Raw genomic sequence first — 57,671 nt, 5'->3', positions numbered from 1 at the left:
AGCCTCGATGCCGCCTATGGCAAGGGCGAGGCCTTGACCCTGGAGCAGCGCGGACAGACGGCGATCGACCTTGCCACCGCCAATGTCTATGCCGGGCAAATCGGTCTCGACGCATCGAGCGAGGTTTTCGAGGTGATGGGCGCCCGCTCGGCCACCAAGGCCAATGGCTACGACAGGTTCTGGCGCAATGTGCGCACGCACACGCTGCACAACCCGGCCGAATACAAGAAGCGCACCATCGGCACCTGGTTGCTGACCGGGGAATTCCCGGTCGGCGGGTTGTATCGCTGAGGAGAAAATGGCCAGGCGCAAGGACAAGCTCAAGCTTGGAGCGTTTCTTCTCTTCACCGGCCACCATGTGGCGGCATGGCGCCATCCACAGGCGGCCGAGGGGACCAGCCTCGGCGACTATGTCGAACTGGCCAGGCTCGCGGAAGCGGCCAAATTCGATGCGATCTTCTTTGCCGATGGCGTCGCGGCGCGGCTGAGCAATCTCGAGGCTGCCAGCCGCAAGGCGCATAGCGGCGTCTATCCGTTCGAGCCCATCACGCTGCTGTCGGCGCTGTCGGCGGTGACCACCAACATCGGCCTGATCGCCACGGGTTCGACCAGCTATTCCGATCCCTACAATCTGGCCCGCCAGTTCGCGTCGCTCGACCATCTGAGCGGCGGGCGCGCCGGCTGGAACCTCGTCACCTCGTCCGATCCGGATGCGGCATTCAATTTCGGCCACGATACGTATATCCAGCACGGCGACCGCTACGATCGCGCCGAGGAATTCGCCGATGTCGTGCTTGGGCTGTGGGACAGCTGGGAGGATGATGCCTTCCCGCGCGACAAAGTGAGCGGGCGCTATTTCGACAAGGAGAAGCTGCATGTGCTGAACCACAAGGGCCAGCACTTCGAGGTGCGCGGTCCGCTGAACACGCCGCGCACGCCGCAAGGCCATCCGGTCGTCGTCCAGGCGGGCGCGTCCGGCCCCGGCAAGGAGCTGGCGGCGCGCACCGCGGAAGCGATTTTCGCCGCGCAGATCACGCTCGATGAAGCCACCGCCTTCTATGCCGACGTCAAGGGCAGGCTCGGTAAGTACGGCCGTTCAGAGGATGATCTGAAAATCCTGCCAGGCATCTTTCCGGTCGTCGGCCGCAGCGAAGCCGAGGCGCAGGAAAAGTTCGAACAGCTGCAGGATCTCATCCAGCCGGAAGTGGGCCTCGGTCTGGTCTCGGCGCTGGCCGGCGGCTTCGATCTGACCGCCTATCCGCTCGACGGGCCGGTGCCGGAACTGCCGGAGACCAATGCCGGCAAGAGCCGGCAGGCGCTGGTCATCGATCTGGCGCGGCGCGAGAAGCTGACGATCCGGCAGCTCTATTTGCGCATCGCCGGCGCTCGCGGCCACTGGCAGGTGGTCGGCACGCCACAACAGATCGCCGACACGATCGAAGAGCGCTTTGAGAATTACGGCGCCGACGGCTTCAACATCATGGCGCCGATCATGCCCGGCGGCTTGAAGGATTTCATCGAGTTGGTGGTGCCGGAACTGCGCCGCCGTGGCCTGTTCCGTCGGGAGTATGAGGGCAGGACCTTGCGCGACAATCTCGGCCTGAAGCGGCCGGCAAACCGTTTTTCGCGGCATGCCGCTGCGGCGGCGGAATAGGAATGAGCCGATGGCGCGAGACACGCTCTTTCTCATCCAGCCGGGTTTCGCCGACCCAAAGCATCCGGGCCAGACCTTCGTCTGCCCCTATTCCAACAAGGTCGAAGGGCTGCTCGCAGCCTTTCCCGATCTTGCCGCCAGGCTGGACGTCGAGCGCGTGCCGTTCGCAAGGCCGAGGGGTAAGGTGATCGATACGCTCGGCGAACGCCACCAGTCGCTGCCGGTGCTGGTCGTCGGCGGTGATCCGCCAGCCGACCTACCGACCGCGAAGGGCAAGGTCTTTGCCGACGACACAAGGCGCATTCTTGCGCTGCTTGCCGAGCGCCACGGCTTCCCGCATCTGCATGAGTGACCTGATGAGCTTCGATCCCGATACCTCCAATCCATGGGTCGCCAAGGCGGTCGAGCTGCGCGACATCTTTGCCCGCGACGCGGTCGAGCGCGACCAGCTTGGCGGCAGGCCCGTTGAACAGATCCGCCTGCTCAAGGAGAGCGGCCTGCTCAGTATCGTCATTCCCAAGGAATTCGGCGGCGCCGGCGAACCCTATTCGACGGCGCTGAAGATCGGCCGCGAGTTCGCCAAGGTCGACGGCTCGATCGGCCACATCTACGGCTACCATTTCAGCGCGCTGATCGCCGCAAGGCTCAATTCGGACGAACCGCGCTCAGCCGATCTGCTGCGGCGTTCGGCTGCGGGCGACTGGTTCTGGGGCAACACCGGCAACAGCTTTTCCAAGACGCTGTTCGGCCGCAAGGATGGCGAGTGGACGATCGTCAGCGGCTTCAAGCCCTTCGCCTCCGGCTCGCATGTCGCCGACTATCTTTCGACCTCCTGGGAAGACGAGGTCAGCGGCGAGCGGAAGTTCGCGGCCATCCCCGCGGATCGTGAGGGCATCACCATTCTCGACGACTGGGATGGCATCGGCCAGACGCAGACCGGCAGTGGCAAGGTCGCCTACAAGGATGTTAGGGTCCATGACAACGAACTGGTGCGCGGCTGGGTGGACGCGTCGCTGCCGATCCGCACCATCGGCCCGCTGCAGCAGCAAAGCGTGCTGCTCAATGTCTTCATCGGCACCGCCCAGGGCGCACTGCTAGCGGCACGCGACTACACGCTCAACAGCTCGCGACCGTGGATGTATTCCGGCGTCGAGCGCCACATCGACGATCCATGGATCAAGCGGCAGTATGGCGAGCTTTTGGTCAAAACGCGCGCGGCAACAGTGCTGGCTGATCGCGCTGCGGCGGCGATCGATCATGCGATCGCGCGCGGCAAGGCATTGACCGAGCAAGAGCGCGGGGAAGCGGCGGTTGCAGTTGCCGCGGCCAACGTGCTGGCCGGCAATGTCGCGCTCGAAGTCACCACCGAGATCTTCGAGGTGATGGGCGCGCGCTCGGCGGTGCGCAAATACGGCTTCGACCGTTTCTGGCGCAATGCGCGCATCCACACCTTGCACAACCCCGCCGAATACAAGGCCCGCACCGTCGGCACCTGGTATCTGACCGGCGCCTATCCCGAGCCCGGCGTCTTTCGATGAGCGGCCGGCAGCTCCACCTCAATGTCAACATCCTGCACGCCGGCTTCTCGCCGGCGGCATGGCGGATGGACGGGGTCGACCCCTATGCCGCCTTCACCGTCGACCACTATGTGCAGGTGGCGAAGATCGCCGAGCGCGCCAAGCTCGACGCTATATTCCTTGCCGATCAGGCGGCAATTTCGGATCGCATCGACTATCGGCCGATTACATCGCTGGAACCGACCATCGTGCTGGCGACGATAGCCGCCGCGACCGAGCGCATCGGCCTGATTGCGACGGCATCGACCAGCTTCAACGAGCCCTACAACATCGCCCGTCGTTTCGCGACGCTCGACCATGTCAGCGGCGGGCGCATCGGCTGGAACATCGTGACCACGGCCGATCCCGCCTCGGCCCGCAATTTCGGCCTGACCGGCGCGATAGATCATGGCCGGCGCTACGAGCGGGCCGCCGAATTCACCGAAATCGTCAAGGCGCTGTGGGACAGCTGGGAGGACGATGCCTTCATCGGCGACGTCGCCAGTGGGCGCTTCGTCGATGCCGCCAAGGTTCACGCCATCGAGCACGAGGGCGCGCATTTTTCGGTGCATGGGCCGCACAATGTGCCGCGCTCGCCGCAAGGGCATCCGGTGGTCATCCAGGCCGGCGGTTCCGATGACGGCAAGGAGCTCGCCGCGCGCCACGCCGAAGCGGTGTTTTCCGCGTCGCAATCGTTCGAGGAGGCGCTCGCCTACGCAAAGGAGCTGAAGGCCCGGGCTGTCGCCTATGGCAGAAGCGGCGGCGTGCCGCTCAACCTCGCCGGTCTGGCCACCATCATCGGCAGCACCGAGGCGGAAGCGGAGCGGCGGCAGGAAGAACTGTGGGACCGCATCCCGCTCGACTACAGCCTGACGCGGCTGTCGGGCGTGCTCGGCATCGACCGCGAGCGGCTGAGGCTCGACGAGAAGCTGCCTGACGTCATCCCGCTGCCGCCCAACGGCGGCCACACCTTCTTCAAGGCCACGCTGGCACTTGCCCGCAACAACGATTTCACCGTTCGCCAACTGATCCGGGCGCTCAACGGCAGTACCGGCCACCGCACCGTTGTCGGCACGCCGGAGCAGATCGCCGACGATATCGAAAGATGGTTTGTCGCCGGCGCCGCCGATGGCTTCAACCTGATGCCTGACGTGCTGCCGACCGGGCTGGAAGTCTTTGTCGATACGGTCGTGCCGATCCTGCGCCGGCGCGGCCTGTTTCGCAGCGACTATGAAGGGCGCACGCTGCGCGACCATCTCGGCCTTATCAGGCCTGAAAGCCGTTTCGCGCCGCAGCCGCACAAGGCGTCAGGGTTGCTCGGGGCCACCCATTGAACGATCATCAAACGATAACGGCGCGGAAGGTACCGCCATTGACCTCCACGCCCGACAAAAATACAGGCCCGACAATGAGCGCTGATCCCGAATTTCTCTGGTACATCCCGAACCAGGTCGATCCCGGTCACCGCGGCGAGCCGGCCGTCGAGGACCACAACAGCCTGGAGACGCTGACCAGCCACGCAAAGGCGCTTGAGGAACACGGCTGGAAGGGCGCGCTGATCGGTACCGGCTGGGGCCGGCCCGACACGTTTACCGTCGCCGCCGCGCTCGCCGCGCGGACCACCTCCTTCGAGCCGCTCATCGCGATCCGCCCGGGTTACTGGCGGCCAGCGCACTTCGCATCCGCGGTCGCCACGCTCGACCAGCTGACCCGCGGTCGCGTGCGTATCAACATAGTGTCGGGCAAGGACAACCTCGCTGCCTATGGCGACAGCGAAGGCGAGCAGAACCATCGCTATGCCCGCACCAGAGAGTTCATGCGGCTGGTTCGCAGACTTTGGACCGAAGAGAACGTCACCTTTGCCGGCGAGCACTTCAAGGTCACCGGGTCTACCGTCATGCCCCGCATCCCTGTCCGTGGAAACCGTCGCCATCCCAGGCTCTATTTCGGCGGCGCGTCGGAGGCGGCCGAGCGCGTCTCGGCCAGCGAGGCCGATGTCCAGCTGTTGTGGGGCGAGCCGCTCGACGGCGTCCGGGAGCGGATCGAGCGGCTCAAGGCCTTGAGCCGGGAACTTGACCGGGACCTCCCACCTCTACAATTCGGGTTTCGGGTCACCACGCTGGTCCGCGACACCACCGGGCAGGCCTGGACGGACGCCGAGGCGAAGGTCGCCGAAATGGCAAAGGGCCAGGGCGCCGGCTGGAATGATCATGGTCGGGCGGTAGCGGTAGGCCAGCAGCGTCTGCTCGATCTGCACACGCGCGGCGAGGTGCTGGACGACAATCTCTACACTGCGCCGGGCAAATATGGCGGCGGCGGCGCCGGCACCACCTGGCTGGTCGGCTCGGCCGCCGACGTGGCCAGTTCGCTCGGCAAGTACCGGGATCTGGGCATCACGCATTTCGTGCTCTCGGACACGCCGTATCTTTCCGAGATCAAGCGGCAAGGCGACCAGTTGCTCCCGCTATTGCGCAATAGGGTCCAAGCCGCGTTTGTTGAATGACGTGGGGTTGTCAGAACACCGAACGAGCCAGATCGCCAAATAGGGACGACAATGCCACAGCCGGCCGCTTTCAGCATCCGCCCTTCCGACGCCGACCTGCGCGGTGAAGCAGCACTAAGGCGGCGTTACCGGGCGCCGCAAGAGGCGAACACTGCAAACTGGAACGAAGCCCTCGAGGCGATCCTTTCACATCGCTCGGTCCGCAACTATCTCGCCAGGCCTCTGCCCGAAGGGACGCTCGAACTGATCATCGCTGCCGCCCAGTCGGCGCCGACCTCGTCCAATCTGCAGGCGTGGAGCGTCATCGCCGTCGAGGATCCGGCGCGCAAGGCGCGGCTTGCCGGACTGGCGGCGGTCAATCGCCATATCGAGCAGGCGCCGTTGCTGCTGGTTTGGCTGGCCGACCTGTCACGGCTGCGCGCCATTGCCGAGGCAAACAGCCGGGCGGGCGAGGGGCTCGATTATCAGGAGAGTTTTCTGCTGGCCGTGATCGACGCAGCACTTGCCGCGCAGAATGCCGTGGTGGCAATCGATGCGCTCGGGCTCGGCTCCTGCTACATCGGCGCCATGCGCAATCATCCTGAGGCCGTGGCGCAAGAGCTCGGCCTGCCGCCGGAAGCCGTGGCGGTGTTCGGCCTGACCGTTGGCTGTCCCGATCTCCTGGCTGCGACCGACATCAAGCCCAGACTGCCGCAGCGTGTTGTGCTGCATCGCGAGCGCTATCAGTCAGGCTTCGATCAGGACGATCTCGCAGCGTACAACCTGACGCTTCGCACCTTTCAGCAAGAGCAGTCGATGCCCGTTGTCGACTGGACCGAACTGATGTCGAACCGCATCGGCAGCACTGCGGCGCTGAAAGGCCGTGATCGCCTGGGTGATGCGCTCAAGGCGCTGGGCTTCAAGCTTAAATAGCCAAGGCTATTCGGCGGCAACGATGGCGATGCGCGCCGGCAGTGCTGCCGGCGGTGTGAAGTCGAGTGCGCCAACCCTTCGCGCCTCAGCCTTCAGCCAGCCATGGAAGCGCTCGACGGTCGCGAGCTTCGCCTTGTGTGGCGTCGTCGCGAAGTAATAGGAAAACTCGACCGGCTGCGGCGAGCCGAAAGGGCTGACCAGCCGCCCTGCCGCAAGGTCAGGCTCGGCCAGTCGGAATTTGCCGAGACCGATGCCCTTGCCGGCAACCGCGGCGTCGAGTACCAGCGAGGACTGGCTAAGCCGTATGCCGCCGTCGACAAGGCGGCCGGACAGGCCGTTGGATCGCAGCCAGCCCTTCCAGTCGGGGCAACTTGGATCGCGCTCCGGCCCGTCCTCATGCAGGATCGGCGCGTTACGCAGCCCTTCCGGTCCACGGAAGAGGCCGTGCGTGCGGGCAAATTCGGGGCTGCAGACAGGCAGCACCGCTTCCGAGAACAGCCGTTCCGTGATGAGGCCGCTATAGGCGCCCGAGCCGTAGCGGATGACACAGTCGATATCTTCGCTGGCAAAGTCGGCAAGCCTTGTCGATGCATCGACCAGTACTTCGAGTCCGGGCACCGCCTCACGCAGCGCGTCGAGGCGCGGGATCAGCCATTTGCTGGCGAAGGAGGGCGCGACCGACACCTTGATCGGCGCATCCTCCTCGTCGCCGGAAATACGCGCGACCGATTCGACAACGACGTCGAAAGCCTCGGTGAGCCCGGGCATCAGCGCCTGACCGGCCGAGGTCAGCAAAAGCTCGCCCCGGTTGCGCTGGAACAGCGGTTGCCCCAGGTGATCCTCCAGCAGGCGGATCTGCTGGCCGATGGCGGCGGGCGTGACATGGAGTTCTTCCGCCGCTCGCGTAAAGCTCAGGTGGCGGGCGGTTGCGACAAAGGCGCGAAGCGAGGTCAGCGGCGGAAGTCTCGCCAGCGTCGGTCGTAGCTTCCTCGGTTTGGCGCGAATGAGATCAACCATGAGGCGCATTCAACACGTTCGGACCCGGCGCGACGAGGGCGGGCTTTGCGCCAAAGCGCGCGGCGGAAAATTTCGTTTGCCGCAGCGTCGCGCCAGCGGGAACGGAAATCTAAAAAATCGCAATGTCTACTATTCTTGTAGAAATAAGACGGGCAGCACCGATTTGGGTGTCGGTCGGCTTCGCAGGCCTGGAATGAACCAGTCGTGCAAAGCGGCGCTTTCGGCCGACGATAGAAAATCATTCTTCCGGTTTTGCGCGACGGCAGGGATCATTGCGTCGAGGCGCCGGAGTGCGTTCGGCCGCCGGATGCAATCCGTTTTCCGGAGCCCAAGACCATGTCTGTCAATCGTCGTCATTTCAACCAGCTCTTGCTGCTTGGGGGTGCGAGTTTCGCATTGCCCGGCCTTTCCTTTGCAGCCGAAGGCACGCCCGTTCAGGGCGGCACGCTCAACTGGGCCTACTATCCCGATCCGACGTCGCTGATCGCCATCAACACCTCGTCGGGCACCGGCCAGGCGATCGGCCCCAAGGTGAATGAAGGCCTGCTTGATTTCGCCTACGACCTCACCCCGAAACCGCTGCTGGCCACGGAGTGGTCGATCAGCGATGACGGCCTGCGCTACACCTTCAAGCTGCGCCAGGGTGTCAAGTGGCATGACAGCAAGGACTTCACCTCGGAAGATGTTGCCTTCACCATCTTCCGGCTGAAGGAGGCGCATCCGCGCGGCCGCATCACCTACCAGAACGTGACAGCGGTCGAGACGCCCGATCCGCACACCGCCATTGTCGTGCTTTCGAAGCCGGCGCCCTATCTGATCACGGCGCTGAGCAGTTCGGAATCACCGATCGTGCCGAAGCATGTCTACGAAACGTTCAAGCCGGCAGAACAGCCCAAGCTGGAACAGACGATCGGCACCGGCCCCTTCGTTCTCAAGGAATGGGTGCCCGGCAGCCATCTGATCTTCGATCGCAATCCGAACTATTGGGATGCGCCAAGGCCTTACCTCGACCGCGTCGTGCTGCATGTCATTCTCGACCCGGCGGCACGCTCGGCGGCTCTTGAAACCGGCGAGATCGATATCGGCGCCAATCCCGTGCCGCTGGCCGATATCGAGCGGCTGAAGGCCAACCCCGCTTTGGTCGTCGACACCAACACCTATGCCTATTCCGGCCCGCAGCAGCAATTGTTCTTCAACTACGAGAACGAAATCCTGACCAAGCGCGACGTGCGTCTGGCCATCGCCCACGCGATCGACCTGCAGAAGCTGGTCGACATTGCGCTCTATGGCTATGCGCAGGTATCGCCAAGTCCCATCAGCACGGCACTGCCCAAATGGTATGACCCCAGCATCAAGGCGCGCGAACCCGACCCCAAACTGGCGGAGAAACTGCTCGACGATGCCGGCCATCCGCGCGGCGCCGACGGCACGCGCTTTAAGCTCCGGCTCGCCTACAACGCGTTCCTGCCGGCGTCCTATGCCGATTTCATCAGGCAGTCGCTGGCAGTGGTCGGCATCGACGCCGAGATCCTGAAGCTCGATCTGTCGACGTTCCTGAAGACCGTCTACACCGACCGCGCCTGGGACCTGGTGGTTGAGTCGCTGTCGAACACCTTTGATCCGACGCTCGGCGTCCAGCGCGCCTACTGGTCGAAGAATTTCAAGATCGGCCTCGTCTTCTCCAACGCCAGCCACTATGCGAACCCCGAGGTCGACCAGATCCTCGAAGCCGCCGCAATCGAGCCCGACGAAACGAAACGGCGCGAGCTCTGGTACAAGTTCCAGCACATCATCCATGACGACGTGGTGTCGGTCGACCTAGTTGCGGCCGGTGCCCAGATTGTTGCCAACAAGAAGGTCAGGGATTTCGCACCCGGAGCGCAAGGCATCAACAACAGCTTCGCGCAGATCTGGCTCGCGCCAAACGCATAGGCGCTCGGATTGCCTTGCCTTGGATCGGTGCGTGAAACCACCGATCCCGACTTTTCCCCATAAAGACAAATCGCGCAAACGCGGAGTATCGACCATGACCATCAACCGACGCTTGTTCAATCAGTTCCTGCTGCTGGCCGGCGCGAGTACCGCCCTACCTGCCGGGGCCTTTGCCGAAGACGCCAAGCCGGTGGCGGGCGGCACGCTCAATTTCGTCTACTATCCCGAGCCCAACCAGATCGTTTCCATCAACACCAGCGCCGGTGGACCGGCCACCATCGGGCCGAAGATTTTCGACGGCCTGCTCGCCTACGACTACGACCTCAATCCAAGGCCGCAACTGGCCACCGAATGGTCGATCAGCGATGACGGGCTCGAATATGTCTTCAAGCTGCGGCCGGGGGTGAAATTCAGCGACGGCCATGATTTGACATCGCAAGACGTGGCCTTTTCGATCTCGCGGCTGCGTGAAGCGCATCCGCGTGGACGCATCACCTTCCAGAATGTCACCGACGTCGACACGTCGGATCCGCATGTGGTGAAAATCAAACTGTCTAAACCGTCCGCCGCGCTGATCTCGGGGCTGGCCGCGACGGAATCGCCCGTCGTGCCCAAGCACATCTACGAGAAGCTGAAGCCGGCGGACGATCCGTCCTTCGAGCAGATCATCGGCAGTGGACCGTTCGTGCTCAAGGAATGGGTCAAGGGCAGCCACATCATCGTCGAGAAGAACCCGACCTATTGGGATGCGCCAAAACCCTATCTCGACCGGATCATCTTCCGCTTCATCACCGATTCCGGCGCGCGCGCCGCGGCACTCGAGACGGGTGAAGTCGACATCGGCCCGAACCCGGTGGCGTTTGCCGATCTGGAGCGGTTCAAGGCGTTGCCGCAGTTCGTCGTCGATAGCACCGTCTTTGCCTATAGCGGCCCGCTGCACCAGCTGATCATCAACCTGGAAAACCCGATCCTGAAGGAGAAGAAGGTCCGTCAGGCAATCGCGCATGCCATCGATCTCGATGCGATCAATGCCATCGTGTTCTACGGCTATGGCCAAGTGTCGCCGACACCGATCAGCGTCGTCAACAAGAAGTATTTCGATCCCGATGTGAAGGCGGCGACCGTCGATACGGCGCTGTCGGAAAAACTGCTCGACGAGGCTGGCTTCAAGCGCGGAGCGGACGGCATCCGCTTCAAGCTCAGGCTCACCAACAATCCCTACAATCCGTGGGGCTATGCCGACTTCCTCAAACAGGCACTGGCCAAGATCGGCATCGACGCCGAGATCCAGAAATTCGACTTCGGCACCTATGTCAAAACCATCTACACGGATCGCACCTGGGACCTGTCGACGGAATCCTGCGGCAACATCTTCGACCCGAGCGCCGGTGCGCAACGGCTCTACTGGTCGAAGAACATCAAGATCGGACTGCCATTCTCCAACGGCGCGCACTACGAGAACCCTGAGGTCGACCGGCTGCTGGAGGCCGCATCGGTGGAGCTTGACGAGGCCAAGCGCAAGCAGCTGTTCTTCAGGTTCCAGGAGATCATCGCCGACGAGTTGCCGATCATCAATCTGATCGCACCGCCGACCATCATCATTGCCCGCAAGACCGTCAAGAATTACGCGCCGGGTGCTGAAGGCCTGTCGGCCAGTTTCGCAGACGCATATATCGATCCGAACGCCTGAACCCGGCGGACATCAGCAAGAAAAGGGCCGCGTCTCGACGCGGCCCTTTTCGTTTCTATTGTCTTGAGGTGCAGAACGGTCAGGCCAGAGCACGCAGCCTTGGGCTGGAGCCGACCAGAAGGCCGGCAAGGGCGATGGCTTGCGCCAGCTGTTCGCCGATGGAACTCGATTCCCAGGCGACGCCGCGCAGCGGATGGCCGATGGCAAACAGATTGCCGTGGGTCCTGCCGTCGCCGGAAATCACCTGGCCGTCATGCGTGGCGTCGATGCCGAACCCGGTCGCATGCGGCCTGACGATGCCGTTCTCCAGCAGGCTCTGGACAAACGGATCGGCGATCCGCCGCCAGTCATGCTCCTGATGGCCCCGGCAGTTGACGACACCGTCGAAACGCAGCCGTTCGACCGCGCCGCTATCGCGCCAGCGGATCTCGGCGACAATGCCGCCGGCTCGCGGATGCAGTGCCAGCACCCGTCCGGCGCCGCCCGCCCAACGGCCTTGGCTTTGCGCCAGTGCGACGCGCTCAAAGCTCGGCGGCGCCGCTCGATGCGCGGTGACGTCCCAGAAAGCGCGCAGATGGCGTGCGAACTTCAGGCGCTCCTTGTCGGTGGCGCCTTGCCACAGAGCCAGGATCCACGGCCGGATCGTCAAAGGCAGCCCTTGCCAGTCCAGCCCGGCGGCCTCGATGGCCCGGCGTTCGGCCTTTACCAAGGCAAGAAGCGCCCTCGTGGTTTTCGGCAGCGGCCGCCCGGCAAGAAAATCGCGCCACGCTTCGGTATTGCGCCGAGGCTCGACGATCTGTCCGCGCCGCGACACGACGCGATAGCTGCCCTTGAAGCCGCGCGCCTCCATGCTGGCGACGAAGTCGACCATGCTGAGACTCGAGCCGATCAGCAGCAATTGCCTGCTGCCAGCGAGCCGATCCAGTGCTGCCGAATCCCAGGGATTTGCGACATAGCGGTGATCGTTGATGATTGGTGCTTCGGTGGCCGACGGCTCGCTCTGAAAAACACCTGTCGCCAGCACGGCCTCATCGGCCAGCAATTGCTGGCCGTCGCTGGTGCCGACGCAGACTCCGGACGGACCGGTCAGCATGTCGACGGCGGATGCCTTGATGTGGAGCAGCAAGGAACGCGGATCTGCTTCCCTGACAGCCCTGGTCAGTTCCGACTGGACATAACTGCCGAACAGCCAACGCGGCGGGCTGGAGTCATGGACATCCTCGGGCGGCGTCCAGCCGTGCTCCGGCCCATTCGCCTCGAGCCAGCGAACGAGGTGATCGGGGTCCTCCGGATGCAGCGAGAAGATGCGCGCCGCGCCGTTGACGAGATGTTGCGGATCGGCGGTGCCGTAGGCAACGCCACGACCAAGCTGGGCCCGGCGTTCGATGATGGTGATCGCCAGCGGCTCAGTCGAACGATCGAGCAGCTTGATCGCGGTAAGGGCGCCGGCAAAGCCACCGCCGACGATGATGATCGAGCGCGGGGTCGAACGCGGAGGGATGATCGAAGGCGGGGAGGAGGGGGTATGAAGCATCAAGGACCTTTGCGACGCCGACGGTGCGTGGCTCTAGCCCATCGCCTCGGCGGCGACCATCGTGCTTCCCCGTAACCCGATGTCAAAAAACAATAATTGCCAGCTGGCGAAAGGCATTCTTTCGCTCAGCGCGTTTGGCAGGCGCTAGATAGGAGAGCCCTTTGCGACCAGCCCGAGAACCACTGATGACTGAAGATCGAAAGATAAGGCTTGGAGCCTTCATTCGCGGACCCGGCCATCATGTCGCCGCCTGGCGCCATCCCGATGTGCCGGCCAATCCGGGCCTGAGTTTTCAACACTATGCGGACGCCGCGCGCACTGCCGAGTGCGGTCTCTTCGACATGGTCTTCCTCGCTGACAGCCTCAGCGCGCGCAATGGCGAGCAGCCGATCGAGACTTTCGAACGCACCGGCCATGTCGTGCATTTCGAGCCGCTGACGCTGTTGTCGGCACTGTCGACCATCACGCAAAGGATTGGGCTCGTCGCGACAGCGTCAACCACCTATTGGGAACCTTTCCATCTGGCGCGGCTATTCGCTTCGATCGACCATCTGAGCGGCGGCAGGACAGGCTGGAATGTCGTCACCTCGGCCGATGCGCCCGCGGCCGCCAATTTCAGCCGCGACCAGCACCCCGTTCATGCCGATCGCTACGACGAAGAGTTCGTCGCCGTGGCGCAGAAGCTGTGGGACAGCTGGGACGACGATGCCTTCGTCGCCGACAAGGCTTCGGGGATCGCCATCGACCGGCACGGCATCCATGCTCTTGACCATGTCGGCAGGCATTTCCGCGTCAAAGGACCGCTCAACGTCGCCCGCCCACCGCAGGGCCATCCCGTCATCGTCCAGGCCGGTTCGTCCGATGCCGGCCAGCACCTGGCGGCGCGCACGGCGGAGGTGGTTTTCACCGCTCATCCGACCATCGAATCGGCGCGCGGTTTTTACAGCGAGCTGAAGGGCCGGCTGGGCTCCTTTGGCCGCTCTGCCGATTCCTTGAAGATCATGCCCGGTGTCTTCCCGGTCGTCGCGCCGACACGCACGGAGGCCGAGGACAAGTTCGACGCCATCCAGCGCCTCGTCGATCCGGTGGTCAGCGTGGCGCTGGTCTCGGGACTGCTCGGTGGCGTCGATCTTTCCGGCTATCCGCTCGACGGGCCGTTGCCGGAACTCGGCAGTTCAGAATTCGGTGAAGAGCCGCCTGAAAGTCGTTTCCGAATTGGCCGCAAGCCGGAACCTGACCATCCGGCAATTGTACCTCGCCGTTGCCGGTGCACGTGGCCATTTCCAGATCGTCGGCACGCCAAAAGACGTGGCCGACATGATGGAGGAGTGGTTTGCCGGCGGGGCGGCCGACGGCTTCAACGTCATGCCGCCGATCCTGCCGACGGGCCTCACCGATTTCGTCGACCTCGTCATCCCGGAGCTGCAGCGGCGCGGCCTGTTTCGCACTGCTTACGAAGGCAGGACGTTGCGCGAGAATCTCGGCCTTGCGCGTCCGGTCCGTGGCGCCGCCGAACAGCAAGAGAGGAAAGCATCATGAGCGACACGACGATCGACTCGACAACGTTTCGCCAATGGCTGGCGGACGGCGAGGAACTGGCGGTGCTGGATATCAGAGACAGCGCGGCTGTCGGATATGCATCGCCGCTGTTCGCCACCAATCTGCCCGCAGATCAGGTCGAGGCGGAGATCGACCGCTTCATCCCGCGCAAAGCGGTGCGCACCGTGCTGGCCGATGACGGCAGCGGCGTTGCCGAGCGACTTGTCGAACGACTGACCGGGCGCGGACGCAGCCAGCTCTTCGCACTGGCCGGTGGAATTCCGGAATGGACGAAAGGCGGCTTGGACGGCTTGCCGACCTTCGACACGCCGGGCGTCGATTTTTCGTTGGCGATCCGCGACGAGAAAGGAACGCCGGTCATCACCGTCGACGAACTTGAAGCGCTCAAAGGCCAAGTCGCCGACGTGGTGATCCTCGACAGCCGGACGGTAGCGGAGTTCGACAAGGACCATGTGCCTGGCGCCATCAGCGTGCCGGGCGCCGAACTGGTGCTGCGCTTCGCCGACCTGGTGCCGTCGCCGGAGACGCAGGTGGTTGTCTCCTGTGCCGGCCTGCCGCGCGCAATCATCGGCGCGCAGACGCTGATCGACGCCGGTGTGCCCAACAGGGTTGCCTATCTGCACGACGGCACCAAAGCGTGGCGTGAGGCCGGCCTTGCGCTCGAGACCGGCAGGACTGCTGGGTATGGTTCGGCCAGCGAGGACGCGAAGCGCTTCGCCGGAGAGCACATCGCAAAACTCGCCGAAGGCGACAGCTTTCCGCGCATCGATGCGGCGACCGCGGCAGCCTGGGCGAAGGACGAGAAGCGGACGACCTACCTGCTTGACGTGCGCACACCGGAGGAATTCGCCGAAGCGCACATTGCCGGGTCGATCGCGTCGGAGGGCGGGCAGTTGCTCGGCGTCGCCTATCGCACCATCGCCGTGCGCGGCGCCCGCATCGTGCTGATCGACGATCTGCTTGGTGTCCGCGCGGCGACGACGGCGCACTGGCTGCAGCGGCGCGGCTTCGAGATCGCCATCCTCCTGCATGATTTCCGATCGGCCAGCCTGGTGGAAGCGGCGTAGAGCAGGAGCGTTGTCAGCCGATTCTTCGAGGCGCTATTCGGCGGCTTCCTGTTGACGGCGGCGGCCTGAGAGCACGTTCTTCTGCATCGCGGTCAGCGAAGAACGCACGGCTTTGGCGCCGTGCTCCAGCATTCTGGCCTCGTAGTGCGACAGTGCCTGGAGAAGCGGCTTGTCGCCGCGTTTGGCGGCCACGAGTTCGGGCACCAGCAACCCGGCATCGTAGATCGCGGTGTTGCCGCCAAGCGCGCGGAAATAGGTCATGGCGTGGATGGCGTCGCCCAGCAGCGTCACCTGTTTCGTCGGCCACGGATCGACTGGTTCGGAGCTATGGACATGCAGCAGCGCCACCGTCGACGGATCGGTATAGCGGATGAGGTTGAGGAGCTCCGGATGCCAGTGGCCGATCTTCGAGATCAGCAGGCTGAGCAGTTCGGCGCCGGAGAGCTTTGCCAGCGCGTCATCCGTGGCAAGCTCGTCCTTCTCATAGGCGGTGTTCCACCAGACATAGCTGGTGGTGTTGTTGAAATGGAAACCGGCAATGTCCTTGTGGGTGTCGTCGTCCAGCCCGATCAGCCCATATCTATGATAGGCTTCGACATTGACGCGGTGGCTGGTGACCATCAGCCCATGACCTTCTGTCGGCCTGACGCTGGCATTGTAGTCGAGCAGCAGCGGCGAGATCTGGTGAAGGGCTGCCGCATGCAGCGTCATCTTGCCGGCCAGGCGCCTGACACCGGTGTCGAAGCTCCCCGCATGCGGCACCAACTGCTGGCGAACGCGCGAGCGGGCGCCGTCGGCACCGACCAGCACATCGGCATGGATTGTCGAGCCGTCCTCGAAATGCACCGTTACCGAACCGTCCGGCTGCTCCTCGTAGCGTGAAAAGACCTTGCCGTAGCGCACGACACCGTCGAGGCCGGACAGCAGCACCTGGCGCAGCGTGATGCGGCTCACCGACTTTTCGATATGCGTGTCGTCAACCTCGCCCTGCGCATTGCCGCCACCCCAGGCATCCTCGCCCAAGGTTTCGAAATTCTCGTCGAGCAGGATGTTGCGGTCCGGCGCCTGGCCGAGCGTGGCGACAAAGGCTTCGTAGAGTTCCGGCGGCAGATTGGCGATCAGCGAATCGATGCCGCGCTGGCGGATGCGCAGGCGGAAACCCTGGACATAGTCGGTGCGGGCGCGATCCTTCTCGAAGACGGCGACGCCGATGCCGTTCTTCTTCAGGCCCTGCGCCAGTGTCAGGCCGCCAGGGCCTCCACCGACGATGGCGACTTCGACATGTTCGGATGCCATGACGCCGCTCACCCGACCGCTTTGAGCCTGGGTTTGACAGCAACAGCCGGCGGCTCGGCTACCTGAGGGGCAGCGTGGCGGCTGAGCGCCGCTTTGGCGGCGATCGTGCGGATCATGTGGTTCTGTGGTGCATGCGAGCGCGCGGTCAGCGTATCGCGATGGTGGCGCTCGAGCTGGAAATCTCTGTTGAGGCCGGGATTGCCGGCAAGCTCCAGCGCCAGCGAGGTGACGGCAACGGCATTGTCGATGACGACATGCCTGACCGTCATGCCGTCGGTGCCGACCGGTCGGCCGGCATCGACATCTTCGGCGAGCGAACGCAGCAGCCGCGTGCTGGTCGCAAGCCGAACCTCGATGTCGCCCAGCCCCGCCTGGATGTGCGGCACCGTCGATAGCGGCGCGCCGAGGCTCGCCGGCGCGTGCGTGGTGACGAAGGAGGCCAGCCGGTCACGGGCCGCGCGGGCCGCACCATGGTAGACAGCGCCGATCAGCGAAAAGAAGAACGCTGTCGGCCCTTCTTCACGCCTCAGCGGTTCAGACGCCGGCTGTGCCTCGGTAATGTCTTCGGCAGGCACCACGACATTGTCGAGGATGACATCGTCGCTGGCGGTGGCCCGCATGCCGGCGGCATTCCATGTCTTTTCGACGCGCAATCCCGGCGCATTGGTCGGCACCAGGAACGAGGCGAGGCGCGGTTGCGGCTCGTCGGTCAGCGCCAGCAAGTTCACCCATTTCAGAATGGGAATGCCGGTGACGTAATTCTTGTGGCCGGATATCCGCCAGACATTGCCGTCGCGCCGGGCAATGGTTTCGGGCGGCTTGCCATGAGCGGGCGAGCCGATCCCCGGCTCGGCCTGCGCGGCGTTGATCAAAGCAGGGCCGAGGCGGCCGGCCTCGACAATCCGCTGCACCAGATGGCGCGGCCATTTGCCGGATTTCCGCAGCGCGTACTGGCTGTTGTAATGCATGGCCAGCACCAGCGCCGTCGACGGCTCGCCACGGCCGATCTCGGCGATCACTGCCTGGGCTTCCACCAGCCCGCCACCGAGGCCCCCATGCTCGCGCGCCGTCACCAGGCCAAGCAGCCCGGCCTGGTGAAGCCGGTCGAAATTGGCGAACGGAAAATCCCCGGTCGCGTCGTGATGCGCGGCGGTCATCGCGAAGTCGTTGGCAAGGCCGGCTGCCGTGTCGAGGAGTTGTGGAAACTCGGGAATGGTCGAGGTCATGAAGCTGGCTTCCTCTCAGGCGGCGGCGCGAATGGTCACCAGATCGAGCGGCCGGCGATCGACCCATTTCTCGACGTCGAAATCGCTGGCGAGAAAACCCCAGTCGCACAGGAAATCCTTGTAGTGGGAAACCGCCGCGATGAGCTCGGGCTGCAGCCCGAGGCCGAGATGTTTGTGGACATCCGGACCGTTGGCCGCCAGCACCTGCTCTTCGGTGGCGCCGGATTCGCGGGCAACGAAGCGCCGCGTCTCGTCGGGATGCGCCTCGGCCCAGGCGCTGGCGCGCAGGATCGTCTCGATCAGCCGAGCGACCAGATCGGGGCGTTCTTCGGCCAGCAAATCGTCGACGGTCAGCACGCGCGGCGAACCGGAATTGATGCGGATATTGGGCTCCGGGTGGAAGCCGAATTCGGCGACCTGGATGGCGCCGATCAGATTGGCGACATTGATGCCGGCCGTGCCCTTGACATAGATGGCGTCGACCTCGCCACGGATCAGGGCTGCTGCCTCCTCGCCATAGGCCTGCTTGCGCTTGAGGCCGAACAACGATGGCCCTTCCTGGCTGTCGAGCACACTGTCGGTCAGCGCGATGTCGACGATCTCGACGTCGGCATGGCTGAGGCCCTCGAGCGACAGCGCCGATACCAGGCCCTTCAGCGCCGTCGCCCGCATGAAATCGACGATGCCTTCGGGACGCCGGGCGATGCCGAAGCGGCGGCCTTTCAGGTCTCTGGTCTTTTTGATGCCGGAGCCGGGCAAGGCGATGATGGCCTGGAACTCGTCGGTCCAGGTGATGCCGACGAGACGCGTCTTGCGCCCTTCGGAACGGGCACGGATCGGCGGCACGTTGCCGCCGTGGCGGAACGACCAGTCGAGCGTGTGGTTGAAATGGCTTTGGCGGATATCGCGGTTGGGCGAGTCGATGATCGACTTCAATTCGATCCCTTCCTTGCGGAAGGTTTCGTCGAGAAGCCCGAGTTGTGCCGCAAGTCCGACAGGCGTCGGCACCGGGCAGCGTGTGTACCAGATTTCGGAGATCGCAGTCGTGGTCATGATTGCTCCTCAGACGTTGCGCAGGCCGGCCTGCTTCATCAGCGGCAGGATGTTCTCGCCGAAGAATTCGAGATCCGGCTTGAAGTCGAAGAAGGACAGTTGCAGTCCGTCGATGCCGGCGTCCTTGAGCTTGACGAACTGGTCGACGATCTGCTCGGGCGTGCCGATGAGATAGATGTTGCCGCCGACCTTGGCGTAGGGATCGTCACGGCCTTCTCGACCTTTCCAGGCCTGGGCGTCGCTGTTGAAGGTCTGGAAGCCTTTCGGCGTGCGGCTGTCGGCATGGGCGACGATCTGGTCGGCGACCGCCCAGGCTTCCTTCTCGGTCGGACGGCTGATGACCAGCGGGTTGAGCAGCGTGCGCACGGTGCGGCCGACACCGAGGGCCGCGTCCTTTACCTTCTTGGTATGCGCCGGCAGCGCCTCCAGCGCGCTGGCTATGTCTGAGCCGGCCGGGCTGGTGACGAAGACGATGTCGGAGTAACGGCCGGCAAAGGAAATGCCGGCGTCGGAGCCGGTGGCGTTGACCAGGATCGGCCGGCCGTAATTCGGCTTCGGCGTGACAAAGCCGCCGTTGAGCTTCCAGCTCGATTCTCCGGAGAAGGAGAAATTCTCGTCGTCCTGCCACAGCCGCTGCAGCACTTCGACAAACTCGGCGGCGAGTTCGTAGCGGCGGTCATGCTCGATGCGGTTCCAGCCGAACATCTCGTGTTCGACGGCGCGATGGCCGGTGACCACATTGATGCCCCAGCGGCCGCCGGAGATGTGGTCGAGAGTAGCGCCGAATTTCGCCAGATGCAGCGGATGCCACGGGCCGTAGAGAACATGCATGGTCGAGATCAGCATGATCCTCTTGGTGATCGCGGCCATGGCTGCGATGGACACGAAACTGTCAAGCGCCTGGCCGTTGAAGACACCGCCATAACCACCCTTGGGCAGCCATTGGCTGAGGGCAAAGACAAGGTCGAAGCCAAGCTCTTCCGCCCTGAGCGTCAGGTCGCGATTGTAGTCGAAGCGCCAGTCGGTCGAACGCTCCAGGGTCGAGTTGGTCCAACCACCGGCCTGGATCGGCAGGAACAGCCCGAGCAGCACCGGCTGCTGAAGCGCTTTCGACAGCGGGCTGTCGGGATAATCGGTGGGCGCCCTGAAGAAGGGCGTGCCGACGATGGAACCAGGCTTATGGGCGAGCGTCATGGCGAACTTTCTCGGATGGAGGCAGGGAACCCGTGCGTGAAGACCGCGCACGGGTTTGGCGGATCAGGCGACGATGTGGGCTGTTGCGAGGGAGCCGGCATTGCCCTCGGCGCCTACCGTGTGGTCGGCGATGCGCTTGTTGTAGAGGGTGATTTCCGGCTGGCTGACGATGCCGATGTCGGGCAGGTCCTCGACCAGGATCTGCTGGATCGCGGCCCATTGCTCGAAGCGCTTTTCGTGGTCGACCTCGACAGCGGCCGCTTCAAGAAGTTCATCGACCTTGGGGTTGCTGTATTTCGAGCCATTCGAGAACGGCACGCCCGGCTTGAAATTCTTCGACCAGTAGAGGCGCTGCACGCCGACCGTCGGGTCGAACAGATTGCTCATGCCGTTAAAGGTGAAGTCGAAATCACGGTCGGTGTAGATGCGCTTGGTGTAGGTGGCGAAATCCTGGCTGCGCACGGTGACCGCGATCCCGACCGCGGACAGCGCCTGCTTGATGTATTCAGCGCCACGCTTGTAGGTCTCACCGCTCGGAACATAATCGTGGACAAGCTTGAGCCGGACGCCGTCGGCGTCGCGCGGCAAGCCTGCCTGGTCGAGCAGTTTCTCAGCGGCAGCAATGTCGACCGGATAGGTCTTCAGGTCGGCGACGAACCACTTCTTCAGATTGGGATTGATCGGGCCCGGAATGGTCGCGCCATAGCCGTAGTTGATGGTGTCGCGGATGATGTCGCGGTCGATGACATGGGCGAAGGCGCGGCGGACGCGAACATCCTGGAAATAGGGTTTCTCCAGGTTGAACTCGACCCGGCTGATGCCGTTGGAATACTGGTAACCCTGCTTCTCGAAGCCGATATGCGGCAGCGTTTCGAAGCGCTGCAAATCGCTGTACGGGATCGGCGTTGCCGGCGCCAGGTCGATCTCGCCGGTCTCGAGCGCCAGTGCGCGTCCCGAGGCGTCCGGAATGAAACGCACGATCAGCCGGTCGAGATAGGGGCGCGGTGCATCCCAATAGCCGGGGTTGCGTTCGTAGACGATGTGGCTGCCACGGACCCATTCCTTGAAGACGAATGGGCCGGTGCCGATCGGAGCCGTGTTGACCGGATTCTCGGCGGCCTTGCTGCCGTCATAAAGATGCTTCGGCACGATCGGCGTTTCGGCCGCGGCCAGCGCCGTGATCAGGTAAGGTGCCGGCTTCGACAGAACCAGCGTCACGGTCAGCGGATCCGGCGTCTGGATTTCGACAAGGTTGAGGAAGGTGTTGCGGCCGCGCGGATGAACCTCCTTGATCGTGGCGATCGAATAGGCGACGTCGGCAGCGGTGAATGGCTGGCCGTCATGCCACTTCACGCCTTCGCGCAGCTTGAATGTGTATTGCAGGCCATCGTCGCTGACCGACCACTGCCTGGCCAGCGATGGCCGCGGCGTGAGATCGAAATCATAGGTCAGCAGGCCCTCGGTGGTCTTTGCCGAGACGTAGACCGAATTGAATGCGGTGTGGGCGATCGTCGTCAGCACCGGCGGGTCGGCCGAGAGCAGAAATGTCGCCGTCCCGCCCTGCTTCGGCTCGGCGGCGTAGGCTCGGCGCGATGCCGGCAACAGGGTCGCTCCGAGCGCGGCTGCCGAGATGCCGAGGAACCTGCGGCGGTTCGGAATGAGGAAATGAGACATCGCGCCCTGGTCCTTTTTTGCTGCCGACCCCGATCGACCGGTTGTCGGCCGCCGGGTGAAAAATCCGTCGTTCCAAGAGCGGGGCCGTTTGTGAAAAGATTTGGCCGATCCGCTCCCGCACGTAAGATTTCATACTTCAAATGGCTATTTTTGTAGCATGAAATGAAATTCTATTCTGCAATGCTGCCATTTGCAGAACAAAATTTCTTAAATCAGGTTTGACAATGTCTATAAATCTTGTCAACTAAAAAGCACGGAACTTCCGGGAAACAGCAAACCCGCATCGTCAGCCACAGCCGGGATAGCGAAAACGATGTCGACCCTGACGCGCATTGGCAGAACCTTCCGGCGCACGGCCATCCAGGCGGTGCCAACCGTTCTGGGCATCGTCATCCTGAACTTCTTCCTGCTGCAGCTTGCGCCGGGCGATGCTGCCGACGTCATGGCCGGCGAGGCCGGTTCGGCCACGGTGGAAACCATGGCTGCGCTGCGCGAGCGCTTCGGGCTCGACAATCCGCTGCTCGTCCAGCTGTTCAACTATCTCTACAACCTGGCGCATTTCAGCCTCGGCTTTTCGCCGCGCTACGGCATGCCGGTCGCCGACCTGATCGGCCAGCGGCTGCCGGGCACACTGTTGCTGATGGCGGTGGCGCTGAGCATCGCCATCGCACTCGGTCTCGTCCTCGGATCGTTGATGGCGGTGTTTTCGGGACGCCTGCCGGATCGTCTGCTTTCGGTCGTTTCGCTGCTGTTCTATTCGATCCCGGGCTTCTGGATCGGCTTGATGCTGATCGTGCTGTTCTCGGTCAAGCTCGGCTGGCTGCCGAGCGGCGGTTCGGGAACCATCGGCAGCAACCTGACCGGCCTTGCCGGCCTGTGGGACAAGGTGCGCTACATGATCCTGCCGGCGCTGTCGCTGGCACTGTTCTACGTGGCGATCTATGCGCGGCTGACGCGTGCGGCGATGCTGGAAGTCCAATCGCAGGACTATGTGCGCACCGCCGCCGCCAAGGGCTTGTCGCCAACCATCATCACCATCCGCCATGTCCTGCGCAACGCGCTGATCCCCATCACCACCATGGCCGGCATGCATGTCGGCGGCATGCTTGGCGGCGCCGTTGTTGTCGAGACCGTCTATTCCTGGCCCGGCCTCGGGCGTCTCGCCTTCGAGGCGGTCATGGGCCGTGATTTCACCGTGCTGCTCGGCATCCTTTTGTTGTCGTCATTGCTGGTCATCATCGCCAACGCGACCGTCGACCTTCTGCACGCCTGGCTCGACCCCCGCATCGGAGTACGCTGATGGCTTCCACCGACTTTGCCGCCGGCGACATCCGCTCCCGCGGTCTCTATGGCGACGCTCGCGAGCCTGCGGCACCGGCTGAACCCGAGGCGAAGAGCTGGAGCAATCTTCACGCGCCCGACGCGCGCTCCGCCTCTGCGGCGTCGGTACCGATTGCAGCCGGCGGCCGGGCGCTGAGGATTTTCCTGCGCAATCCCAACGCCATGTTCGGCGTGGTGTTCCTGTCGCTGGTCGTGCTCGCAGCATTGCTGGCGCCCGTCGTTTATCCGGCCGATCCGCTGTCGATGGTGGCGCGGCCCTTCCTTTGGCCGGGGCAGAATCCTGGCTTTCCGCTGGGCACCGATTCCATGGGCCGCGACGTGCTTTCCGGCATTCTGCACGGTGCGCGGATTTCGCTGTTCGTCGGCCTGGTGGCGACAGCACTTGGCCTGAGCTTCGGCATCCTTGTCGGCGCCACCGCCGGCTATTTCGGCGGCTGGATCGATGACGTGCTGGTGCGCCTGATCGAGATCTTTCAGACCATACCGAGCTTCGTGCTTCTGGTCGTCATGGTGGCGATCGCGCAACCGACGGCGCTTGTCGTGACGGTGGCGATCGCCGTCATCACCTGGCCGACGGTGGCGCGGCTGACCCGCGCCGAATTCCGCGCCATTCGCGAAAAGGATTTCGTCATGGCCGCGCGCAGCCTCGGCTATGGCCATACCCGCATCATCTTTCGGGAGATATTGCCAAACGCGCTGCCGCCTTTGATCGTGACCTCGTCGGTGATGGTGGCAACCGCAATCCTGATGGAATTGGCGCTGTCCTTCATGGGCCTCGGCGATCCCAATGTCGTCAGTTGGGGTTCGATGATAGGAGCGGGCAGGGAGTTGATCCGCACCGCCTGGTATCTGACAGCACTGCCGGGGCTTGCGATCGTCTTCACCGTGCTGGCGCTGAACTTGATCGGCGACGGCCTCAACGACGCGCTTAACCCGCGCTTCTCGCAGGAGCGCTAGAGATGGCCGCTGCTTTGCTCAAGGTCGACAATCTGACGGTTCGCTTCCCGAGCACCGAGCCGGTCAGCCGGCTGAGTTTCGAGGTCGGCGAAGGCGAGACGCTGGCGATCGTCGGCGAATCGGGCTCCGGCAAATCGCTGACAGCACTTGCCCTGATGCAGCTTCTGCCGCGCTCGGCGAAGATCCCCAATGGAAGGATCGAGTTCGCCGGCAGGGATCTGCTCGGTCTCGACCAGAAGGCGATGCGGAACCTGCGTGGGCGCGAGATCGCCATGATCTTCCAGGAGCCGATGACGTCGCTCAACCCGGTGCTGACCATCGGCCGGCAGATCACCGAGGTACTGACGCTGCACGAAGGCATACGCGGCAAGGCAGCGCGGAACCGTGCCATCGAGCTTCTCAATCTGGTGCGTATTCCCGATCCGCAGCGGCGCATCGACGACTATCCCCACCAGCTTTCCGGTGGCATGCGCCAGCGAGTCATGATTGCCATTGCCGTTGCCTGCCGTCCGCGCCTGCTGATTGCCGACGAACCTACGACGGCGCTGGATGTGACCATCCAGGCGCAGGTGCTCGACCTGCTCGATACGCTGCGCCGCGAACTGTCGATGGCTGTCGTGCTCATCACCCACGATCTCGGCGTCGTCGCGCAGTGGGCCGACAAGGTCGTCGTCATGTATGCAGGACGCAAGGTTGAACAGGCGCTGCCCGGCGCGCTGTTCAGAACCCCGCTCCATCCCTATACGCGCGGCCTGCTGGCCGCTTCGCCAAGGCTGAAGACCAATCTGCACTACCGCGACGCCAGGCTGACGGAGATACCCGGCGGCATCGTCTCGGCCGCTGGCGAGAAAGGCTGCCCGTTCCGGCCGCGCTGCGCGGTGGCGCGCGATAGCTGCGCTCATTTCGTGCCCGACCTCGTCGAGGTGAGCGAGGATCGCCTCGTCGCCTGCCCCTACAGCTTCATTCCGGAGGTTGCGCATGGCGCTGCTCTCGGTCTCTGACCTCTCCACGCATTTCCATGCTCACGGTGGTGCGTTGCGCGCCGTCGACGGCGTCTCGCTCGAGGTCGGACGCGGCGAAACGGTTGGCCTCGTAGGCGAAAGCGGCTGCGGAAAATCGACCCTCGGCAAGACGATCATGCGGCTGGTCGATCCGACCAGCGGCAAGATCGAGTTCAACGGCACCGACATCACCGTTCTCGACGCCCGCCGGCTGAAGGCGGCGCGCCGCAACATCCAGATGATTTTCCAGGATCCGTTCGCGTCGCTCAACCCGCGCCACACGATTGGCGACATCCTGACCGCGCCGCTGAAAGTCCATAGCATCGGCAACAAGGCCGAGCGGCGCAAGATTGTAGAGGATATCATCGAGCGCGTCGGTCTGCCCAAGGATTCGCTTGGCCGCTACCCGCATGAATTTTCCGGTGGTCAGCGCCAGCGCATCGGCATCGCCCGGGCACTGATCCTCAATCCGGAACTGGTCGTCTGCGACGAGCCGGTGTCGGCACTCGACCTTTCGATCCAGGCCCAGATCCTCAACCTGCTGGTCGACATGAAACGGCAGCTCGGCCTGTCCTACCTGTTCATCTCGCATGATCTGTCGGTGGTCCGCTATTTCGCTGACCGGGTGCTGGTCATGTATCTCGGACGCATCGTCGAAAGCGCCGACAATGCGACGCTGTGGACCTCGCCAAAACATCCCTACACGCGCGCACTGATGGACGCCGTGCCGGACCCGGCGCGCCGGCGCCAGGCAGCGCCGATCCATGGCGATCTGCCGAGCCCGCAGAACATCCCCAGCGGTTGCCGTTTCCACACGCGCTGCCCGCTGGCGACGGATCTCTGCCGTTCGCAGGAGCCTGCATTCCGGGCGATCGCGGCGGGGCATCACGTCGCTTGCCACTACGCCGAACCAACCCTCAACTGAAAGTTCAACGGAGCAAAACAATGTCCGATTACCGCTATCTCGGCCGCAGCGCCCTGAAGGTTTCCCCGCTCAGCCTTGGCACCATGATGTTCGGCGGGCCGACCGAGGAGACGGTCGCGCACCGCATCATCGACAAGGCGCGCGAGCAAGGCGTCAATTTCATTGACACCGCCGACGTCTACCACAATGGCAAGTCCGAGGAAGTTGTTGGCCGCGGCATCAAGGCGACGCGCGATCATTGGGTGGTGGCGACCAAATTCGTCAACTCGCATGACAAGGGTCCCAATCTCGGCGGCCATTCACGCAAATGGGTGATCCAGACCGTCGAGAACAGTCTGCGGCGCCTGGGAACAGACTACATCGACCTGTTCTATTTCCACCGCGCCGTCTTCGATGCGCCGCTGGAGGAGCCGGTGCGGGCCATCGCCGACCTGATCCGCCAGGGCAAGCTGCGCTATTTCGGCGTGTCGAACTTCCGTGGCTGGCGCATCGCCGAAGTCGCGCATCTCGCCGATGAACTCGGCATCGACCGGCCGGTGGCCAGCCAGCCGCTCTACAACATCGTCAACCGCACCGCCGAGGCCGAGCAACTGCCGGCGGCAGCCTATTTTGGTCTTGGTGTCGTCTCCTACAGCCCGCTGGCGCGCGGCGTGCTGACCGGCAAATACGAGCCCAACCAGGCGCCAGCCGCCGATACTAGGGCCGGGCGTGGCGACAAGCGTATCGCCGAGACCGAGTGGCGCCCGGAATCGATCGAGATCGCCAGGCAGATCGCGGCGCACGCAAAGTCGCGCGGTGTCTCGGCCGCCGATTTCGCGCTGGCCTGGGTGCTCAACAACCGGCTGATCACGGCGGCGATCGCCGGTCCGCGCACTGAGGAACAGTGGGACAGCTACGCCAAGGCGCTGGACTTCAGGCTGACCGCCGAGGACGAGGCCTTTGTCGACCGCCTCGTCACCGCCGGCCATGCCTCGACGCATGGGTTCAACGATCCGAGCCATCCGGTCGAAGGCCGTGTGCCGCGTTCCGAGCCGGCCGCACCGATCCCGCTGACGCGGCCTCTGCGCGCCGCCTGACGGTCAGCTGTGGACTGGCGGGGCCGGCGGCCCCGTCAAAGTCTCCAATCATTTCGCACAGAGAGAGAGACCACGAATTTCCATGTCGAACGGCTGCGCCAGAACATCGTCGTGTTGTCAGGCAACACCCATAGGCCGTCGAAATCACGGAGGCTGGCGCATCACCTGGGTGAGGCACTGCGCGAAAAACTGTCGGTCACAGTGAATTTCCTCGATCTCGTCGATGCCAGCCGCGGTCTGGGTGCTGCGTTCACCCGAAAGGAATTGACGCCGGAGGCGCTGGATGTGATGGCCGCGGTCGAACAAGCCGACGCGCTGATCGTGACGACGCCGGTCTATAATGGTTCCTATGCTGGCCTGTTCGACCTCATCGATCCGCTGGCACTCGTCGATCGCCCAGTCCTGATCGGCGCGACGGGAGGCGGCCAGCGCCACGCGCTGGTGGTCGAACACCAGCTTCGCCCGCCGTTCGGCTTCTATTCGGCGCTGAGGGTGCCGAGCGCCGTCTATCGCAGCGACAGCGATTTTGCCGACGGCAAGCTTTTGGATCCAACGGTCCTGGGCTGGCCGCACAGGCCGTGGACCAGTTCGCGACGTTGCATGAGCGGAACCTAATTTGCAGCCGCAAATTAATGTCCAATGAATGAACTCCCAAACCGGAAAAAACTCGTGCCTGACCCTCAACCTCGGCGGGGCTCCAACAAAGGTGTGTTGCTAGCGGCTGCAGCGCTGCTGTTTGCCTTTCTCGCTCTTATTCTGTTTGGGTTTTTTCAGTAAGTGCGCGCGGCGCCGGCTTCCCAGAGAGGGCAGAGCACCTGCCGACGTGATCTTCGATCCGCTCGCGTCCTTGCGGTGGGGCGACTATCCAAGCCGGCTCGGTTCGTCGCTCCTGACGGGTTCGGCGGTCCCACCACAGCAGGATGATCATTCGGCAATTCTTGGCAGCGCCGGTATTCAACTCACGCCCAAAGCGATTGAACTGAAGCTGGCCGTCCATGTCGTGACTGACGCAGCATGAGCCGAACAGGCGAGGCAAGCGCAAGCCTTGAGGCCCAACCGCAGACAGACGAATCACGCTCGTGCAGTCTGGAGACAGCGCAACGAGTTATTCATTCGGGCGCCTTCGCATCACCAGCGGAACGAAAGAGTTAATTGGCGGTTTACTAGGGAAGGATTGCAGGGCGAAAAACATTGAGGATTTCTGCCATGACAATGTTGTTCGAACCACTCGACTCTGAAGGTTACAAGCGCAGCGTGGTCTACCATGCCGCACGCTTGTCCATGCTCCACAATCGAATGCTGAAGCGTTTCGAGAAGGTCGATAAAGCGGCTGAAAAGGTTGAAGCCGAGGTGGAGCTGTTTGATGAAGCTGTTCGCACTCTCTACGAATGAGCGGCATGTTGACCGCCGACGTTCCTGCTAGCGCGTATACGGGCGCGGGGTTCACCGTTGCTCCACCAGGCGATGTCGCGCCGCGGATTTGGGCTTGATAAGCATGATCTAATGTATACGATTCACCCAGCCGGCCTGGCTCCCCCGCCATCGGGCCGGTCAGGCCCGACGGTTCAACGCACCACCCCAAACGACTGTCGGGCCGCCAGGACGCTCACTGCGCAGCCGGGTTCATGCTTTGCCTTTTTTTCTCGAAAAGCGCGAGCTTGGTCATATAACCAATTCTGATTTTTGCATGGCATTGGGTGCAGTTGAAGTTGGATATCACCTTCAACCACGATCCCTTTTTTATGATGACATGAGAACAGTTTGGACATTCCAGTTCCAGGTACTCGTCCCCCATATCGTTTGAAATCGGCACTACGACACTCCCCAACAGTTGCCCGTGAAACTTGCGCTTCGAGATCGGCCGGCACCTCCGTGCTCAAACCCCGAACGTGGGTCCTTGGCAGATGTTCCGCAATCCGACCTCTGGCGACCGGGATCGGACCTAAGTCCAAATCGCCGCCAACAGGCCGAGAAGTGGAACCCCGGCGGATGCTTTTTGAACGCTGAATTTCCGTCCTCGCCGGTCGTAGTCCGCCGTCCTCATGGCCAAAGCGCCAATGTTGCCCTTTGTGAGACTGACCTCGTCCGGCCTACCAGGTCGCCAGGGCGCAACTCCGGTAATAATGCGGCGGAGCGAATGTCAGCGCGAAGCTGTGCGCAGGGACGCCAACTCGCTGACAGCAGCAAGGATGACAGCATCGGTTGCCGGCTTCGGCAGGAATCTGCAGTCGCGGAAAGCCGCGGGAACGTCGGCGGGGCCAAATCCCGACAAGAAGGCAAAGGGGATGCCTCGCGCCTGCAATATCCTCGCCACCGGCAGCCCCGTTTCACCGTTCAGCTGGATGTCTAGCAACGCCACGTCAATCTTGTCCGATTCGACAAGACGCAGAGCGGCGGATACCGACGGCACAGGTCCGACCACCTGATAACCGGCGCGACGCAGCCGCGCGGCAGTGTCCTGCGCGACTAGCCATTGATCCTCAACAATCAGAACACTCACGCTTTCGCTCACGGCCCCTCTCTGCGATTGACCGGAAATGAGATGTCGATCCGAGACCTTCGGGTAGTTGTTTCGACATGTCCGCAAACCTATAGGTAACCTCTCCATGCAGCAAGGTGAGGCTGATGCTGGAGCGGAGGCGCTTCCACCGACCACTTGCTGAATTACCGGAGCCGAAGATTAGCGCGTCAATGGAGCTGCCGTCCGCGCCTCCGCTCCATCAGAGTTGGATAGGCGTTTACCCCTCTCCACGATCCACAAAATCTAAAAGCCGCCGTACCGCGCCATTGGCTCTTCAAAGCATGAGCAGCACCTCTCTCTCCATCTTGGGCGACCTGAGATTGCAATCGGTCAATGAGCGTCAGAAGTGCGATGCACCGAGTTTGTGCCTGCAGTTTTTCGAAGGAAAGGCTTGAGAATTCATGATTTCGGAGCAGGTTTGGCTGGCGCATGAGCGCCGCAGATCTATACTGGGGAGATCAAGCGATGGGGTCGGCCATGAGCAAAGAGTTCAGTGTAGCTGATGCCTATGGCGCCGGCCGCGCCATGTTCATGGGACTTGAACTGCTGGTTTCGCCCGGTGCGCTCGTCCCCAGACCTGAGACCGAGTTGCTCGGCAAGACCGCGCTTGGTGTGTTGCATCAGATGAACCTGCCGGCTCCGCGCATAGTTGATATGTGCTGCGGCACTGGGAATCTGGCGTGCGCGATCGCCTACCATGTGCCCAGCGCCCTTGTCTGGGCAAGCGATCTCACCGATGAATGCGTCGAAACGGCACGCCGCAACACCTCACATCACGGCATGGCTGAGCGTCTTTCGGTGCTTCAGGGCGACTTGTTCGACTCTCTCATCGGCCTTGGGCTAGACGGAACTATCGACGTAATCGTCTGCAATCCGCCTTACATTTCTGAAAAGCGGCTCGAGGGCGACCGCGCCCATCTGATCGAGCTTGAGCCGCGCGAGGCGTTCGCAGCCGGCCCTTACGGCCTGAGCATCCATATGCGCGTACTGAAAGACGCACCGCGATACCTGCGGCGTGGCGGCATCCTGCTCTTCGAGGTCGGGCTTGGCCAAGACCGACAGGTAGCGGGTCTGCTGGAACGCAGCAAGGCATTCGAGAACATCCGTTCGGTCTCGAACGAAGCGGGCGAGGGCCGGGTGGTTCTGGGGCAAGTCAAGTCGCAGGCATGAATCCTGCGACAGTCAGACCAAATACGGGCTGCTCTGGGCGTAACGCTTACCCATCAGTTCATTTTGCGGATGATGTATTGCTCGATCCCCTGGATGGAATCGAGGTTTTCAGGCAGAAGTTCGCTATCCTCGACGGTAATGCCAAAGGTCTCCTCGATGAAGCCGATAATCTCAAGCACACCCGTCGAGTCGACAATGCCTTGATCGAGCAAGGATGCGTCATCCAGCAATGCCTTGACGTCGCTGACGTAGAAATTTGAAACCAAGAAACTACGAATCTGCTCGCTGTAGATTCCGGTGCGTTCCTTGATGGTCAACATGAATTCGTCCTCCGTGGCGTCACCATTAAATCAGCGACTTGGTTCTGGCCCCGCATCATGACAGCGCCGTTTTCTTGAGTTTTCCCGTGTCCGTCATCGGCAGGTTCGCCACAACGACGATGGATTTCGGGACCATGAAGTTTTCCAGACGCTTCTGGCACTCCTTCTGCAGTTCCCTTTCGCCAATGGCTCTTCCATGCTCCATCACCACAAAGGCTTTCACCGCTTGCCCGAGGAGCTCGTCGGGAACACCGATGACAGCCGCTTCCCGGACTCCTGGAATGTCCATGAGTACGTTTTCCACTTCCCTTGGCGCCACCTTCTCGCCTCGCGACTTTATGATCTCATCCCCACGGCCAACGAAGTAGAGGTAACCCTCCGTATCCATCCGGCAGTAGTCGCCGGTGTATAGGACCTGCTCGCCGGGCAGCGGGCCGGGTTTGAGTTTCCTGGCCGTTGCCTCGGGCTTGCCCCAATACCCGTTCATCACCGTTGCGCCGCGAATGACGAGTTGGCCGACAACGCCTGGGCCTATCCGCCTGTCATGCTCGTCAACGATCCACATCTCCGTATTCGGGATTGCGATCCCTACGCTCAATGGCTTTCGCTCGAGGTCCTCTGGCGGCAAATAGGTGCAACGTTTGCATTCGGTGAGACCGTACATCGAATAGATGCGTGCACCCGAAAACAGCTCGCGAAGCATGAAAATATGCTTGAGGGGTAGGGCTGCCGCAGTGTTTGTGACGTAGCGGATGCTCGAGAAATCCTGGTCTTTGAGGGACCTGAGTTCGGAGAGTGCGGCAAAGATTGTGGGCACGCCGGGAAAGCCCGTAACTCCCTCCTGCCTGATCAACCCGAGGATCTGTGCCGGGAAAGCGAACGAGCGTTCGAGCACCAGCCGGGCGCCGGTACGAAAAGCCATGATCATCTGGTACAGTCCATAATCGAAGGCGAGGGGTAGGACATTGAGGATCACCTCGTCCTCGGCAATCGCGAGGTAGGAAGCGACAGACGCGCACGCGGCCATCATGTTTCTGTGCGTCAGCATCACGCCCTTGGGTTCGCCCGTCGACCCGGACGTGTAGATGATGGCTGCCAGATCAACATCGATGCACTGCCGTGCCGGCGGCGTATCCGCGCCATTGGCGAGGGCGGCGTCCCAGCGCACGGCAAACGGCAGCTGGGCGAGTTCGACGTCGTCGATCGGTCCCGATACGATCACCCGCAGAAGTGACGGGCAGCCGCGCGCCGGCTCGCGGAAGATCGCTTGCAGATGGCCGTCCGTGATGAGCGCCGTCGGCCGGCAGTCGTTGAGCAGATAATCGAGCTTGTCGCTCTTGGTGAGCGGGTTGACGATGCACACCACCGCATTCGCCTTTAGCACCGCCCAGAAGCTAACCACCGTCTCGACGGTGTTGTCGGCGAAGATCATCACGCGATCACCGCGAACGACTCCGGATGCGGACAGGTCCCAGGCGATCGCGTTGGCTCGCGTTTCGAGTTCGAGGTAGGTGACACGCTGCCTGTTGCACACCAGCGCCACCTTACTTCCGTGTCGGACGGCGGAATGGGCGAGGTAGTCATGCAGCAATGGTACGGCATCATGCAACATACAGGCGCTCTTCCCGATGTTCGCAGTCGACGTCGACGCTGAGCGTGCATTCGAGCGTTGCACTGGGACAACCCGCGACGAACTGCTGATGAAGAAGTTGGGTCGACAACACGCCGACCAGCGCCATGTTGTCGGCATTGGACAGGTCGCCATCGCCAGTTCTGGCCTGGCATTTGGCAAGCAGGTGCGTGACCCCCTTTGGATCGAAGACATTCGCCTCGCGCAGGGCCTTCTGCGAAACCGCCTCGCGAGCGTAATCCGGAGCGTCTGCGCCGACGAAGCAAAGCGCGTTGGGCGCGCGGAAGGGCTGCTTCTTGCGGGCTACGATCTCGGAGGGCAGGATGGGTGCCGCCATGCGCTTCAGCACGTGCTTTTCGTCGAGGCCGCGGAGTTTGAAGGAGGGTGGCAGCGAATTCGCGAGCCTCACAAGTTCATCGTCCAGGAACGGGAAGCGCCCCTCGACGGAGTGAGCCATCAGCATCCTGTCGCCTTGCGAGGAGAGCAGATAGCCCGACATCAGTGTTTGCACCTCGAGATACTGGTCCTGCGCAAGGGGACTCCAACGGGCAAACTGCGCGGGCAGACGGGCGAGCAACTCGGACACGGCGTCGCGGCCCTGCGTTCGAGCCCGCATATCGGCCGTAAACAAGCGCTTGATGGCCCTGGTGGTTTGCCAGCGGGTTTCATGAGCAAAGCCCGGCGCGTCGTAAGCCTGAATATTTCGCCCGAAGAACTGACGCGCCATCGCCTGCTGTTGCACCGGCGAGCGGGTGAGATAGGGGTAAAGGCGTTCCAGGAGCCGAGAGCGTCGTGTCGAAGTCGGGTGGCGCCCCCAGAAGCGGCGGACCTTGCCTTCGCGGAACAGGTCGTAGCCGGCGAACATTTCGTCAGCGCCTTCGCCGGTCAGCACGACCTTGATTCCACGCTCGCGCACTAGGCGCGAGAGCAGGAAGAGTGGCGCCGGGGCAGTCCTCAGTATCGGGCGTTCGGTGTGTCGGATTACCTCCGGAAAGATTCCGGCTATATCTCTGCGCGAAACGACCACTTCATGGTGCTCACTGCCGGTCGCCTCGGCAACCATTCGCTGGAAGCGGGTCTCGTCATATTCGGCGTCGGCAAAACGCAAGGAGAAGGTTTGGAAGCGATCGCCCGCGAAGCGCCTCGCGAGCGCGGCCACAAGCGAACTGTCCAGCCCTCCGGAGAGGTAGCACCCGACAGGCACGTCGGCGCGCACCATTCTGAGCGCCGTCGCGGCCTCAAGAGCGCTAGACACGCGGTCCACCGCGTCGTTGGAGGACCCGGGGAACTCGCCCTGCCGCGATCCGAAATTGTCGGGATAGGAAGGCTGCCAAAAAATCCGCTCACGAACGGTGCCATCCTGATAGATGCGGACACGACCCGGCTCGAGTTCGTTGATTCCGTGGAAAACTCCTTGCGGCGGAACGACCGTCCAGAGCGTGAACGTCTGATCGATGCCGGCTGGATCAAGGGCGCGAGGTATGGTTCGATCGGCCGCGAAAATGGCTTTCACTTCGCTGGCGAAATAAAGCCGGTGCGCATGCTCGCTGAAATACAGCGGGCAAATGCCGAAGCGGTCGCGCGACAATATAAGACGATTGGCCACTGAATCCCAGATCGCAATTGCCCATTGGCCGTTCATCCGCTCGAAGGCCGTTTCTCCCCACTCACGATAGGCGTGTAGCGCGACCTCCGTGTCGCTGCGGGTTCGGAAGCGGTGGCCGAGCGCCGTGAGTTTTTCACGCAATTCGACGTAGTTGAATATCTCGCCGTTGAACACGATCCACGTCGTATCGCCTGTGTCCGCCATCGGTTGCTGGCCACTGGAAAGATCGACGATGGACAGGCGCACATGCGCCAGCCCCGCGCGTCTGTCCCGGTAGAGACCGCGCCCGTCGGGGCCGCGATGCGCCAGCGCGCCCATCATCTGCATCAGCGCCTGCCGCGAAGGAGAAGCCGCTGTGGCATTCAGCGCCACGATTCCAGCGATGCCGCACATGCTCGGTCAATCTCCGCCTTCCGCGGACAGCAAAGGCCGCGCGTGAAGATAGTGGGCCGCCCTTCGTTTCGCTTCGATGTCCTTGAACACTTTCTGAAGCTGGGGCTCGGTGAGGCCAGCAACCGCCGCGAGCTCATTGCTGGCGACCCCGTGGTTCAGGCCGTAGAGGCATAGATCCATCAGGTGATAGGGCAGCGCGAAATAGAATTCTTCCTGGCTTTGGGTCATGGAAAAGGTGTCGGTGGTCGGTGGCCGCTGCCGGATTTCATCATCCACCTCGAGATATTCCGCGAGTTGATAAACCTGGGTTTTGTAAAGGTGAACGATCGGCATCACGTCGGCGGCTCCGTCGCCCTGCTTGACGAAAAAGCCCTGGTCGTACTCGAGGCGATTTGGAGTGCCGACAACCGCGTATTTGAGGCGGTCGGCGTGATAGTATTCCGTCATCTTGCGCAGGCGCTGCTTGTAGTTTGTCGCAGCAACGATCTGCAGATAGGCAGCTGGCGGCAGACGCACGGTATCTACTTTACCCTGCGGATCCTGGACCGTGAGGCGGGTTATATTGAGCCCGCTGCTCTCCAGAACCGACGCGATCACCAGCTTGCATTTCCACCCTTCCCCATAGTCGGGAACGACGGTCTGGATCGCATCGATCTGCCGGCGGTAGGCCCCAATGGCCTCCAGTGCCGGTGCTATGTCCTCAAGGACGCTTTCAATGCCAAGCTGTGCCGCGACGCGGCGGCCAAGTCTCAGGGAGTCGCCGGAAGAATCCCGCTCCGGCATGAACAGTCCCAGGACCTTGTCTTTCCCGAACGCGCGCATGCACAAGGTCGCGACGACGGAGCTGTCGATACCGCCGGAAAGACCGACAACCACGCCGCGACGATGCAGGGTGCCGAGAACCTGAGTGCGCAAGGTGTCAACGATGCGATCGACCTCCGCGCGGGCATCGAGCGTCAGCATGTCCTTGCTGAATTCCGGAATTATGTCGATGACAAGTCCTCCCTTTTGCGAGATTCGGCGGGGGAATAGGTCTGCACGATGGCCGTCTCGATAAGCGGACGGTTGGTGGCAAGGTTTGGTTCGACGACAAGGTCGATGTGGCTGCCCGTGATCGAAATGACGTCCAGGTGTGCCAAGACGCTGTCCCAGCCCAAGGCCCGCGGCATTCCCTCCCTGCGACATCGGAACAAGGTACCGGAGAGGGGCAGAGCCGGTTTCGGTGCCTCAAGCCACTGGAAGAATGACTTCGCCCTTAAAACTTCCTGCAGTTCCAGTTTGGTCCTGAAGATCGTCGGGTTGAACTCTCCATTGGCAAATCTGTCCAGAATCCTGGCCAGACGCGCTTCGCCGCCCACGGCGACGGTGATCTTCGCAAGGGCTCTGCAAGCCATCCGGTGCGCGGATATGCGGTTGGTGCGAATACGATAGAACGTACGGGTAAGAGTCTCCCAATGGTTGCTCGGCTCGTCCAGAAGGCTCGTGTCGAGGATGCCCAGGAACCGCACCGTTCGCCCGGCCTTCATGAGCCGTGCGGCAACCTCGAATGCAACCGCGCCACCCAGAGAATGGCCGAGAAGTCGCACGGAACCCGCAGGTTGGATGCGGCTTATCTGCTCGAGTGCGGCGCCAGCCATGGCGCTGAGGGTGTTGTGTCCGTCCAGTATCGCCGCAAGGCTCGGATATCGGATCGGGTTTACACGGGCGACTTTCCCCATGGCGGCTGCGAACGCAGCGAGGCTCGGACCATAGCCAACGGACCCTGGAAACAGGAAAAGAACCGGGGGGTGGTGCTTCTTTTCGCGCCCTTCGCCCGACCGTGCAGAGACGACCGCCTCAACCATCTCGTCCAAGCTCATGCCGACGGTGAATGCTTCGAGGCCCAGCTCTTGCCCGATGGCGTTTTCGATCGCCATCACGCAGTGCAGCAGCTGCAGCGAATCTCCTCCAGCATCATCCCAGTTTCCCGTGGCAGTGCCTGTGTTGAGAACCTGCGTCCACGCGTGCTGCACTATTTGACGTGTGTCCTTTGCTCCTCCGGCGGGCGGAGCATCGAGAGTGGACGACCGGGCGACTCGCGCCCTCCTTCCGTGCGAACGATCTATCTCGGCCAGTGTTGCCAAATCGACCTTACCTCCCGACAGGCGTGGGATTGCGTCAACGGGGTGCAATCGCAAGGGACGCAATGGTGCCGGCAAGGTCATTCTGAGGAGCTGGCGAAGGTCGTCTGCAAAAGCGCCGCCTGCGAAGCGCTGGGGAACCGCGAAGGCGATGAGTTCCTGCGCGGCCGTTACCATCACCACGGCATCCGCCACCGAAGGCGCGCAACGCAAGACCCGTTCGAGTTCGGCGGGCTCGATGCGTCGACCATTGATCTTGATCTGGCGCCCTTTGCGGCCGACGATCCTCAAGATGCCATCATCGTCGAGCCGAACGAGGTCCCCGGTCGAAAAAAGCCGAGCCTCGGGATCGTCGGGGTCCGGCTGCGCGGGAACGACCACACCGTTCTCCCAATGACCAAGCAGGACATAGCGGCTTTTGATCAGAAGCTCTCCACTTTCGCCTGGCCCTACATTGCGCTCCGCTTCGTCGACGATAGCGAATGTCATACCAGGGAGCAGCCTGCCGACGGGAACCGACGCGTCTTGCTCGGGCCAGTCAGGCGGCAAGAACCATTGCGAACCGATGGTTTCAGTCGATGAGTAGCCGATCTGGATCAGACACTGGTCCGAAACGGCTTTGCGCAGCAAAGCGATGTCCGTCCATGACACTTTCTCCCCACCGATTCGGGCCACTCTGAGCGGCCAGGAAGCGTCGGCGGGCGCCTCAGCCAGGAGGGCTCGAAGCAGTGCCGGCACAAGATAGGCGATCGTCACACCTTCGGACTGCAATCGAGCGCGCGTAGCGCGCAGGCCGACAGCCTCCACCTCGAGAAGATGCAACGTGGCGCCCGTCAGCAGCGCCGCAAAGATCTCCCGGCAACCGGCGATCGTGGCTGGCCCGGTCAGCGGCAGGAAAACGTCATCCGCGCTGATATGGCACGCATCGACATATTGCCGGACCCGCCATAGCAGGCTGCGTTGGCTGTTGACGATTCCCTTGGGGCGCCCGGTGCTGCCCGAAGTGTAAAGCACCAATGCGGGCGCATCGACCGAAACCATAGGGGGCTTATGCTGCTGTTCTGGGTGTTGATCGTTGGACGCCACGGCGGCCGCAATTTCGATCCAGACGATCTCTTGGGCCAATTCGACCGGGCGAACATTTTCGGCGCCTATAATCGCGCCGAGCCCCGCGGCACTGACTATATCGAAAATGCGAGAGGCGGGATCTCTTGTGTTGAGCGGGACCGAAGGCCGTCCCGCCGCCATGGTCGCCAACATCGCCACAGGATACCAAGCGGAGTTTGCTTGCAGGATGCCGATGGCCTGCCCTTCGGGGACGACGGCAGCGATATGAGTTGCCAGCGTCTCGACCGCCCGGAAAAGCTCAGAAAAAGTCAGGCGGTTCGCGCCGTCGCTGATTGCGAGCTTGTCAGGATACCGCCTGGCGACATCTCCAAGGTGGTCGAAGATTGGAGTGTCCGCAAATTTGGCACCCATCTGTCGGTAACGGCGCCAGACTGGCCCCCCTTGGTCAAGATCATATTCGGGAACGACTGACCACTTTCGGGTGGGTCGCAGATCCACCTGTAGGTTTTGATTTGCCACTTCCGAATGCAAACACACTGAGGACATTCAGGGCCCCGCCAAGCTGACGGTCGAACATCGCTCGCCGCGGAGATCTTTTCATCAATCATTCGGATGATGCCTCGATCTTGCCTAGCCAGCGCTTCCCGAGCGTCCTTCAGAAGTTTTGCCATCTGTGTCCAGCACCGGTCGTTTTTCCTTGCAAGCTCCGTCGAGCGCAAGACGGCTTGCCCAGGCAAACGGAGCGATCGGCATCTCCGCTAGAATCCGGGCTCGGTGCCCAGATTCACTGACTGGAACAATCATTCAAATGAACGTTGGTGTGATCGGAAATCCGGCTAAGCTTGATCCGTAGGGGAATGACTGCTCGTTTCGGAGACGCTTGAGCATATGATCATCGAGTTGTTTGGGCCGCCTGGCGCGGGTAAAACCACGCTGCTTCGCGGCCTCTGCCAAGGGCTGGCGAGACACGGCATCAATGTGAAGACAGTAAATGGGTATCGCCTGATTGAACCTGGATCGGCTCAGGATGACGCTCCGGAAATCCGCCATGGCATAGGAAGAATTGGCAAAAAGATTGCCACATCCGGTCCTATCTTGCTGTCGACCTTGCCAAAGGACAGTGTCGCGGCCCGGCTTCTGGCATCGATCCCTCTTCGAAGCCGCGTGTGGTCATGGCGAATGAAGGTCGACATCGCCCAACTGTGCCAGTCCTGGCGCCAAGCGCGGGAGTCGCCCGGTTGCTTCATCTTCGAAGAGGGCATGATTCAGGCTTTGTGTGCGCTGGGTGTGCTGGCTAGAACTCCAAGCCTCGACGCGGTCCGCGAGTGCCTGGCGTTCCTGCCGCGGCCGGATCTCGTTGTGCAACTCGACGCGCCCCAGGAAACGTTACGCCGCCGTCTTGTGGATAGGCATGCGCAGCAACCGCTCCTCGAGGTTATGCTGTTCGAACTTGGCGTGGACAAAGGATTAAGGCAGGCCGAAATCTCAAGAGAGGTCGGCGAGTGCCTGCGCCAGGACCGATGGCCGTTGATACAAGTCAATGGTGCTGAACCTCACGACGTGGACGGGGTCGTCGCGCGCGTTCTGGGAGAGCATGTTGGTCATGCTGCCTAGGCTGGCCCATGACCTATGATCCATGACACATTTATGCATTTGGCGCCAAGCCGGGCAGCATCTGCCGCCAAGCGCGCAATCATGTCGAATCGTGCTGATCGAGCACTTCGAGCATGGTCGTCAACATGCTTCCGACTTCCTCAGAGATTTCCTCGGGGCGGATTCCCGCTCTGATGGCATCCGCCGTTGCTTGGTCCGCAAGTTTCGCCGCAAGAGCCGGATCGGCCTTGGTGTAGAGTGGGATCTTATCCTCTACCCATTTCTGCAGGAATTCGATGCCGCGCGCGCTCATACCAAGTACAAGCTCGGCGGGGCTTCTTGGTTCCGTCAGCCATATTCAAGAACGTCAGACCATCTTGCTCAGGCTGACGTTCCCGCGGTCACGTCACGATGAACGAGGACGCCGTCAGAGCCAAGTGTGGCGATAGAGTGGCAAATTGGATCTGATGTGCGCCGCCCGAGCCGTCGCTGTCAAAGGAAAGCGCGCCGGTCGTGCTGTTATAGACGATGTGATCGCCGCTGTCGTGCGCGGCCCTGCCGGCGTAAAACGCCGAAGGGGGAAGGGCGCCTGTATGCAGGCCGGCAAACACGGTGTGGTCGAGTTGGATCTTGTCGTGGCCCACTTTGAAATCGGTGACCTTGTCGATATTGCCGACCTTGAGAGCCGAATCGAAGACAAAGACGTCGTTGCCGCCATGTCCCGTCAGAACGTCTCTCCCGCCACCGCCGTTGATAGTGTTGCTCCCGGAATTGCCATCAATGGTTTGGGCGAATTCGTTTCCCGTGAGCTTGATGGCGGCAGTTCCCAATTTGCTGGTGGTCGCAAGATGCTCGACCTGCGAGCCGGCCGACAGCGCGTAGCTGACCGATGCCAGCACGCTATCGTTGCCGCTGTGCCGCAGTTCCACCACCTTGTCGCCGGCGTTGTTGACATAGTAGGTGTCGTTGTAGCCGCGGCCCATCATCGTGTCCGCGCCAGCGGTGCCGCGAAGCACATCCGCGCTACCCGTGCCGTAGAAAATGTGATCGCCGGTGCTGGTCGGAGGGACACTTGTGGGCGGAGGCACTGTGCTGGTAGGCGGCGGCGTCGGTTCGCTGGCCGAAGGACCGCTTGCGGTGCTCTGGTTGTGTTGAAGGAACAGAGCCTGCAGCGTCGGCGAGCTCTCAAGCGCCGTGTCGCCCTGTTGAGAACCCCAAGCATAGGCATAGTCGAAGGCCGGCGAAGGCGCTACCTTGGCCCAGTGGTCCAACATGGTCTTTTCCTGAGCAACGCTGGGCAGGACATAGCGACCGCCCGTGTCGGTCGTCCAGTCGCCGCCGCCGAAGGTCTGATACACGGGAACGACCTGACTGAGCGGGATGCCCGAGGCGACGGCCGCCGCCACAGTCCTGTCGATCATGTTGTAATCAATCGTGCTTGTTCCGGTCCGTACCGGGTAGGGATCCAAGCCGTAATAGTCGATATGCGTGTTGGCAGGATTGAATGTGTTTGAAAAGTCGGGGTTAGCGGAAGACCCCATGTTCATCATGGTTATGAAGGTCTTGGCGCCGGGCAGGTGGCTGTGGATCCAGTCTGACTCCGCCTTCAGATCAGCGGCGGTGGCATAAGTTCCCCATTTGCCGGTCGGGTCCGGCTCATCGACTAGGAAGAAGCCAAACACTTTCGGATTGCCGATGAAGGGCGTGACCTTCTGGATAAAGGAGGAGGTTGCACCATCGGCTTCATTGAGCCACACCAGGCCTTTCTGGCCGGCCGGCAAGGCGTTGAGCTGGTCCAAGGAAGATACATCAACAAGATTGAATCCGGCTTTCGCGACCTCGGAGGCCGACCCGCCCGAGGCGTAATGGAGTGTTGTCATTGACATACCCTTCGTCCAATTCGGTAGGCGCCCCACACCTGCCTAGGGAAAGGATCCATTAGCGACAAATCAAATACCGGCGCCCCTTGATAGAATCTTTGATCAGCGTCCGAAAAACACAACAGCCTCGATGCTACGCTTGCCTCAGAGGTATGTAGATGATCCAAGTATGGGGTGCTCAAGCCTGCAACGAAAGCATTGCAGCGACGTCTGCCGGAGCGCCTTGTGCGTTTGCAGTGGCGGTAATCGGCCAATGCGCGCTTCGGTTGAGCCACCGCCCAAATGCGCGCTCCCGCAGGATTTCTTCGAGCTCAGACCGCAAAGGAATCGCGTCCTGGCGAAGCCCTCCCATTGCAGCCGCTCAATGCTCCTCGTGAAAAGCCTCGGCGCCAAAATGAGCAAGGCAGTACTCCACAAGGTCATGCGAGGCGCGCGCCGCTGGCAATTGCGGAGAGGCACTGAACTGGATCCCACCGGGTTCAACGGAAAGGCGGGCGTGCCGGTCCGAATGACGGCGAGCATGGCAACGCGGTCGCCCATCCGCGGGAAGAGGCGGCTGGTGGTCCGACCATATCCAGACACCGGGTGAAAGCCTGTTCCAGACGAAGCGCTCGGGAGAACTGGCGGTGCGAGTCATCACACCATCTGGGCGCGATGTTGATCCGGCGTGAGAAGGCGGGCGGAAGTTGCTTTGAACGCGGCGCGCGGACCTTTCGAACACAGCCCTTTTTTATATCCGGCCCGCCGTGTCGTACGCGAAGGTGCCGTCCTTGCACCGTCAGACCGGATGAATCCAACTCACTGACCGAGGTGACAGCGATTGTGGCTGCATTGCCGCATCGTTGATCAGCTTGCTTCATGCAAACAGACGAGGACAGCACGAAAGCCTGCTCCTAGCGTGGGACTGGCTGTTGTGTGTTCAGGGGCGATGAAACCGGCCATGGAAACCGCGGATAGGGTCAGCTGTTTTAAGCGATTGGTATCGCATCCAGGAGCGACAGGATGAGTCCGCATCTGGTTTGCGTTGGAGGCGAGGATCATAGACTAAGAATCCCGTTTCTTTTGGCGCTTCGCGAAAGGGGTTTTCAAGTCACTGCCGTTTCGAGTGATCTCGGAGCCGCCTTCTCACCCCACGGCATTGCCCATCGCCGATTTGGGTTCGACCGCTTTGGCAGCGGCGGTGCAGAATGGGGTGCTGTCAGCGCGATCCGTGAACTGATGTCCGAACTGCGTCCGGACATCATTCAAAGTTTCGACACCAAGCCCAATATCCTAACTCCACTGGCGGTGCGCGGGCACGTTCCCGTCGTTCGCACCATCAACGGGCTTGGTTGGACATTCTCGTCGCGGGAGCCGCGGGCCCTGGCATTGCGTCCTTTCTTTTGCGGCCTTCAGGGGGTGGCGTCTCGTTGGACAGCCATGACCGTCTTCCAGAATAGTGATGATCAGGCCTTCTTCGAGCGCTATCGGCTGGTGGCTCGCGGCAAAGGGCGACTGATCCGGAGTTCTGGCATCGACCCCGATGCATTCTCGATGGCAAGGTATCGTGGTCCTTCGGCTGCCACGATGCGCGAGGAACTTGGCCTACAATCGGCCCAGGTCATAATATTTGTCGGTCGGCTCACGCGGCAGAAGGGGATTCCAACCCTCATCGAGGCGGTTCCTCGCGTTATCCGCGAGAGGCCCAACGCGCGTTTCGTACTTGTCGGCCCGCAAGACTCCGAAGGTCCGTTTGCCGTCAGCAGAGCCGATATCGAGCGCCATGTTCCCCACGTTGTCGCATTGGGGCCAAGGCGCGACATTCCAGCCCTCCTTGGCATGGCGGATATCTTTGCGTTTCCGACGCAATATCGCGAGGGAATTCCGCGTGTCCTGCTGGAGGCGGGATTGTCCGGATTGCCGATCGTCGCCTCGAATATGCCGGGCTGCAACGATGTGGTTGAGGATGGCTGGAACGGCTATCTCGTGGCGCCGCGCGATGCGGATGGCCTGGCCTCCCGGATAGTCGATCTTCTTTCCGACCCCGCCCGTGGCAAGACGATGGGCAGCCGTTCCGTCGGATTCGTGCGGGAGCGGTTCTCGCTGTCGTGGGTGATCGACCAGTATTGCGACCTGTACAAGACAATCCTGGGTGGCAGATATCGCAGCAGGCTTGTTCAAGCTGCGCAGGCGAATCCGAGGGAAGAGGCGGTGCCGAGCCCCCATCGACTGGGCGAGGCGCGGCAATGATGCGTGATGCGCTTCTGGCCTTCGGCGTCGCGATGTCCTACGCGGCGCAACTCAGCATCCCAGGGCTGCCCTTCGGCTACAGCGAACTATGCCTCACGCTCTGGATAATGCTGTCGATGACGCGAATCCTTGCTGGCGGCCAACTGGAGGTTACGCCGGCCCTGGCCAAGCTTGGGCTTTTCTGGCTGATCCTGGCGCTTGCCATGGGCGTGGGTTACATCATCGGTTTTCTGACAACCACGTTGTTCCTGGATCCGTTGTTGCACGACACGCTGGCCTATGTGCTGTTGGCGTGCGTCACCTGTCTGGCCGCTGCGGAGCCCAACGCGTCTTTCCGTTTGCGTCGTATCGCCTGGTGGATGGTTGCTATCGCGAATGCGGGCTTCATCATTCAGGTAGGGCTTGGCTTCGGCTGGCTCCATCAGGCTGGGGTCGAGCCCTGGTACTGGGACCGCTTCTGCGGATGGTCCGACAATCCGAACCAGCTTGCGCTCTACTGCGCCCTGCTCGGTCCACTGGCCTTGCATCTTGCCACAACCACCAGCAATAAATGGGGAAGATGCCTTGCCCTATGCAGCCTCATATTCACCGTTTACGTCGGAAGGCTGACAAAAAGCGATACCTACCTTTATACCACGGTCCTGGCTTGTCTGATCCTTCTCGGGCTGCGGGTCCGGGCCTGGCTGACGAGCGACGGCAATAAGGCGAGCCTTTCAAGGCAGCTTGCCGTCTTGATGGCCGTTGGCTTCCTGCCGCTGGCCCTGTCTATAGCGCCCTATGCCCTCAGCGAGGCCTCCAGCGCCGAAGACTTCGCCAAGAGCCTGACCAAAGACAAGGGCGGGGAAGCGACTGCCCAAACCGCGGCGCTTCGCCTCTACCTCTGGAATGCAGCCTTGGAGAAGGGGGCACGATCGGGATCGCTTGGACTGGGTCCGGGCCCGCACCTAGATAGTCCGCCCGTGGTCAATCAACAGTTTTTGCCGCGGCCCTTCGAGGCGCACAGCACCATCCTGGATCTCTACACTCAGGGCGGCCTGATTTCGGTTCTAGCCCTGATGTGGATCTTCGGCTCGGCTGCGTTGTCCGCCTGGCGGGCGAAGCTGGACGCTCTGGTGGCGCTCGTGGCATCGATCGCCGTTTTCAGTGCTCCGCATTTGGTCATCCGCCATCCGATCGTGTGGTTCTGTCTGACCCTCTGCCTTGCCGCTGGGACGCCGGAAGCGATCCCTGCGATTGTTCGCCAGAGGAGATGCTAGAATGTGTGGGATCGCCGGAATTTTGTTGGCGCCCGATGCAGCCAACGCAAGTGCGCTCAGGGCCATCGGACCGATGGCGACGGCGCTTCGTCATCGCGGACCTGACGGTGAGGCCTTCTGGGTGAGCCGTGAAGGGGGGGTAGCCTTCGGCCACCGGCGACTGGCCATCGTCGACCTGTCCGAAGCGGGTCGCCAGCCAATGCTCTCCGCGAGCGGTCGGTATGTCATCACCTTCAATGGCGAGATATACAATTTTCGCGATCTGCGCCGTGAACTGGAAGGGGCGGGCCATCATTTCCGCGGCGCCAGCGACACGGAGGTCATGCTGTGCGCGATCGAAAGCTGGGGCCTTGATGCAGCCCTCGCGCGCTTCGCTGGCATGTTTGCTTTTGGGCTGTGGGACCTGAAGAACCGAACGCTTCAGCTTGCCCGCGACCGAATGGGGAAGAAGCCACTTTATATCGCCCTGACACGTGATGCGCTCGTCTTCGCCTCGGAGTTGAAGGCGATCACTCGCTTCCCAGGCTTCACCCCGGAACTCGATGTCGATGCGGCGACGACAATGATTTCCAAAGGCTGGGTGCCGGATGACCGTTGCATTTGGCAAGGCGTGTTCAAGCTGCCGCCTGGATCAGTCCTGTCGGTCACTGCGGCGCAATTCGCCAACGCCCGAGGCACCGGTTCGCTTGCGCATCGCATTCACCCTTGGTGGTCGCTGGCCGATGTCGCCTGCAAGGGACAGCGCGATCCGATAGCTGCCAGCGACGAGGACCTCGCAACCGAGCTCGACAGCCTGCTCCGCCTGGCCGTCAAGGAACGAATGATTGCAGATGTGCCGCTGGGCGCCTTTCTGTCGGGCGGGATCGACAGCTCGACTGTCGTCGCCCTGATGCAGGCACAGTCCCGAAACCCCGTTCGGACGTTCACCATAGCGTTCGGGGAAGGTGGGTTTGATGAAGCTCCCCATGCGGCCGCGGTTGCTCGGCATCTGGGCACCGATCATACGGAACTTCATCTCTCGCCGGCTGCCGCGCTTGAGGTCATTCCGGAGCTGCCCCGGATTTGGGACGAGCCGTTTGCCGATGAATCGCAGATACCGACGCTGCTGGTGTCGCGCCTCGCGCGGCAACACGTAACCGTGGCGCTTTCAGGCGATGGCGGCGACGAGTGCTTCGCAGGCTATTCTCGACACTTCCTGGCAACCCGCCTCACAAAGCAGCATGAGCTGCCATTGTCATTTCGCCGGCTGTTGGCATCGGGGGCTGGGTTGCTGGCCCAAGCCTCTCAGAAAGATATCTTCGGCAATCTGCCGCTTTCGGCGAATATGCGGCATGGCTTGCGCGGTGACCGCCTGGCTCGCCTTGCCCGCCTGCTCGCGGCGCGAGATGAGGACGAACTCTTTCTGCAACTGACAAAATCTTCAGCCAACGACCTTGTTCATCGCAAGCCGTCGACAGCACCTACCGACACCACAAAGCTCGACGGCCTGCTCTCGCGTCTCCTATTCGCCGACATGACAGGCTATCTACCGGGCGACATTTTGGTGAAGCTCGATCGAGCCACCATGGCCAACAGCCTCGAGGGGCGATGCCCGATCCTGGACCATCGCGTCGTTGAATTCGCCTGGCGCTTGCCAGCCCGCGCCAAAGTCCGAAACGGGAAGGGCAAATGGTTGCTTCGCCGACTGCTTGATCGTTATGTACCACGCCGACTGGTCGACCGGCCCAAGCAAGGTTTCGACGTTCCGGTCGGGACTTGGTTGAAAGGGCCCTTGCGCGGCTGGGCAACCGATATCATTGCCACGATCGGCCGCTCCGGGGACGGGGTCATCGACCGTGAGAAGGTCGACGCATGCTGGCGCAATCATCTGCATGGAAGCCAAGATAATTTCCGCGACCTGTGGCCGGTGCTCATGTTTCAGGCGTGGCGCAACGAAGCCATGCGGCCATCGACGGTCGCCACGCACCCTTCTTACCATATCGAACTGACAGGGGATTGAGATGGAAGGTTCCATAGCCAACCGCGCCCGGCGTCCGCGCGCCAAGCAGATGGAAGTTGGGACACTTGAAACCAATCTGCGCTTGATGCGGCCGCCACGCGAGCCAACGCAATCGTCACCCTTCCACCAGCTCGTCATCATCCTGACGACGCGAAAATGGTTCTTGCTTGCCATGGCCCTTCTGGGCGGCATCCTGGCCGGACTGGCAGGCTTCACCCGCCCGGTGCTGTTCGAGGCAACGACCCAGGTCATTATCGATGCCCCGAGCAGCAGTGCTTCGGGCGGCGTGGCATCCGCCCAGGACTCGCTGGAATCGAACATCGATGATCATCTGACGATGCTCTCCTCGCAAGGCCACCTGCGTCGGGTCCTGGCAGCACTCCGCAAAGCCCAACCAGTCGACGGTAACGGAAAGACCGTCGTCAATGCCGTCCCGCCCGCGGCTGGCTCGTTCCTCATCGATCTCCTGAGCAGGGCCTGGAGACAGGATAACACGGTGGCGGAAAATCCGGACGCAGCGGACGCGCCCGAACTGAAGGCGCTACGCAACGGAATGAGGGTCGGACAAGAGCTGCGATCACGCGTCATCACCATCGGCTTCACCGATCCAAGTCCGGCGCGTGCGGCACTTGTCGCGAACACGTTTGCCCAAGTCTACATTCAAGATCTGGTACAAAAAAGCCGGGCATCGGATCAGGTTAATCTGGATTCGATAGTCGCCAGCCTTCCGCAAGTACAAAGGGATCTTGTCGAAGCGACAGATCGGCTGGAGACATACCGGCTCACGCATGGCGCCGTCGATCAGACTGCGGCCAACAACGCAGCCAGTGAGACAGCGGAACTCGGCCGGCAGATATTCCTATCGAAAGCCAGTCTTTCCGCGTCGGAAGCGCGCCTTCGCCGTATTGAGGACCTGCGCAAGGCGGGCGCCCCGGTCACGGCCATCGCTGAAGAAATCGGGTCGCCCGTGTTGACGGACCTGGTGACACGCCAGTCGGGTGCCGCCGCCGACGGCGATCTGCGCAACGCGATCGCCCGCGAAATGGAGCAAAGCGTTGCCCGAATCGCTGCCGAGGCAAATGTCTACCGGTCCCAGGCTACGGCTCTTGAAAGTCGCAAGGCGATGCTCGACGCGGCCGTGGCCGACACGGCGAGCCAACTTTCGGGGCTGCGTTCCCTTGAGCCTAGGGTAGCCATCGTGACGCAGCATTACAACGAACTCCTGAGCCGGCAGCAGGATCTGATACGTCGCATCGCCGCTCCTTCGCCAGGCGTAGCGGTCCTTTCGACCGCCTGGCCGCCGTCGACCCCCGTGACATTGTCGCCGATTTTCCTGATTCCCCCCGGCATGGTCGTCTTTGGTCTCATGGGGGCGGTCATTGTCCTGGTCCGCAACGGTTTCAACCAAACCTTGCGCAGTGAAGCCGAAGCCGAGGCCGAGCTTGGGGTCCCGTGCGTAGGACTGCTTCCCAGGGTTGCGGGACTTAATGCCAGAAAGCTGCGGCATCTGGTTCTGAGCCAGCAGAACTTGCCGTTCAGCCGCGCCGTGACTTCGCTGCTCGTCACTGCGGCGCCAACTCAGGGGAAGGGGCAGCCGCCGCATATCATTCTCGTGACGTCCAGCATCCAGGACGATGCCAAGACCGAGTTGGCATGGAGCCTGGCGCTGGCGGCAACGCGGCTGGGAGGAAGAGTGCTTTTCCTCGATCTCGATCGCAAGGATGTACGGCTCACGAACGGGTTTCGTGGTGAATTCAGCACCGACAAGGCCCGGAACTCCTTCGGCGACTATGTGAATGAACGTTGCGTGCTGAAGGATGCAATTACGAGGATGCCGGAAATCGGTATCGACCTCATGGCCGCTCCAGCACCTTCCGATGATCTCCTGACGCTTCTGTCCACCGTCGACAAATGCCAGTTCACCGAGGAGCTGCGTTCGGCCTACGACGTGGTCATCATGAACGGTCCCCTGGGCCTCGGGGGGCCTGAAACCAGGCTGCTTAAGCGCTGGGCCGATTCGGTGCTTTTTGCCGTTCGCTGGGCAAGGACGAGGCGCAGCATTGCCCGTGGTGCTCTGGATGCAATAGGAGCCGGCGGATCCGCCACCGTTCCAGTAGGGAGTGTGCTCACCCGGGTGAACCTGAAGAGGCTAGCCGGCTCCAGGCTCGGAGACAACGCCGATCTTCTGTTGGAGAGGGTTTGAAGATGCGTGTGCGATCTTCAACAGAAGCTCCAGGGAGCGATCGAGCCCCTAAATCGAGCCAGCTACACGATGATCATTGAATTTTTCGGACCTCCAGGATCCGGCAAAACAACCTTCGCACATGCGCTTGCGCAGCAGCTGCGCGGGAAAGGCTATCACGCCAAGGTCGCTCTCAGCTACAAGCCAAGCACCAGGGCCGCCAAATATGATCTCGGAATCTTTCTGTTCATATCACGGATCGTATCGGCGATGTTTTCAACAGCCAGAATACTGCTTTTTTCGGCAGGGCGAGCCGATGATATTTCCAATTCCTTTGCAATAGTGAGGATGATACCGCCAAAAAACCGAATATGGCGCGCGCGAATCTGGCGATACATCCTGCACCTTTCGCGTTGCTGGAAGTCTGCGGAGCAATCGCCCGAAATTATAATTTTCGATCAAGGATATGTTCAAGCGATTGGTTCGCTTGCGATGTTTAATGGGAGCACCAACCCCAGAGCGCTGGAAAAGGCGCTCAGCCTCGCACCGGCGGCCGATCTCACCGTCAGGCTCTTGGTGCCAGCTGCGGTCGTGGAAAGTCGCCTTCGTCGGCGGATGGAGCTTGAGCCGCCGGCGGAACGGATTTTCGAGGCCGACTTGAGCGTTAACATGCGCTCATTCGCCGTTTTTGAAGCGATGCATGACCTCCTGACAACATCTGGCCGGGAAATCATCTCCGTCGAAAACACCGATGGTCCATCGACCTTTAAAAGTATTTGTCGGATTGAGAGACAAATACTTTCTGCATTGTCGCGCTTCGATAGGTCGGTCGGCGAAAAGCAAATTGAGTTGACGGCTCATCGCGCAGATGTAACTGGTTCAGCAACCGCACCGCCGCGCAACAAGGACATGGGCTCGCGGCTGGCTTGGGCAAGCATATTCGCCTTGTTGATCTATATTGGTGGCGCTGGTTTGACCAGTCTTGCACAGTTGGCAATTGCACGCCTTATCGGACCTCACAACTACGGTATCTATTCCTACGTTCAGGCTTGGACGTCAGTGCTCGCCTATCTGGCAACGCTTGGCTTTAATGTATCATTGTTGCGTTTCCTCCCGGCCTATAGGGCCAGTGGCAGGCTTGATCTAGCCCGCGGGGTGATAAGATTTGCGCTGCAGAGATCGCTGATAGCGGCAACCTTGTTCGGGATGATCGGCGCTGCGTCCGTCCTGTTCCTTTCAGATCCAACGGAAAGAGGGCTTGAGACAAGCATCGTGCTCGGCATGATGGCTGTGCCCTTGGTTACGGCCTATGCTCTCGGAGCCACGCTCGTGCGTGCTTTCGGCGGCGTTGTCTCGGCGTTGTTGCCGGAGCGCATCATGCGAGACGGACTCCTGCTCGTGTTGGTAGCGCTCCTGGCATTGTCGGGATTTCGAACAGTGGATGCGCCCTCGGTGACGATGGCGGTGCTTGTGAGTTCCGCTTTCACAGCGGCGCTGGTGTTCATCATCGCGAGGAGGTTTGAACCACCCGACCTGGGACACGCCAAGCCAAGTTATGCCTCGAGGGAATGGTGGCTTGCCGTCCCCCCGCTCATGCTCATCACCGGGCTCGATGTTTTCGTCAGTCGGGCAGGAGTCCTGGTTTTGGGCTGGACAAGCCATATTGCTGAAGCGGGTATTTTCGCGCTGGCCTTGAATGTCGCGATGCTCGTGGGCCTGTCCCGTATCGCCGTGGCAACCATGTTTTCGCCAACAGCAGCCGATCTCTACGTCAGAGGCGATCGCAGAGGCCTACAACAGCTGTTCGCGCGCGCAACCCTGCTTTCTGCTGGCGGTGCCATCCTGGTGGCCGTCCCGATGATGGTGATCGTCGAGCCGTTCTTGAGCTATTTCGGTGAGGGTTATAGCGCGGGAGCGCCGATCGCACGGGTTCTGATTTTGGGATATGTCTTTGTCGCGCTGTGCGGGCCCCAACAGAATCTCCTGACCATGACTGGAAATGAATGGGCTGCGGCAACGACGATGATAGCGGGTGCTGTGGCCAATATAATTGCCTGTGCAGCCGGAGTTGCGGTGTACGGCCTGCTTGGCGCTGCGGTGGGTGTGGCACTTGCACTGAGCATCTGGAGCATTGCCATGGCCGTCTATATCCGCAAGCGACTGAAAATCATGCCAGGCTTGGTTTTTGCCTTGCTGTCGATCAGGCCGAGCGCGGTCGATGCCCGTCAATGGCATTGGTTCTTGAGGGCGAGCAAATGAGAGCACTGTTTTGGCTACGGTGATTGCCGTCGTTCGGGCAGGAAGTCACGAAGCCCGGATCGCACAAAGGCCATAGGGCTGCACAGACGCTTCGGCGTATCTCTGTTCCGGACACCCGCGCGGGCAGCCGATACTTCGCGGGCTGTGTCCGTCATTTGAAGGATGCATCAGTTTCGGAGGCGCCCCAGGGTGTGCTCACAATCTGCGGAGCATCCATGGAACAAGCCCGAATGGCGAGCGCCTCGGCGCCTGCAGTGCGCCGTCGCTCGGAGAGATCGACGCCTGTCGAGCGCAGCCAACGCGAAACCCTCACCCAAGTTCAGGTCCTGCGCGCCCTCGCGGCTAGTTCGGTCGCGCTGCGACACGCCCAGCATGATGCGGCCACCCTGGAATTACAGGCCGGCCGCACCTTTCAGAGCTGGAATCCGATACCATGGAGCGCTGGAGTCGATATTTTCTTCGTGATTTCCGGCCTTATCATGGTGCATACGTCGCGACAGCTGTTCGCAAAGCCCGGGGGCGCGCGTCTCTTCATTTCCCGCCGGATCGCGCGAATTGTCCCGCTATATTGGGCGCTCACCTCGCTCTACATTGCGGTAGCGGTGGCCGCCCCAAATCTTCTCAACCAGAGCTACGTCGATTTCAGGTTTGTAGTCGAATCCTACTTATTCGTTCCGGCCAGTCGCCCTGACGGCGTCGTTCAGCCGGTCTACGAGTTGGGTTGGACGCTCAATTATGAGATGCTGTTTTACGTGCTGTTCACGGCGACGATCGTGCTGCCCATGCGGTGGGCAGTTACGGTCCTGCTCACGATCCTGGTTGGGATGGTGCTCTTGGGCGCTCTTGCGGCTCCTTTGCCAGAGCCTTGGGGTTTCTGGACCAATCCGATCATCCTCGAATTCGCTTTCGGCGCGATGATCGGGGTCATGTGCGCCTCGGGCCTGCGGCCTTCCGGCCCAATCAGGGCCTGTGTCGCCGCAACGGGACTGGGTGCCCTGATGCTTGCGGCGGCGTTTCCTGATATCTCGGCCGGCTTTGGTCGCTCTGTTGTGTATGGCATTCCGGCGTCTCTAATTGTTTGGAGTGCTGCCTTGGCACCCCCGGGTAAACTGAGGCATGACAGCCTGGCGGCGAGGTGGGCCGCTGGCGTTGGCGATGCGTCATACGCTCTTTACCTCATGCATCCATTCGTGATCCGCGCCATGCGCATATTGTTCTGGCGTACAGGCTTGATCTTTGTGCTCGGCCCGTGGGCCTTCATCGGTTCCGCCTTGGCGATCACCCTGGGCGTGGCATTTATCATCCACCGTCTGTTCGAGAAGCCGCTCACCCGCTATGCGCGGCGCCTTTTGGGGGTCGGGCACGGCACAGGACGGCAGCTTGGGTCCCTTCCATTGCCGGCGTATCCCAAGACAGATTGAAGGCGAGCCGCGACCCTGCCACACCAAGGAAATGCCGCTGTTGTGCTCACTATGCCGTTGCCGTAAGGCCGGTTGGTCGCACCTGTCCGACGGGGCATGCATGGAATTCCCGATACCATTCCACGAAACGTTGCACGCCGTCCTCCAGTGTTGTCGCCGGTGCGAAGCCAACGGCGCGGCGGAGGTCCCTGACATCGGCGCGGGTTTCCAGGACGTCACCTTGTGGTAAAGGTACGTTGACGCGAAGGGCGCGGCGGCCAAGGGCCGTCTCGATGAGCGCGATCAGATGGTTGATTTCTTCAGGCCGATCATTGCCGATATTGTAGAGCCGATACGGCGCCGAGCTGGTGGCAGGATCGGCAGCGCGACCGTCCCAATCGGGATCCTGACACGGTGGTTTGGCGAGCACGCGAACAACCCCCTCTACGATGTCGTCGATATAGGTGAAATCCCGCCATACGCGCCCGGCATTGGCGATTTCGATCGTTCGGCCCTCGGCGATGGCATGGGTGAAAGTATAGACAGCCATGTCGGGCCTGCCCCAGGGACCATAGACGGTGAAGAAGCGCAGTCCGGTTGCGGGCAAGCCGAACAGATGGCTGTAGGAATGCGCCATGCACTCGTTGGCGGCCTTGGTGGCGGCGTAGAAGCTCACCGGATGATTGGCACCATGATGCTCGGAAAAGGGTATGCGTCGATTGGCACCATATACGGAGCTCGACGAGGCATAAACGAGATGGCTGACGCCGGCGTGTCGGCAGCCCTCCAGAACGTTGAGAAACGCGACTATGTTTGACTCCACATAGGCATGCGGGTCCACGAGCGAATGACGTACCCCGGCCTGGGCGGCCAGATGCACGAAGTGCGATGGCTGGAATTCGCAGAACAGCGCTTTCACCAGCGACCGGTCCGCCAGGTCGAAGCGCATCGGCGTGAACCTCGGCTCGGCGCAGAGCCGTGTAAATCGCGCCTCCTTCAGCTTCAGGTCGTAGTAAGGCGTGAAGTTGTCGACGCCGATGACCTCGGCGCCGAGCCGCAAAAGGCGTGACGCAACATGAAATCCGATGAACCCAGCGGCGCCCGTGACGATGATCGGCCCCGTGTGCGTAAGGTTCGACGCAGCACCATCCTGCAGCGCGTGAACGATATCCGCCAGCTTGTTGACCTTCGAATCTGCCTCGGCCATGGCAAGTCACTCCCGTTTCCAGGTTCCGCGTTCCGCGCTATCTCGGCAGCGCCTGAACGATCGGAAATGGCGCCGCCGGCCTTGTGATCTACGCGACAGCGCGCTCAATGCGGGCCGCCGCTGTCTGAATCAAAATCAAAGCGGATGCAGACAGCAGTCGATTTCTCATGGCAAAACCGAAATGCGCCCCAAAAGAGCCACTAGTTCCGCCTGACGCCTCGTGTCGGTCTTGGCGAACAGCGAGGCGAGCTGAGAGCGAATAGTCGTGCGACTGAGATGCCAGCTACGGGCGATCTCCAGGGGCGCGTCGCCATGGGCGAGGCGTAGCGCCAACTGCGTTTCCGCGCTGGTCAAACCGAACATCCTTTGCAACGTGCGAGGGTTGGCCGCCGATTTGTTATCCCGGTCCAGCAATGCGACGACGGTTGTCCCGTCCGGTGTAACGACGCCCGTCTCGTTCATGGTCACCGGCCTGTCGCCTCTGCTGTGGATCACTACCCATGAGAGTGAGCCCGGCTGGAGGTGGACCGGAACATTCGCGACCAGCCGCCTCAACCCGGCAGCAAGCTCGACGGCTGTATCAGTTGCTTCGCCCTGGCGTGCGAGGGTGTCCCGAGCGGCAGCGTTCCATTCTATTACTTTCTTGTCTCGGTCCAGGACGAGATAGCCGCAACCCATACGATCAAGCATGCCGGTGATGGATTCCAGGCTGCGTCGTCGAGATCCGCCGACCCTTGCGTCCGGTCGGTCCACAAGGCTTATCGGCCTTTCGTGGCGGGTATCGTTCAATACAATGTATTGCCTGCCTGCAAGCGCATCGTTTCGCGTTTCAATCAGTGTCATCGCTTCCACCCAACCCATTGCTACTGACGCAAATCAAATCTGATGAAGTTGCTGCTTCAACTTGAATTTCCACATACTGCGAGAAATCTGCGAATGGTTTTTCCGCAGCGTCTCTTGGATATATCTTTCTGAAGAGCGCTCCTGACACCATGATTTTATTCGCCGGCAAAGTCATGGCAATCGGGCATTGGGATTAGGTGCCACCCCTTCGGCCTAGTCTCGACGGACTAGACCGAAAGTTGTAGTCTTTGCGCATGGGTTCGGACCTGCGCTGGCTCAAATCGAATGTGTCGAGCACTACGTGGGCTCATCTAGCTTCGCTTTTGGTGTTTGCAGCATCGATAGCATTCGAGGCGATAAGTACGGTATATGGCGGCCAGCCGTTGCCGCTTGTTGCGTTTATCCCCATAACCGTTGTCATCGTGTATCTTGAGGGCCGTTTTGTTGCCATCGCAGCAACGCTTCTGATGGCGGTCGCCGGCTTGTGGATGCGACACCTGTTGGACGGTCACCTCACTGGTCGAGACTGGACCGGGGCCGTCTTCCTTCTGGGTTCGGGTAGCCTGATCGCAACCGTGTTCCACCGCCTGCGACAAGATCTGCACGGCGCGCTCAGGGTGGCAGAAGCGAGGCTCGCTGCCATCGATGCTGCCGCCTTGGGCTTTGCTAATACCAATCGCCATGGCGAACTGCTGCAGTCGAACAGACGGCTTTTGGAGATGACCGGCTACGCGCACAAGGAACTTGCCCAACTGGAGCTGGAGGAACTCATTTTCCCCGACGATCGAGGTACTGTGCGGAAGCTTTTGCAAGATTTGGGCAATGGGACCGCGTCGGCGACGGATATCCGCGTTTTGCGCAAGGATGGCACGGCATTTTGGGCTCACCTGGCCCTGTCTTCGTCGCGGCCGGACGAGGCGCCAAATGAGAGCGTATTCGTGGTGGTTGACGATATTTCCGAGCGACAAGCGGCACGCGAGGCCCTTCGGGCTCAGAAGGAATGGCTCGATCTCGCCGTATCTGCCGGGCGCCTGGGCACATGGCAAATAGACATTGAGGATGGGACAGTCGCCGGCTCCGGCAAGTTCTGGGACATCCTTGGTCTGCCTCCGGCCCCAGTCCGCCGCTTGGAAGAACTCTCGGCCGTAATCCATCCCGTCGACTGGCCGAAGTTGTCCGCCTCGGCAAAGCCTTCATCGGCATTGAACTTTGACGTCGAGATTCGCGTCCGGCAAGTGGATGGTCACACACGCTGGATTGCATTGCGTGGACGGCAGGAAGAGCACGGCGACCGCAAAATGCGCATCGGGGTGGCGGCGGATCTGACCGAACGTCGACAAACAACTTTGCTTCGCGCCGCCGTAAAGAGACGCGAGCGCATAATGCGCGAAGAGCGCCATCGGTTCAGCAATGTGTTTCCAGTGATTAGAGCTCTGGTCAACATGATCGATACTCCCGACAATGATGTTGCCAAATACAAGGAGATGTTGATCGATTGGATTCGAACACTGGAGGCGACCCATCGCATCCTTTCTCGTCATGCCAACCTGTCAGGGATGCTCCATGAACTCGTGGACCGGGAATTGCAGCCCTTCAAGGAGACACGCGACATTACGATCAGTGGACCTTCCCTCACTGTGCCAAGCGGCGCCGCCGAGGGCTTGGCGATGATCCTTCACGAGTTGACGACAAACTCGGTGAAACATGGTGCGCTGGGTGACCCGAATGGCAAGGTCGAAGTTAAGTGGCGATTTGCATCCGAGGACGAAGGCGACGACCTCGTGTTCGATTGGGTGGAATCGGGCCGACGGAAGAGTTCAAAAGTCGTACGCCGCGGGTTCGGGTCACTGATAATCGGTGTGGACAGCACGCCGCTTGTCGGGCATTCCCCGAATATGGAAATAACCGAAGATGGCCTTCGATATTCGCTGCGTGTATCGCGCAAAGAAATTGAGGAATTTGGACTGCAATAGAGCCCCTCCAAGTCGAAGCCGACCAATTACCCGATGGTGTGGGCCCTTTGCTGCGATTTCCTGCAAGCAAACTCGGGCCGGTTCGAGGGGCATGCGTCAACTCGCCTGTCTCGTAAGCCAGCTTTGGAGCAACACAGCTGCTTCGGTACGGTTTCTAACCCCAAGCTCACGCAGCACGGCTGCGGCATGGATTTTCGTTGTCGCCTCGGCAATGTCCAGATTGCGGGCAATCTCCTTATTCGAGTACCCCTCTGCCATCAGCTTGAGGACGTCCTTCTGTCTAGACGTCAGCCTAGCGACGTCGCCCGAGCCCTCGTGCCGGCGGCTGGCATTTTGAACCGGAGGTGGGGGGGCATGCGATCTCTGGTCGGCAGACGTTCGAGATAGGAGAGATGGCACATAGATCCGGCCAGCGAGGATTTCGTTTACAGCCAGCACGACTTCTTCGTCGCTCTGCGATTTGACGATATACCCGTGAAGTCCGATCGAAAGCGCGGTCAGTATCTCCGAGCGGGAATCATCCCCGGAAACGATCGCAAAGCGAGTGTCAGGATAGGCAGCCATAAAGTCGCTGAGCACTTCCTGATGGAACAGCCCAGGCATGTTCAGATCGAGGATCGCAAGATCGATGGACGCCTGCTCCTCTAAAAGATTGACCGCGGCATCGAAACACGAAGCTTCGAATATTTCGGCGCTTGGAATTCCAGCCATGAGTGCCAGCCGGAGACCACGCCGATATAAGCCGTGATCGTCGGCAATGACGATCCGAGCCATGCAACTACCCCAACGCGTTACTCGGTTCCCGACGAGAAAACCCGCTGGAACCTCCCATTCGCCTATGATCGACAATCCGT

Annotated in this window: 46 protein-coding genes and 1 pseudogene (1 of these 47 only partly in view); 28 read left to right on the top strand and 19 right to left on the bottom strand. The window is 61.6% G+C overall.

Annotated features, from left to right (window positions below):
- The 7 genes from ACYG9V_RS26540 to ACYG9V_RS26510 all read left to right on the top strand — a co-directional run.
- Window positions 1-291: the end of an acyl-CoA dehydrogenase family protein gene (locus ACYG9V_RS26540; RefSeq protein ID WP_023670851.1), read on the top strand. 885 nt of this gene lie to the left of the window's left edge; 291 of the gene's 1,176 nt are visible here — the last part of the coding sequence; the start codon falls outside the window, past its left edge; the stop codon is at window positions 289-291.
- A gap of 7 nt (window positions 292-298) precedes the next feature.
- Window positions 299-1,654 carry an LLM class flavin-dependent oxidoreductase gene (locus ACYG9V_RS26535; RefSeq protein ID WP_352765570.1) on the top strand — a complete coding sequence of 452 codons (1,356 nt, stop codon included), beginning with the start codon at window positions 299-301 and terminating at the stop codon, window positions 1,652-1,654.
- 10 nt (window positions 1,655-1,664) lie between these two features.
- The gene (locus ACYG9V_RS26530; protein ID WP_023727409.1) at window positions 1,665-2,006 is read left to right on the top strand and encodes a DUF3088 domain-containing protein; all 342 of its coding nucleotides are present in this window, start codon (window positions 1,665-1,667) and stop codon (window positions 2,004-2,006) included.
- A 4-nt stretch (window positions 2,007-2,010) separates the two neighbouring features.
- A complete protein-coding gene (locus ACYG9V_RS26525) occupies window positions 2,011-3,192 on the top strand; it encodes an acyl-CoA dehydrogenase family protein (protein ID WP_023830926.1) in 1,182 nt (393 codons plus the stop codon).
- Entirely contained in the window at window positions 3,189-4,544 is a 1,356-nt protein-coding gene (locus ACYG9V_RS26520; protein ID WP_023830925.1) for an LLM class flavin-dependent oxidoreductase, read from the top strand. The genes ACYG9V_RS26525 and ACYG9V_RS26520 overlap by 4 nt, the downstream gene beginning before the upstream one ends.
- Window positions 4,545-4,618: 74 nt before the next feature.
- Window positions 4,619-5,713, top strand: a complete 1,095-nt coding sequence (locus ACYG9V_RS26515; RefSeq protein ID WP_352765568.1) for an LLM class flavin-dependent oxidoreductase — start codon at window positions 4,619-4,621, stop codon at window positions 5,711-5,713.
- A 51-nt stretch (window positions 5,714-5,764) separates the two neighbouring features.
- Entirely contained in the window at window positions 5,765-6,625 is an 861-nt protein-coding gene (locus tag ACYG9V_RS26510) for an NADPH-dependent oxidoreductase (RefSeq protein ID WP_023701135.1), read from the top strand.
- A gap of 6 nt (window positions 6,626-6,631) precedes the next feature.
- Here the strand turns inward: ACYG9V_RS26510 and gcvA are convergent, their stop codons facing one another.
- Window positions 6,632-7,642: a transcriptional regulator GcvA gene (gcvA, locus tag ACYG9V_RS26505; RefSeq protein ID WP_352723180.1), complete on the bottom strand. Its 1,011-nt coding sequence runs from the start codon at window positions 7,640-7,642 to the stop codon at window positions 6,632-6,634.
- A gap of 336 nt (window positions 7,643-7,978) precedes the next feature.
- Between gcvA and ACYG9V_RS26500 the strand changes: the two genes are divergently transcribed.
- Together ACYG9V_RS26500 and ACYG9V_RS26495 are read left to right on the top strand one after the other, a co-directional pair.
- On the top strand, window positions 7,979-9,574 hold the full coding sequence (locus tag ACYG9V_RS26500; protein ID WP_023824720.1) for an ABC transporter substrate-binding protein: 1,596 nt from the start codon (window positions 7,979-7,981) through the stop codon (window positions 9,572-9,574).
- A 94-nt stretch (window positions 9,575-9,668) separates the two neighbouring features.
- Window positions 9,669-11,264 (top strand): ABC transporter substrate-binding protein, encoded by a 1,596-nt coding sequence (locus tag ACYG9V_RS26495; protein WP_352765565.1) that lies wholly within the window; start codon window positions 9,669-9,671, stop codon window positions 11,262-11,264.
- Window positions 11,265-11,343: 79 nt separating this feature from the next.
- Here the strand turns inward: ACYG9V_RS26495 and ACYG9V_RS26490 are convergent, their stop codons facing one another.
- Window positions 11,344-12,798: an FAD/NAD(P)-binding protein gene (locus ACYG9V_RS26490; protein ID WP_352765563.1), complete on the bottom strand. Its 1,455-nt coding sequence runs from the start codon at window positions 12,796-12,798 to the stop codon at window positions 11,344-11,346.
- Between the two features lie 185 nt (window positions 12,799-12,983).
- Here ACYG9V_RS26490 and ACYG9V_RS26485 point away from each other — a divergent pair.
- Both ACYG9V_RS26485 and ACYG9V_RS26480 read left to right on the top strand, forming a co-directional pair.
- Window positions 12,984-14,337: pseudogene (locus ACYG9V_RS26485) on the top strand (LLM class flavin-dependent oxidoreductase).
- Complete coding sequence (locus ACYG9V_RS26480; protein WP_023733273.1) at window positions 14,334-15,425, top strand: rhodanese-like domain-containing protein; 1,092 nt, start codon at window positions 14,334-14,336, stop codon at window positions 15,423-15,425. Before ACYG9V_RS26485 ends, ACYG9V_RS26480 begins: the two are co-directional and overlap by 4 nt.
- 33 nt (window positions 15,426-15,458) lie before the next feature.
- Here the strand turns inward: ACYG9V_RS26480 and ACYG9V_RS26475 are convergent, their stop codons facing one another.
- The 5 genes from ACYG9V_RS26475 to ACYG9V_RS26455 form a co-directional block, all read right to left on the bottom strand.
- A complete protein-coding gene (locus tag ACYG9V_RS26475) occupies window positions 15,459-16,721 on the bottom strand; it encodes an FAD-dependent oxidoreductase (protein ID WP_352765560.1) in 1,263 nt (420 codons plus the stop codon).
- Between the two features lie 8 nt (window positions 16,722-16,729).
- Window positions 16,730-17,947, bottom strand: coding sequence for an acyl-CoA dehydrogenase family protein (locus tag ACYG9V_RS26470; RefSeq protein WP_023670868.1), 1,218 nt, complete (start codon window positions 17,945-17,947; stop codon window positions 16,730-16,732).
- Window positions 17,948-17,962: 15 nt separating this feature from the next.
- Window positions 17,963-19,000, bottom strand: a complete 1,038-nt coding sequence (locus tag ACYG9V_RS26465; protein WP_352765559.1) for an ABC transporter substrate-binding protein — start codon at window positions 18,998-19,000, stop codon at window positions 17,963-17,965.
- Between the two features lie 9 nt (window positions 19,001-19,009).
- Complete coding sequence (locus tag ACYG9V_RS26460) at window positions 19,010-20,194, bottom strand: LLM class flavin-dependent oxidoreductase (protein WP_023670870.1); 1,185 nt, start codon at window positions 20,192-20,194, stop codon at window positions 19,010-19,012.
- A gap of 63 nt (window positions 20,195-20,257) precedes the next feature.
- Window positions 20,258-21,868 (bottom strand): ABC transporter substrate-binding protein, encoded by a 1,611-nt coding sequence (locus ACYG9V_RS26455; protein ID WP_352765557.1) that lies wholly within the window; start codon window positions 21,866-21,868, stop codon window positions 20,258-20,260.
- A gap of 313 nt (window positions 21,869-22,181) precedes the next feature.
- Here ACYG9V_RS26455 and ACYG9V_RS26450 point away from each other — a divergent pair, with 313 nt between their 5' ends.
- The 8 genes from ACYG9V_RS26450 to ACYG9V_RS26415 all read left to right on the top strand — a co-directional run bounded on the left by ACYG9V_RS26450 (window position 22,182) and on the right by ACYG9V_RS26415 (window position 28,560).
- Window positions 22,182-23,168 (top strand): ABC transporter permease, encoded by a 987-nt coding sequence (locus ACYG9V_RS26450; RefSeq protein WP_352446284.1) that lies wholly within the window; start codon window positions 22,182-22,184, stop codon window positions 23,166-23,168.
- Window positions 23,168-24,166, top strand: coding sequence for an ABC transporter permease (locus tag ACYG9V_RS26445; protein ID WP_460222038.1), 999 nt, complete (start codon window positions 23,168-23,170; stop codon window positions 24,164-24,166). Before ACYG9V_RS26450 ends, ACYG9V_RS26445 begins: the two co-directional genes overlap by 1 nt.
- Before the next feature lie 2 nt (window positions 24,167-24,168).
- Window positions 24,169-25,167, top strand: coding sequence for an ABC transporter ATP-binding protein (locus tag ACYG9V_RS26440; RefSeq protein ID WP_352594888.1), 999 nt, complete (start codon window positions 24,169-24,171; stop codon window positions 25,165-25,167).
- On the top strand, window positions 25,145-26,092 hold the full coding sequence (locus tag ACYG9V_RS26435; protein WP_352594890.1) for an ABC transporter ATP-binding protein: 948 nt from the start codon (window positions 25,145-25,147) through the stop codon (window positions 26,090-26,092). The genes ACYG9V_RS26440 and ACYG9V_RS26435 overlap by 23 nt, the downstream gene beginning before the upstream one ends.
- 20 nt (window positions 26,093-26,112) lie before the next feature.
- Window positions 26,113-27,168: an aldo/keto reductase gene (locus ACYG9V_RS26430; protein ID WP_023670876.1), complete on the top strand. Its 1,056-nt coding sequence runs from the start codon at window positions 26,113-26,115 to the stop codon at window positions 27,166-27,168.
- Between the two features lie 111 nt (window positions 27,169-27,279).
- Entirely contained in the window at window positions 27,280-27,783 is a 504-nt protein-coding gene (locus ACYG9V_RS26425) for an NAD(P)H-dependent oxidoreductase (RefSeq protein ID WP_280938714.1), read from the top strand.
- Window positions 27,784-27,991: 208 nt separating this feature from the next.
- Window positions 27,992-28,186: a hypothetical protein gene (locus tag ACYG9V_RS26420; RefSeq protein WP_023701119.1), complete on the top strand. Its 195-nt coding sequence runs from the start codon at window positions 27,992-27,994 to the stop codon at window positions 28,184-28,186.
- Between the two features lie 188 nt (window positions 28,187-28,374).
- Window positions 28,375-28,560: a hypothetical protein gene (locus ACYG9V_RS26415; RefSeq protein WP_023697125.1), complete on the top strand. Its 186-nt coding sequence runs from the start codon at window positions 28,375-28,377 to the stop codon at window positions 28,558-28,560.
- Between the two features lie 173 nt (window positions 28,561-28,733).
- Here ACYG9V_RS26415 and ACYG9V_RS26410 read toward each other — a convergent pair whose 3' ends face one another.
- Together ACYG9V_RS26410 and ACYG9V_RS26405 are read right to left on the bottom strand one after the other, a co-directional pair.
- Window positions 28,734-28,937, bottom strand: a complete 204-nt coding sequence (locus ACYG9V_RS26410; protein ID WP_155921622.1) for a hypothetical protein — start codon at window positions 28,935-28,937, stop codon at window positions 28,734-28,736.
- A 371-nt stretch (window positions 28,938-29,308) separates the two neighbouring features.
- Entirely contained in the window at window positions 29,309-29,680 is a 372-nt protein-coding gene (locus ACYG9V_RS26405; protein WP_023670881.1) for a response regulator, read from the bottom strand.
- A gap of 486 nt (window positions 29,681-30,166) precedes the next feature.
- Between ACYG9V_RS26405 and ACYG9V_RS26400 the strand changes: the two genes are divergently transcribed.
- Entirely contained in the window at window positions 30,167-30,859 is a 693-nt protein-coding gene (locus ACYG9V_RS26400; protein WP_023697126.1) for a N5-glutamine methyltransferase family protein, read from the top strand.
- A 53-nt stretch (window positions 30,860-30,912) separates the two neighbouring features.
- Here ACYG9V_RS26400 and ACYG9V_RS26395 read toward each other — a convergent pair whose 3' ends face one another.
- The 5 genes from ACYG9V_RS26395 to ACYG9V_RS26375 are packed head-to-tail and all read right to left on the bottom strand — an operon-like array spanning window position 30,913 to window position 38,542.
- Window positions 30,913-31,179, bottom strand: a complete 267-nt coding sequence (locus tag ACYG9V_RS26395) for an acyl carrier protein (RefSeq protein WP_023670883.1) — start codon at window positions 31,177-31,179, stop codon at window positions 30,913-30,915.
- A 55-nt stretch (window positions 31,180-31,234) separates the two neighbouring features.
- Window positions 31,235-32,791: a class I adenylate-forming enzyme family protein gene (locus ACYG9V_RS26390; RefSeq protein WP_023830100.1), complete on the bottom strand. Its 1,557-nt coding sequence runs from the start codon at window positions 32,789-32,791 to the stop codon at window positions 31,235-31,237.
- A complete protein-coding gene (gene asnB, locus ACYG9V_RS26385; protein ID WP_023697128.1) occupies window positions 32,781-34,808 on the bottom strand; it encodes an asparagine synthase (glutamine-hydrolyzing) in 2,028 nt (675 codons plus the stop codon). Before asnB (ACYG9V_RS26385) ends, ACYG9V_RS26390 begins: the two co-directional genes overlap by 11 nt.
- 6 nt (window positions 34,809-34,814) lie before the next feature.
- Entirely contained in the window at window positions 34,815-35,795 is a 981-nt protein-coding gene (gene nadE, locus ACYG9V_RS26380; RefSeq protein ID WP_280790677.1) for an NAD(+) synthase, read from the bottom strand.
- On the bottom strand, window positions 35,792-38,542 hold the full coding sequence (locus ACYG9V_RS26375) for a non-ribosomal peptide synthetase (RefSeq protein ID WP_023691500.1): 2,751 nt from the start codon (window positions 38,540-38,542) through the stop codon (window positions 35,792-35,794). The genes nadE and ACYG9V_RS26375 overlap by 4 nt, the downstream gene beginning before the upstream one ends.
- Before the next feature lie 342 nt (window positions 38,543-38,884).
- On the opposite strand from ACYG9V_RS26375, the gene ACYG9V_RS26370 reads away from it, so the two are divergent.
- Window positions 38,885-39,610 (top strand): AAA family ATPase, encoded by a 726-nt coding sequence (locus tag ACYG9V_RS26370; RefSeq protein WP_023670888.1) that lies wholly within the window; start codon window positions 38,885-38,887, stop codon window positions 39,608-39,610.
- 79 nt (window positions 39,611-39,689) lie between these two features.
- Here the strand turns inward: ACYG9V_RS26370 and ACYG9V_RS26365 are convergent, their stop codons facing one another.
- Window positions 39,690-39,902, bottom strand: coding sequence for a DUF768 domain-containing protein (locus ACYG9V_RS26365; protein WP_023670889.1), 213 nt, complete (start codon window positions 39,900-39,902; stop codon window positions 39,690-39,692).
- Between the two features lie 88 nt (window positions 39,903-39,990).
- Window positions 39,991-41,469 (bottom strand): M10 family metallopeptidase C-terminal domain-containing protein, encoded by a 1,479-nt coding sequence (locus ACYG9V_RS26360; RefSeq protein ID WP_023670890.1) that lies wholly within the window; start codon window positions 41,467-41,469, stop codon window positions 39,991-39,993.
- A 1,002-nt stretch (window positions 41,470-42,471) separates the two neighbouring features.
- On the opposite strand from ACYG9V_RS26360, the gene ACYG9V_RS26355 reads away from it, so the two are divergent.
- From ACYG9V_RS26355 to ACYG9V_RS26330, 6 genes are all read left to right on the top strand, one after another.
- Window positions 42,472-43,698 carry a glycosyltransferase family 4 protein gene (locus tag ACYG9V_RS26355; RefSeq protein WP_023834090.1) on the top strand — a complete coding sequence of 409 codons (1,227 nt, stop codon included), beginning with the start codon at window positions 42,472-42,474 and terminating at the stop codon, window positions 43,696-43,698.
- Window positions 43,695-44,954 (top strand): O-antigen ligase family protein, encoded by a 1,260-nt coding sequence (locus tag ACYG9V_RS26350; RefSeq protein WP_023681031.1) that lies wholly within the window; start codon window positions 43,695-43,697, stop codon window positions 44,952-44,954. Before ACYG9V_RS26355 ends, ACYG9V_RS26350 begins: the two co-directional genes overlap by 4 nt.
- A gap of 1 nt (window position 44,955) precedes the next feature.
- The gene (gene asnB, locus ACYG9V_RS26345) at window positions 44,956-46,953 is read left to right on the top strand and encodes an asparagine synthase (glutamine-hydrolyzing) (protein WP_352765553.1); all 1,998 of its coding nucleotides are present in this window, start codon (window positions 44,956-44,958) and stop codon (window positions 46,951-46,953) included.
- A 1-nt stretch (window position 46,954) separates the two neighbouring features.
- Window positions 46,955-49,156 carry a GumC family protein gene (locus ACYG9V_RS26340; protein WP_023830094.1) on the top strand — a complete coding sequence of 734 codons (2,202 nt, stop codon included), beginning with the start codon at window positions 46,955-46,957 and terminating at the stop codon, window positions 49,154-49,156.
- A gap of 69 nt (window positions 49,157-49,225) precedes the next feature.
- The gene (locus ACYG9V_RS26335; protein WP_352765551.1) at window positions 49,226-51,394 is read left to right on the top strand and encodes a polysaccharide biosynthesis C-terminal domain-containing protein; all 2,169 of its coding nucleotides are present in this window, start codon (window positions 49,226-49,228) and stop codon (window positions 51,392-51,394) included.
- 215 nt (window positions 51,395-51,609) lie between these two features.
- Window positions 51,610-52,815 (top strand): acyltransferase family protein, encoded by a 1,206-nt coding sequence (locus tag ACYG9V_RS26330; RefSeq protein WP_081731098.1) that lies wholly within the window; start codon window positions 51,610-51,612, stop codon window positions 52,813-52,815.
- 49 nt (window positions 52,816-52,864) lie between these two features.
- Here ACYG9V_RS26330 and ACYG9V_RS26325 read toward each other — a convergent pair whose 3' ends face one another.
- Together ACYG9V_RS26325 and ACYG9V_RS26320 are read right to left on the bottom strand one after the other, a co-directional pair.
- On the bottom strand, window positions 52,865-54,001 hold the full coding sequence (locus tag ACYG9V_RS26325; RefSeq protein WP_023830092.1) for an NAD-dependent epimerase/dehydratase family protein: 1,137 nt from the start codon (window positions 53,999-54,001) through the stop codon (window positions 52,865-52,867).
- Between the two features lie 165 nt (window positions 54,002-54,166).
- Window positions 54,167-54,844 carry a helix-turn-helix transcriptional regulator gene (locus ACYG9V_RS26320; protein ID WP_023689781.1) on the bottom strand — a complete coding sequence of 226 codons (678 nt, stop codon included), beginning with the start codon at window positions 54,842-54,844 and terminating at the stop codon, window positions 54,167-54,169.
- Window positions 54,845-55,098: 254 nt separating this feature from the next.
- Between ACYG9V_RS26320 and ACYG9V_RS26315 the strand changes: the two genes are divergently transcribed.
- Entirely contained in the window at window positions 55,099-56,817 is a 1,719-nt protein-coding gene (locus ACYG9V_RS26315; protein ID WP_023689782.1) for a sensor histidine kinase, read from the top strand.
- A 96-nt stretch (window positions 56,818-56,913) separates the two neighbouring features.
- Here ACYG9V_RS26315 and ACYG9V_RS26310 read toward each other — a convergent pair whose 3' ends face one another.
- Complete coding sequence (locus ACYG9V_RS26310; protein ID WP_023681040.1) at window positions 56,914-57,591, bottom strand: LuxR C-terminal-related transcriptional regulator; 678 nt, start codon at window positions 57,589-57,591, stop codon at window positions 56,914-56,916.
- Window positions 57,592-57,671 lie beyond the last annotated feature (80 nt).

It is taken from the genome of Mesorhizobium sp. W016, from assembly GCF_054719485.1.
This window is presented reverse-complemented; position numbering and strand designations above follow the sequence as displayed.

Excerpts from the sequence above, each read along its gene's own strand:
- ACYG9V_RS26395 (WP_023670883.1), bottom strand. The coding sequence starts at position 31,179 with ATGTTGACCATCAAGGAACGCACCGGAATCTACAGCGAGCAGATTCGT.
- ACYG9V_RS26310 (WP_023681040.1), bottom strand. The coding sequence starts at position 57,591 with ATGGCTCGGATCGTCATTGCCGACGATCACGGCTTATATCGGCGTGGT.
- ACYG9V_RS26350 (WP_023681031.1), top strand. The coding sequence starts at position 43,695 with ATGATGCGTGATGCGCTTCTGGCCTTCGGCGTCGCGATGTCCTACGCG.
- ACYG9V_RS26465 (WP_352765559.1), bottom strand. The coding sequence starts at position 19,000 with ATGACCACGACTGCGATCTCCGAAATCTGGTACACACGCTGCCCGGTG.
- ACYG9V_RS26375 (WP_023691500.1), bottom strand. The coding sequence starts at position 38,542 with ATGTCCTCAGTGTGTTTGCATTCGGAAGTGGCAAATCAAAACCTACAG.
- ACYG9V_RS26335 (WP_352765551.1), top strand. The coding sequence starts at position 49,226 with ATGATCATTGAATTTTTCGGACCTCCAGGATCCGGCAAAACAACCTTC.
- ACYG9V_RS26535 (WP_352765570.1), top strand. The coding sequence starts at position 299 with ATGGCCAGGCGCAAGGACAAGCTCAAGCTTGGAGCGTTTCTTCTCTTC.
- ACYG9V_RS26360 (WP_023670890.1), bottom strand. The coding sequence starts at position 41,469 with ATGACAACACTCCATTACGCCTCGGGCGGGTCGGCCTCCGAGGTCGCG.
- ACYG9V_RS26390 (WP_023830100.1), bottom strand. The coding sequence starts at position 32,791 with ATGTTGCATGATGCCGTACCATTGCTGCATGACTACCTCGCCCATTCC.
- ACYG9V_RS26520 (WP_023830925.1), top strand. The coding sequence starts at position 3,189 with ATGAGCGGCCGGCAGCTCCACCTCAATGTCAACATCCTGCACGCCGGC.
- ACYG9V_RS26400 (WP_023697126.1), top strand. The coding sequence starts at position 30,167 with ATGAGCAAAGAGTTCAGTGTAGCTGATGCCTATGGCGCCGGCCGCGCC.
- ACYG9V_RS26435 (WP_352594890.1), top strand. The coding sequence starts at position 25,145 with ATGGCGCTGCTCTCGGTCTCTGACCTCTCCACGCATTTCCATGCTCAC.
- ACYG9V_RS26315 (WP_023689782.1), top strand. The coding sequence starts at position 55,099 with ATGGGTTCGGACCTGCGCTGGCTCAAATCGAATGTGTCGAGCACTACG.
- ACYG9V_RS26475 (WP_352765560.1), bottom strand. The coding sequence starts at position 16,721 with ATGGCATCCGAACATGTCGAAGTCGCCATCGTCGGTGGAGGCCCTGGC.
- ACYG9V_RS26495 (WP_352765565.1), top strand. The coding sequence starts at position 9,669 with ATGACCATCAACCGACGCTTGTTCAATCAGTTCCTGCTGCTGGCCGGC.
- ACYG9V_RS26480 (WP_023733273.1), top strand. The coding sequence starts at position 14,334 with ATGAGCGACACGACGATCGACTCGACAACGTTTCGCCAATGGCTGGCG.
- ACYG9V_RS26515 (WP_352765568.1), top strand. The coding sequence starts at position 4,619 with ATGAGCGCTGATCCCGAATTTCTCTGGTACATCCCGAACCAGGTCGAT.
- ACYG9V_RS26460 (WP_023670870.1), bottom strand. The coding sequence starts at position 20,194 with ATGACGCTCGCCCATAAGCCTGGTTCCATCGTCGGCACGCCCTTCTTC.
- ACYG9V_RS26355 (WP_023834090.1), top strand. The coding sequence starts at position 42,472 with ATGAGTCCGCATCTGGTTTGCGTTGGAGGCGAGGATCATAGACTAAGA.
- ACYG9V_RS26450 (WP_352446284.1), top strand. The coding sequence starts at position 22,182 with ATGTCGACCCTGACGCGCATTGGCAGAACCTTCCGGCGCACGGCCATC.
- gcvA (WP_352723180.1), bottom strand. The coding sequence starts at position 7,642 with ATGGTTGATCTCATTCGCGCCAAACCGAGGAAGCTACGACCGACGCTG.
- ACYG9V_RS26415 (WP_023697125.1), top strand. The coding sequence starts at position 28,375 with ATGACAATGTTGTTCGAACCACTCGACTCTGAAGGTTACAAGCGCAGC.
- ACYG9V_RS26455 (WP_352765557.1), bottom strand. The coding sequence starts at position 21,868 with ATGTCTCATTTCCTCATTCCGAACCGCCGCAGGTTCCTCGGCATCTCG.
- ACYG9V_RS26440 (WP_352594888.1), top strand. The coding sequence starts at position 24,169 with ATGGCCGCTGCTTTGCTCAAGGTCGACAATCTGACGGTTCGCTTCCCG.
- ACYG9V_RS26490 (WP_352765563.1), bottom strand. The coding sequence starts at position 12,798 with ATGCTTCATACCCCCTCCTCCCCGCCTTCGATCATCCCTCCGCGTTCG.
- ACYG9V_RS26410 (WP_155921622.1), bottom strand. The coding sequence starts at position 28,937 with ATGTCCAAACTGTTCTCATGTCATCATAAAAAAGGGATCGTGGTTGAA.
- ACYG9V_RS26500 (WP_023824720.1), top strand. The coding sequence starts at position 7,979 with ATGTCTGTCAATCGTCGTCATTTCAACCAGCTCTTGCTGCTTGGGGGT.
- ACYG9V_RS26370 (WP_023670888.1), top strand. The coding sequence starts at position 38,885 with ATGATCATCGAGTTGTTTGGGCCGCCTGGCGCGGGTAAAACCACGCTG.
- ACYG9V_RS26430 (WP_023670876.1), top strand. The coding sequence starts at position 26,113 with ATGTCCGATTACCGCTATCTCGGCCGCAGCGCCCTGAAGGTTTCCCCG.
- ACYG9V_RS26330 (WP_081731098.1), top strand. The coding sequence starts at position 51,610 with ATGGAACAAGCCCGAATGGCGAGCGCCTCGGCGCCTGCAGTGCGCCGT.
- ACYG9V_RS26320 (WP_023689781.1), bottom strand. The coding sequence starts at position 54,844 with ATGACACTGATTGAAACGCGAAACGATGCGCTTGCAGGCAGGCAATAC.
- ACYG9V_RS26510 (WP_023701135.1), top strand. The coding sequence starts at position 5,765 with ATGCCACAGCCGGCCGCTTTCAGCATCCGCCCTTCCGACGCCGACCTG.
- ACYG9V_RS26365 (WP_023670889.1), bottom strand. The coding sequence starts at position 39,902 with ATGAGCGCGCGCGGCATCGAATTCCTGCAGAAATGGGTAGAGGATAAG.
- ACYG9V_RS26470 (WP_023670868.1), bottom strand. The coding sequence starts at position 17,947 with ATGACCTCGACCATTCCCGAGTTTCCACAACTCCTCGACACGGCAGCC.
- ACYG9V_RS26525 (WP_023830926.1), top strand. The coding sequence starts at position 2,011 with ATGAGCTTCGATCCCGATACCTCCAATCCATGGGTCGCCAAGGCGGTC.
- asnB (WP_352765553.1), top strand. The coding sequence starts at position 44,956 with ATGTGTGGGATCGCCGGAATTTTGTTGGCGCCCGATGCAGCCAACGCA.
- ACYG9V_RS26325 (WP_023830092.1), bottom strand. The coding sequence starts at position 54,001 with ATGGCCGAGGCAGATTCGAAGGTCAACAAGCTGGCGGATATCGTTCAC.
- ACYG9V_RS26530 (WP_023727409.1), top strand. The coding sequence starts at position 1,665 with ATGGCGCGAGACACGCTCTTTCTCATCCAGCCGGGTTTCGCCGACCCA.
- asnB (WP_023697128.1), bottom strand. The coding sequence starts at position 34,808 with ATGTGCGGCATCGCTGGAATCGTGGCGCTGAATGCCACAGCGGCTTCT.
- ACYG9V_RS26445 (WP_460222038.1), top strand. The coding sequence starts at position 23,168 with ATGGCTTCCACCGACTTTGCCGCCGGCGACATCCGCTCCCGCGGTCTC.
- ACYG9V_RS26340 (WP_023830094.1), top strand. The coding sequence starts at position 46,955 with ATGGAAGGTTCCATAGCCAACCGCGCCCGGCGTCCGCGCGCCAAGCAG.